Below are 57671 nucleotides of genomic sequence, written 5' to 3' on the forward strand. Positions count from 1 at the left end.
TCTTAAAAACTTCGATATTTAACCAAATTACATTATTACAGGAATGCTCCTCGTCGCAAGCTCCTGCGGGGTCTCACTTGACTTGCACAGGAAGTGCTGACGTCTACGTTCGCCACAGGACGTGGCGGCTTTTAGTAGACGTTCCTATGTCTTTCCCGCAGGAGTCTCGTGCCATGCGCTCCAATCACCACTGTGATACATATTTAACTAGCTTGATAAGCCTTCTGAAATTCATAAGAAGTACAAAGCTGTAAAAACAACTTATGCAAAGCTACTATTTACAGAGTCTCTCTATTACCGAACCGCACAACGGTTTGGTCCAATTTCCATTTCGCGTTGTTTTTCTTCGTCTGGTGAGATTTTCCCCATATTTGTTTCACGAATTTCTTGGTACGCATTTGGTTGTGGTGGTAGATTTTCAGTTACAATTTTTCTGAATTCCGCTTCGTCAGCAATATTTAAACCATGGTTCTTAGCGAAAAGTGTTCCTAATCTTTCAGATACACTTCCATCTTCATTTAATTCGTCAATAATCATGAAGTGAGCCGGTAACACAACTAGATCATCAGATAATTCTCTGTAACGGTTGTATAATGTTTCTCTTAAATCTCCTACCCAGTCCTGTGCTAAACCAGCAAGGTCAGGTCTTCCGATAGAATCGATGAACAAAATATCACCTGATAGTAAGAACTTCTCATCTACTACAAATGATGTAGAACCAATTGTGTGACCTGGTGAATATAAAGCGTGAATATTGATTGTTGTACTACCAATTGTCACATCTTGACCGCCCTCTAAAGCTGCATATTCAAATGTGACTTCTGTTGCATCTTTAGGTGGTAACCAGTATGTTGCGCTCGTGCTTTGAGCAATTTTTCTTCCACCGGAGATGTGGTCTGCATGTAAGTGAGTGTCAAAAACATGTGTAACTTTAGCGTCGATACTTGAAGCAAAATCAAGGTAGATATCAGTCATACGAGTTGCATCAATAATTGCTGCTTCGCCGTTAGAAACAACCATGTATGATAGACAGCCTTTTCCGATACGAACAAATTGATAGACTTCTCCACCATCTTTTAAATCGCCTACTTTAACAGGCTCTAAATGCTCACTCCACGCCTTCATCCCACCTTTTAGGTAAGAAACAGTAAGGCCAGCTTCAGAAAGCATATCAGCAACCATAATGGAAGATCCTTCTTTTGCACAAACAACCAGGATATCTTTGTCTTTTGGTAGTTTTTCAAGAATTTCTTCTACTCCATCAAGTAATTCAAAATATGGAATATTAAAGTAATCAAAATTTGCACCTTCAATTTTCCAATCGATAAAGTCACTCTCATTACGAACGTCTAAGATGAATAATGGCTCTTTATCAAAGATTTTTTTTGTAACGTCTTTTGCTGCCATAACATTAACTGTCATATCTAAATTACCCCCTAAGGTATATTTTTAATTAAAAAAATTTACATTCTAGTTTCTAAGCGCAGTCATAATGCCATTTGGATCATAACCTAAAACCCATTTCCCATTTACATCTGTTTGAGGCACACCTAGCTGACCAGTTTTTTCAACTACATATTGCATCAATTCAGGCTTAGCTTCAACATTTATCTCTTTAAAAGTGATGTTTTGGTCTGTTAGGAAATTTTTAAGCATTACACAATAAGGACAACGAGTTGTAGTGTATACTGTAACAGTATTCATAGTTTCATTACTCCTTTAATTAATTTGTTAGGCTTGTTGAGTTTCCATTCCAATTGCTCATTCCTGGCACGACATTTATTACGTTTTTGAAACCTTTTTCAGTAAGTTTTTGTGAAGCTAAATCACTACGACTACCCGTACGGCAAACTACATAAATTTCTTTTTCTTCATTTAGTTCTTTCATTCTTTCCTCTAAATCTCCTAGCGGAATAGAAATAGCTCCTGGAATATGGTTAAATGCATATTCTGCAGCTTCACGTACATCAAGAACAAGAATATCTTTTCCAGAAGAAATTGCAGCTTCTAATTCATCATTTGAAACAATAGTAGCATGTTTTTTTTCTGTTGCTTCTTCTCCGCTTGCTTTACGAAGATAGTGTCTTAACACTTCTCCTTCTTCAATTGTCCCCAAATATTGATGACCTGTGCTCTCAGCCCATGCTTTAATATCGGCTTTTGAACCCTTATCAGTTGCTTGAACCTCCAGCACTTGACCAGCTTCCATATTATTCATTGCTTTCTTTGTTTTTACAATTGGCATTGGGCAAGCTAACCCTTTCGCATCCAATATGAGATTTGTTTTAATTGATTCCATTAAGGTACCCCCTAAATAACATTTAATAGTATGGTCAGACATTGATGCAGTCTACATAAATACACTCAAATACCTGTATAGGTATGATCGCAGGTAAAAAAATTACTCTACTTCGCCTTCCCATGTTAACATTCCGCCAACCATGTTAATTACTTTGAATCCTTGGCCTTCTAAGAATTGTGAAGCGCTTCCGCTTCTACCACCTGAACGGCAAACCATTACATATTCCTTAGATTTGGCCAGCTCGTGCATACGAAATTCAATTAGACCTAGAGGAATATTCACAGCTCCAGGGATTTTTCCTGCTGCAACTTCATCTACTTCACGAACATCAATAATATTTAATGATTCACCATTAGTTAGCATTGTTTCAACTTCTTTAGCTGTTAGTTGTTTCATCTTAAATTCCTCCCTATTTTCTTAGTAGATTATTTATCTCCAGGCGCTTACTCCGCCTTTTACATTCGTAATGTTTTTAAATCCTAATTTTTTCAGTTGTTTACTTGCTTTTTGACTTCTCATGCCACTCTGACAAATGACAACGACTTCTTTATCTTTAGAGAGTTCATTAGCTTTTTGCGCGAGTTGATGAAGTGGCATGTTTTTAAAACCTTTAATGTGATAACCCTTAAACTCACCAGGAGTACGAACATCTATAAATTGCTTGTTTTTGTCTTTTAGTTCATCTTTTAATTCGATAGTTGTTATATTTCGAATACCTTTTGTTGGTATAAGACGTTGTACAATAAAAATGGCGATTAATGCAAAGACGATATAGTTTAGATATTCCATGTTTATTGCCTCCTATTTTGTAAGGGCGTAATGCCCAATTTCATTAGATAAAGAGGTTCACATTGCCATCTTCAGCATCTGCTAAATAAGCCGCAACGCCTGCTAATTCTACATTATCCAAAAGCTCTTCTTGTTTTAGGCCAAGTAAATCCATAGTCATCGTACAAGCAACTAGCTTAATGTCTTGCTCTTGGGCCATTTCAATAAGTTGTGGTAACGTCATTGCATTGTGCTTTTTCATTACATCTTTAATCATTTTTGGACCCATACCTGCCATATGCATTTTAGAAAGTCCAAGCTTATCTGCGCCTTTTGGCATCATTTTTGCAAACACCTTTTCAATGAAGGTCTTATCCGCCTTGATCTCTTCATCCTTACGTAAAGCATTTAAGCCCCAGAAGGTATGGAAGATTGTTACTTCATGATCATATGCTGCAGCACCGTTCGCAATAATATAGGCAGCCATAGCCTTATCATAGTCACCGCTAAATAATACAATTGTTGTTTTTTTTGTTTCAGTCATTCTTTTACCCCCGATTTTTTTAAAAAGTATTAACCTTTTTTAATATAGAAATATAAGACATCATTTTCTTCTTTAGTTTCAACTAATTCATGACCCGTTGAAGCAGCCCATGCATTTAAATCATTTTTAGCACCCTTATCAGTTGCAAGCACCTCAAGGATTTGACCTGCTTCTAGGCCATCAATTGCTTTCTTAGTTTTTACAATGGGCATTGGGCAAGCTAAGCCCTTTGCATCTAATACTTTATCAACTTTCATATTTTTTCCTCCGATCTTCGCTTACGTGTACCCCTATGGGTATGATAATAACTAAAATAAAAGTGGGTGTCAACCCATTCGATTTTTGCTTAATTAACAAAGTGTGATTTACCTCACACGATTCATAATATACCGTACAGGGTATTATGTCAACATCTAAAAATAAAAAAGTGGATGCATTAATAAATACATCCAACTATAGATTTTACACACTTTTATCGATGCATGTAATCAAGCGTTCTTCAATGTCTTTAGCAAGACTTTGGATCTTTTCATTATTCATCATAGTAATTAACGACGTTGGCCTTGGCATTCCGATTTTTGTTTCTCCATGGTCATTATATACAACAATCTTACAAGGCAAAAAATATCCAGCCATTAAATTCTCACTAATTACCCGATGTGCCTCATATGGATTACATACTTCAAGGACTTTAAATTCACTTTGAAAATCCAACCCTTTTGATTGAAGCTTTTCCTTTAAATCAAAGTTCCATAAAACCCCAAACTTTTCGTCCTTTAAATTTTCTTCTATGCTCTGTATCGCTTCATCGATAGTTTTATTAGTACTAACAGTGTGATCAAATTGCAAGTAGTTCCACTCCTTTCCTTTTTATTATTCGATTACTTTTATGAAGCATTCTCACACTTTACCTTCCATATATTTACTTCTGATAATCGTGACAATTATCACATTGATTCTATCTTATTTGAGGTTAATATAGGTATAGGGGTATTAGTATACTAAAAAGGAGCTAGTTAATATGAATAAAAAAATTGTTATTGTTGGTGGAGTAGCAGGAGGAGCAACTGCAGCAGCAAGATTAAGAAGACTAGATGAAACTTCTCATATTGTGTTATTTGAAAGAGGCGAACATATTTCATTCGCAAACTGTGGCTTACCATACTACATCGGTGAGACGATCCAAAAACGTGAAAAACTACTTGTTCAAACCGTAGAGGGAATGAGTAAGAAATTCAATTTAGATATTCGTAACTTAAGTGAAGTAACAAAGATCAATCGTGATAATAAAACGATTTATGTTAAGAACCTACAATCAGGTGAGGTATATGAAGAAAGCTATGATGTACTAGTGCTTTCTCCTGGAGCAAAACCACTTGTTCCACCGATTCCAGGATTAAACGAAGCTGAGAACGTATTTACACTTCGTAATATTCCAGATACAGATAAAATAAAAGGCTTTGTTGACAATGAACAACCAAAAGAAGCAGTAGTTGTTGGTGGTGGCTTCATCGGATTAGAAATGGCAGAAAATCTGGTTGACCGTGGTGTAAAAGTTACACTGATTGAAATGGCAAACCAAGTAATGGCACCACTAGATTATGAAATGGCAGCAATCGTCCACAAACATCTAAATGAAAAAGGCGTAAACCTTCTCTTAGAGGATGGTGTAAAAGCGTTTGAAGATCAAGGTAAGATAGTTGTTTTATCAAGTGGAAACACAGTAAGCACAGATATGATTATTCTATCTATCGGGGTTCGTCCAGAGAATACGTTAGCTGCAGATGCTGGTCTTGATGTAGGTGAGCGTGGCGGCATAAGAGTCAATGAATACCTACAAACAAGTGATGAATCTATTTTTGCACTAGGTGATGCTATTGAAGTCATTGACTTTATGAGCAGAACTGCGGCTATGGTACCTCTTGCAGGTCCAGCTAACCGACAAGGTCGAATTGTTGCAAACAATATCTACGGTAAAAGTGAAAAATACCACGGAACATTAGGTACAGCAATTGCGAAGGTATTTGATTTAGCCGTGGCAACAACAGGTAATAACGAAAAAGTGTTACAAAGACTCGGAGTTGAATATAACGTTATTCATATTCATCCTACTTCACATGCGGGCTATTATCCTGGTGCACATCCTATAGCTTTAAAATTAATATTCGAGGAAGCTACAGGAAAGATTTTTGGAGCACAGGCTGTTGGGGCTCACGGAGCTGACAAACGCATTGATGTTATTGCGACAGCAATTAAGGGTGGATTAACGGTGTTTGATTTAACTGAACTTGAGCTAGCATATGCTCCTCCTTTCTCATCTGCAAAAGATCCAGTAAATATGGCAGGTTATGTTGCAACAAACATCATTGATGAGGGTGTTGAGACTGTACAGTGGCATGAAATTGATGAAATTGTTGAAGATGGAGGATTGCTTATAGACGTTCGTGAGCCTAATGAAAGAAAAGCTGGATTTATCAAAGGTTCAGTAAATATCCCACTTGGGGATATCCGTGAGCGTCTAGTTGATCTTCCTAAGGGTCAAGCAATCTATGTATCATGTCAAGTTGGCCTAAGAGGTTACTTAGCAACGCGTATTCTGATGGCAAATGGTTTTAAGGTAAAAAATCTAGATGGCGGTTGGAAAACGTATTCTGCTGTTTATCATAATTAATCTTAAAAGAGTATGCTTGCACTTTTTTGTAAGCATACTCTTTTTAATTACTCACGATTTGGATATCTACTATACAAAATTAGAATACTAAACATAAGTCACAAACGAATAGTGGTGGAAATATTGAAAAATAGGAACTTTATTAACAAAAACTCTATTCCTTTTATTATTTTAGGAATCATTCATCTTTTCTTATTGTACCGTTTAATAAAAGCAAAAAAAGATAAATACAAATGGATGTTACTGTTAACAAACATTGGTTTAGCATACTTATTTGAATACTTTGTCCTTAATTTATGGAAAGCCTACAGGTATATACCTAAAGTTATGAATCATCGTTATCTTGATAATATTTTGGGTGCGATTATGTCTCAGGCTCTTTTTGTTCCAATTTCTGCTACATTTCTTGCTGTATTTAAAAAGGGGTGGAAATGGAAATTTGGATTTACCTTAGGTTATTTTTGTATTGAGAACTTATTTTTACGATTAAAAGTTTATAAAGTAAACTGGTGGAGACCAACTTATTCCTTTATATTTTTAAATATTTATTTTGTACTAAGTGATGTTATTTATAAATTGCTAACAGAGAATAAAGAATGGGTTTTAAAAACAGCACATTACTTTATTGTTGTAGTAACTGATGTAAACCGAATGTATGTTAATGCTGTTCGAGATAAATTTTGGTTTGGAAGAGGTCTTTTTCGCTCTTGGAACGAGCATTTTATTATTGCTCCCTTGTATAGTTTAGTAATTTCTTTAGTAAATATATTGTTCTCAAGCCAAACAGGGATGATCTATCTGCCGCTGAATTTTTTATGTAATATCGTTATTGATGCCGCACTAGTAAATAGTGGGTTGTTAAAAGTAAAAGATAACTATCTATTGAAACGAATCCTTTCTCATTTGTTTATGATTGGACTATCACGAACCTTGTATCAACATGTCGATAAAAACAGTTTAAAGGGTGAAATTAATCTTGAGAGAATTTCAAACATTAACATCGATTGAAGAAGTCCAGTCTTTCAAGGAAATTCAGGGACTCTCTTTTCTATATATATCAAGAACAAATTGCAGTGTTTGCCACGCTCTTTTACCACAAATAAAAGAGGTAATGAGCGATTTTCCAGAGATTAAGAAAGGCTATGTAAATGCAGATGATGTAGAAGAGATAGCAGGCTTCTTATCTATATTTACAGTACCTGTATTAATTTTGTTTATAGATGGGAAAGAATACTTACGTGAAGCAAGATTTGTTCCAATTGAGCAATTCACAGAAAAACTAAGTAAGATATATCGTAGCTATTTAGAATAATATGCATATATAATAACAAGCACGTTCCCTCGCCTAGAGCATAGGATATCTCATTAAAGTCTTAGGAGGGAATAAGTAGAATGTATTATGCCCCTTATAGGTGTACATGTCCCTATTCATATTATGTAAATGCTCCTTTAACTACTTATGGAACACAGCCTGGGTATTTTCATACACCATATGCTAGCCAGTATGGATATGGATTACGATCTGAATCCTACCCCATTGTTTTGAAGGATTATGGTAAGCAGCCTTTTGTTGTAAATATCGAAGAGGCAACAAAGCAAAATAACACTTTTCGGACTGCCATATGGACTGGAGATAATCTACAAGTAACAGTCATGAGTATTGGTGTGGGAGAGGATATTGGTTTGGAAATTCATCCAACAGTTGACCAATTCCTCCGTATTGAAGAGGGCCAAGGTCTGGTTCAGATGGGAGATTCCAGGGATAATTTAAACTTCCAAACAAGAGTGTATGATGACTTTGCAATTATGGTTCCTGCCGGAAAATGGCACAATCTTACAAATATAGGCGATTCACCGCTTAAGCTCTATACTATTTATGCTCCACCAGAGCATCCATTTGGAACTGTACATCAAACCAAAGCAGACGCAATGGCTGCTGAGGACTAAAATGGTTTATTGAAAAATGAGGTACCCATTAGGGCACCTCACTTTTTTAGTTACTTGGGCGTTTAAACGGCCACCAGTTTGCAATACCAAAGTTTTTCACCATTACTGGAATAAATAATGGAAGAATAATAAAGGCATATAACATGAGACCGATTAAGGTTATTGAAGCAATTTGCAGTAGCGATAACATTCCTGACGGCATCATTGCTGCAAACGTACCGCCTAATATAATCGCTGCTGAAATAATAACTGTACCCATCTTCTTCATTGCTTGAAGCATTGCATGTGCTACAGGTAAATCTCTGTACTCGTTAAAGCGGTCCATTAAGAAAATACTGTAGTCAACACCTAATGCAACAAGAATAACAAACCCGAAGAAAGGAACTGCCCAGCTAATTCCTGTGTAACCTAAGATATTTACAAAGATTACCTCGTTAATAGCCATTGATGTGTAATACGTTAGAATCAATGAACCAATGATATATGCTGGCATGATCAATGAACGGAACAAGAATACTAAAATTAACGAAATACCGATAAACATAAGTACGATTGTACGAGAGTAGTCTTGCTCTGACATTGTACTTAGATCTGTATTGGTACTTGTAATACCACCTAATGCAACATCTGCATTTTCTAATTTCGTTCCTTTCGTAGCTCGCTCAATTGCATCTGTAATTTCAGGAATTTGAGCCATTGCCTCATTTGAATAAGGGCTTGCTTCAAAGATAATATCAAGTGTCATTACTTTACGATCCTTAGACATATACGTGTCTAGAACTTGTGCAAAGTCTTCACTTTCTAGTACCTCTTCAGGCATATAAAATGCATTTAAATCTTCTGAGTTTGATAGATTAGTCAAATATTCTTGGGCAGAACCTAGTCCATCCGATACTTGTTCTAAGCCTTCCGCACTTTGTGTTAACCCATCTGTTAATTGAGTTAATTGACCACCTAAACTTCCGAAACCATCTAATAGCTGTTGCTGTCCATCACCAATATCAGCTAAACCGTTTGAAAGCTTTGGGATATTGCTGATAATTAGACCTTGGCCATTTGCTGCTTCCGCAAGTCCTGCCTTTAATTCCCCAAGACCGTCAATTAGTTGTTTTAGTCCTGATGGAAGGGCTGCTTGTTCTTTTAGGAGAGCTTCAAAACCAGTGTTTGCTTCAACCATACCTTTATTTACTTCTGAAAGTTGTGCGTTCAACTCTTTAATACCCGCTGATAGCTCTGGAATTCCTTTTAAGGATTTCTTCATCCCCTTATAGATTTCATCGGAAGCAAGGCTCTCTCCACTAACAGCATGGATGTAATATCCTTCTAGATAAGTAAATCCGCCTTCATTTAGCTTATTTACGCCTTCTGACATTTGTGATAATAAAGTAGATATGCCTTCATAGTGACCATGAAGAGTTGCTATACCACCCTGGGCTTTTTTATAACCTGGTAGTATATCATTATTGTAATAAGCCTGAAGTTCTTCTGCTCCCGCTCTAGCCTTATCCACTTCAGAAATCATCGTATCAATTCCACCTGTACCTTGGCGGATACCAGATTCTATTATAGATAGGTTTGTTTGAATTTCTGTGATACTTGACTTCATTTTGTTCGTACCAGTAATTAATTCTCCAATTCCATCGGTTGCAGTTTTTAACTCTGGTTCAGATTTTGCTAATTCTCCACTTGCTTCCTTAAGCCCGTCACTGATTTGAGTTAAACCATCTTTTCCTTCTCCTAAACCTTCTTCAAGTGTTTTTGCTTGATTTGAGACAAATAAGTCTTCTATTGGCTCACCAGTTGGTCTTGTAACAGAACGAACATTATCAACCAAATCTACTTTCTCAACTTCACGGCTAATTTTTTCCGCTAATTCGATGTATTCAACTGAATCCATTTCTTCATCATTTTTTAGTACAATTTGCGTAGGCATTGATTCACCAGGACCAAAGCTACCCGCAATTGCATTAAATGCCTTAATTGAGTTTACATCCCCGCTTAATTCTTCAAGTGAGTCATAAGACAATTCACCATCATACGTTAGTAAGAATGGAACAGTTATTAACGCTACAACCGCTAATGATAGAAGTGGACGGCCTAAAGAAAAACGACCAGCCAATGCCCATATTTTACTGTCTCCATGTTCAGCACTCTTTTTAGATGGCCAGAAAATTTTCTTTCCTAAGACAGCCATGAAAAATGGAACGATTGTAAACAGAGCTCCTAAAAGAAGCGCAACTCCTATAGCAACCGCAACTGCTGATTGGTATAAAATAAACTGTGAAAAACCGATTGCTGCGAAACCAACCATTACCGCAAGACCACTGAAGAATACTGTACGTCCTGCATTACGATATGTTTCAACAATCGCTTCAGAGACTGTTTCTCTAAGCGATAATTCTTCCTTAAAACGACTTAATAATAGAATACAGTAATCTGTTCCGATACCAAATAAGACCGCTACTAAGAAAATTTGCGTATAGTTTGAAATCGGGAAATCAAACTTATCAACGAGCATCGCTACAATTGACTGAGATGCAAGATAAGAGAAACCTACTGTTAAAAGTGGAATAATTGGTGCAACTAATGATCTAAACACCAATAATAATACAACAAGGATAAAGACAACTGTAATGCCCTCTGTTTTTTTCAATCCCTCTTGAGAGCTATTAATTAAGTCTTCACTAATTAGCCATTCACTTGTGTAATAGTGATCTACATTTACATCTTCGATTGTTTCATAAAGAACCTTACTTACCTCTTTTGGTTCGCGGTCATTCCAGCTTACGCTAACTGAAGCTAGGATTGACTTTCCATCTTCTGACACAAGCTGTTCTTCTAAGCTTTCTTCATTAAAATGAGTTAGGATGTCTGTAATACCTATTTCATCTTTATTTTCTTCTAAAATTCGAATAGCTCTTTCCGCTTCTTGTATTTCATCTGCTGTTAGCTTATCTTCATCATGGAATACAAGTGCGACCTGTGTAACATCACCTGTACCATCCTGTCCCTCTGCATCCTTTAGAATCTTACCAGCTATTGAAGACGAATATTCATCAGGTACTGTTATCTGACCTTTTTCACGTACGAGGTCAGCCATATTAGGTGCAAGCATAAATAATCCAGCAACAACCGCAATCCACGCAATGATTACAAACCATTTCCGTTTAATAATAAAGTTCACGCTTATTCCTCCACCTTACAATCTTTAATCTGTATTAATACCTCATTCAGCTTTTCATAGGTTTCTAGGAATTGAATGATTTCCTTTTCATCAAAACCACCGATAATTGATTCAACTAACTTATGGACACGTTCTTCCGTTTTTGAAAAAAGTTCATTTCCTTTTTCTGAAAGTGTTAAGTATACAAGTCTGCGATCATTCTCATCGCGTGTTCTTTGAATTAACCCTTTTTCCCAAAGGCGATTGATGATAGCGGTAATTGCACTCTTTTTCACATCAAACACTTCTGCTAACTCAGTTGATGTACATGAGCCAACCTTGTTAATATATCGAAGCGTATAATGCTGATCATTTGTTAAATCACTACCAATCTGCTCCTTAACGAGTGACTCCGCTTTTGTCTGAACTGAGAATGAAACCGCTAAATACCTATCAACTAATTCCTTAATATTTGTGTTTGACACTTTTATATATTCACCTCCACAATCAAATACGCCTTGGCGGATTTGCGTCCAGATTTCGGACTCGTGTTTACACGAGTCAACTCCTTTCGAAATCTGTGACATCCGCCGAAGGCTCTAACTTTATTCAGTCGGAAATTGAATTCCTAATGAATTTTATGGTCTAGTTACCTTCTTTTTACTTAAACGCATAATACTTTGAATAAAGTTAAACTATTCTACAATTGAACTGTTAAACTGTTTAACTATTAACATAGTTAACTATATTCCTGAGTGAAAAAGTTGTCAATTATAATGTTTTAAAGGTGGAAAACTTTTTTGTGATGTGGGATGTGAGGTTTCAGAGGCTGTTGGAATTTTATATATTGTGGTTTAACCTTTGTTTGTTTGAGCCGGACTGTGCTCCAATTTAGTAACTAGTTATTATAGCATATCAAACTTGAGTGGGTTCGTTTACCCTGTTTCTTACCCACTCAGTCCCTCAACCTCATCCTGATTTGAGTGGGTACGAAAAGCCATTAGTTTGGAATTCAGACTAAAAAGAGCTCCAAAGAAAAACCCCAAGTGCCCAAAACACTTAGGGAAAGCCAATCAATTAAACTCCTCAATGTCCTTCTTTTTAATCTCTGTATCTGTCCCAAACGAAAGAGCAAATTTTACATAACCCAGTTCATCTTTCGAAATGTCTCCACCTTTAACCTCGATTACATTCGCATTAATGTTTACAGAACCATAGTTGTAGCCATTTTCATTAAGGATCTTCTGAATCTGTTTTGATTCCTTGAACACATCGTCTTTCGAGGATGTTGTTGCATCTAATACGATATGCATATCGATTGGTTTTTCAAGCTTTAACTCTTTATTCCATTCAGTAGTTTCAGGATAAGTCCCCTTTTGAACCTCAATCATAACACCGACACCTGCTACTGAAGGTACCTCTTTAGCCAACAATGTTTGGATTTCATTCTGAGCCTCTTCACTTAACTTTGTGATTAGAGGTTGATCTAGGTTCTCTGTATAGATACTATCGATATTAACAAATGGTTTAATAAATCCTCTTACAGTAAACTCATATTCCCTAGGACCGTATTCCTTACTTTCTTGCTCACCTACACTGCCAATTTCTATCACGTTGAAACTATACTCTGAAAATTTGAAGTTATAAAACCCTTCATCAACCCGAAATTCCCGTTCTGGATAGGTCTCGGACAAATAGTTCTCTACCACCTTTGTCGCGTAAAATTTACTTATTGGATTACCATTAAAGGCGTTATAAACATACAAAACAAAAAGTACTAAGAGCGCAAGTATTACGCTGGATATAATCTTTTTCTTTTTCATATTTCGTTACCCTCTCTCTTTTATCTTTAAAATCAGCAGACCCATTACACTCCCAATGAGCGCAAATAAATAGTGAATCATTGCTAGAAAGAAAGAACCAGCAGTTGTTTGCAGTAAAAATTTGATGAATGATTGAGTGTGATCAATTTGACCGTTGACGTAATCTGAGATACTTCCTCCTATCGACCAGATAAAAATAGGTAGTACAGAGATATAAAATACAATTTTCATATCTTTATAAAAGAGAAATGTTACAACGCCTAATACCGCGTACCATAAAATAAATCCAAAGCTCTCATTTAAAATCGACGTATTGATCGCTAAGTAAAATGAGAGTCCCACAAAAATCAGTTGATAAATGGAGAGCTTACGTTTAATCGCTTTTATCATTTTATCGTGTTCCACAGGTGACTCAATTTCTTCTTTTACTAAAGGAGTAGACGATTGCTTCACTATCTTCTCAAGTTCTTCATTACCTTTTATTTGTTTTTCCAGCCATTCTGTCGTTGTTTCACTTAAAAGACCTTCATTATATAGCGGAAGTAAATCTTCTACGATTGATTGTACGTGCTTATCCATGGTATCCCTCCATTTCCTTATGCAGCTTAAGCTTTGCTCGATGGAATGTTATCCTTGCGTAGTTTTCACTTTTCCCAAGTAAACTGCCAATCTCTTTAAACGATAATTCTCCGTAGACCCGTAATGTCACAACTTCTTTTGATACTTCATCCAGTTCATTAATTTGATTAATAAGGCCCTGTTTTTCCTCATTTTTTAAAAGCTCTTGCTCAGGAGTAACTGTATTTCTTTCATCGTTAAGTATCATTTCATTAAGCTGACCCTGATACTTTTTAGAACGGTAATGTTTTTTCAACCGGTTGTTTGCTATTGAAAATAACCAAGTTTGGATACTTGATTTGTGTGAAAAAGAGGGCAAACTTTTTATTGCCTCATAAAAAACTTCTTGTGTTAAGTCCTCTGCAATCTCTTTGCTAGAGGTCTTCACATAGAAAAAAGCATATATTCTAGGTTGGATTTCTTTATATAGTTCCTCTAGCTCCATTTTGCATCTCCCTTATTTCAGAAGCATTTGTCATTTCATAGTATTAGTTCCATGAGTTTCAATTTCGTTACAGAATTTCTAATTTTTTTATAAAAATTCTAAGCTTGTCATAATTCGAAACGAAAAACCTTTGGCAAGTTTGTCCGAAATGGTGCATATGAATATAGTACTCCACTCACGTCTGGGAGTAACGAAAAAAATACAAAGTTGGGGTAATGTTTATGATTATTGGTTTAGTAGTAATACTTGTCCTCGTTTTATTTTTACCGTTCACAGTGCGTATGGTAGAAAACAATTTGGAGATCTTTTTGTTTATCATGGGGTTGGCAGCCGCTATAGTTGGTGGAGTTCTTAACGAAGATCTATTCGTTAAAGCAGCAAGCGATCCTATTAAAATTACAATTGCAGTACTCTTAGCAGGTTTATTATTCAAGTGGTTTCAGTCACCATTACAAAGATCCATCATTGGGTTAAGTCGTAGAATACCATTCCGCCTTTTTATCGGACTAGTTGTGATTTTTCTAGGAGTGGTTTCTAGCGTCATTACTGCGATTATTGCTGCACTAGTGCTTGTACTCATTGTGAGTTCGCTGCATCTTCAACGTACACACGCGATTCGTTTTGTCGTGCTAGCTTGCTTTTCAATCGGCTTGGGAGCTGCATTAACTCCCATTGGAGAGCCATTATCTACAATTGCAATCAGTAAATTAAATGAGGATTTCTTCTTTTTAATGGGGTTAATTGGTCCGCAGATTATTGCATCCTTTCTAATTTTTGGATTACTGGCTGCACTATTGGTAGAGCCGCCTAAATTAAAAAAGGAAATCATAAAAGGAAAGTCTAATAAAGAAGCCTATGAAGAAATTTTTGTTCGAGCATTAAAGGTTTACTTTTTTGTAATGGGACTTACCCTTTTGGGTACAGGGTTTGAGCCAATGATTAATAAGTACTTCATCGGACTTGATCCTTTGCTCTTATATTGGATTAATATGATTTCAGCAGTACTTGATAATGCAACTCTCGCAGCAGCAGAAATTAGTCCTGCCATGGACCACTTTACAATACAATCGATTTTATTAGGCTTGTTAATTAGTGGTGGCATGCTGATACCAGGGAATATTCCTAATATTATTGCCGCAGGTAAATTGCAAATTACAAGCAAAGAATGGGCTAAAGTAGGACTACCATTAGGACTCAGTATCATGGCCATATATTTCTTATTCATTATCTTTTTTGGACAATAATAAAAGGACCGAGTTTGGTCCTTTTTTTACCCTCTTAGAATAATGAAAACCATGTATACAATGTATGCTGCGGCAAGAATGATTCCTTCTGATTTCGCGATTCTGTATTCTGATTTTGTAAAGAAAAACAAAACGATTGTAAAAAGTATCATTAGAAAGACATCTATAAAAATTTTAGGATCAACTGGTAATGGTGAGATTATGGAGGATGCCCCAAGCACAAACAAGATATTAAAGATATTGCTACCAACTATGTTCCCTAATGCAATTTCACTTTGCTTTTTGATTGCGGCTGTTATTGATGTAACAAGCTCAGGCAAGGATGTACCTATTGCAACAATGGTTAGACCTACCAGTGTTTCACTCATTCCAAATGAATAAGCGATTTTAATACTATTGTTTACCACTAAATCTCCACCAAAAATTATAGCTGCAAGTCCTCCCAGTGTTAAAAGGATATACTTACCCCACTTTTTATCTTTTGGTGCCTCTTCGGTTATTGCCGTTCTATTATTCCTTGCTGCTTCTAATATGTAATACATAAATACCGCAAAAAACAGTAATAAAATGAGTCCTTCACTTCGGTTAATGATATTAGTTTCAGATGTTTTTAATGCAATATCACTTATTAGGACTAATAGCGTAATACTACCCAAAAATGTAAAAGGAATTTCTTTTCGTATTGTTGCGTTTTCTACCTTTAGTGGATTTAGAAACGCAGTTAGTCCAACTACGAAGGTAATATTAAAAATGTTACTTCCCACAACATTACCGACTGCTACATCAGCATTACCCTCGAGTGCCGCAATAATACTGACCGTTGCTTCAGGGGAACTAGTTCCAAATGCAACAATGGTTAGACCTACTAATATAGGCGGAACTTTAAGTAACGATGCGATGCTTGAGGATCCCTCTACAAAATAATCAGCACCTTTTATTAGTAAAGCAAAACCTAGTAACAATAATACATATGTCATCTACATCAACCTCATTCTTCTGTGTCATTGTTAGCTTTACACAAAATCCGTAACGATAACCGGATATTACATATTATCCAATTTTCCATTAGGATAGAAGGTAGTTGTGATTAAGTTTATATATGTAGATATTTTTAGCCTTCATATAATCAAAAAAGGACCCCAATATTCTGGAGTCCTTAAAATATTAGGTTATTTATTATCATTGTCATCGTTGTCTACTTCTTTTTTCAAGATCGAACCATCTTTGGCAGAGATTTTAAATTCAATCTCGTTTCCTTCATGCTTCATTTCAATTTCATAATATCCGTCGTCATCGTACTCTGCTTCAACAATCTTACCTTGAGTATCTTTTGTCGCAATTTCTACTGCTTCTTCTATAGTGATTTGCTTAGTTGTTGGTGTATCGCTTACTGACTTTGGTGCATTGTTTGTGGAAGTGTTATTTGAAACATCACCTTTAGTATCGTCTCTGTCATCGTCAACCTTTACCACTTCACCAGTAACAGCACTTACATCAACCTCAATATCGTCATCACTACCTGGGAAGTCAAGGTCAACATCGTAAACCCATTGACCATGTTCACGCTCAAGTTCAATGCTTTCAACTTTTGCACCCTCTGCTTCCTTACTAGCAATATCCTTTGCTTTCTCAATTGATATAATGGACTCTTTGCTTGCTAAAGCTTTGCTGTCATTTGCGATTGCTCCCACTCCAACAGCTCCACCTAGAAGTACTACAGTTGTAACTCCGATTAATAAAATATTTTTTTTCATTTGTTTTTCCTCCTTTATTTGGTCTACTTACATCATAGACAACTAAAATGAGGAATCTCAGATAATAAAATGAGAAATTGATGAGAAATAAGATATATTCTTCTCAGAGACTTAATCATCCCACACGATTGTAATTACTTCACCTGAAATAGCATGTATTTGTACTGTGCCTTCTTCTTCTTTTTCTTCATTTTCTATATCAACAAAATAATAAGGCTGGCCGTTCTTTTCTTCAAGTTCAACTTCATCCACTTTTCCTCTAATTTGCTGTAGAGCAATTTGGATTGCTTCCTGCTCAGTTATTCTTCGGACTGTTTCATTTGGAGGATTAGTGGGATCATTTACAGGTGTATTTGGTTGATCAATATTTTCTTGTTGAATAACTTCTACAATGTCACCTGTTATTGCATCAAGCTTATAGTTAACATTGCCCTCATTTCCTTGAACCTGCACATAAAAATAAGCTTGTTTTTCTTCTTCTTTTCGTTCAATTTTCTCTATATCACCCGCTTGTTGTGACCTTATAATTTCTCGAATATTCTCCTCCGATAATTCTTTTAAAAGCTCCTCTTGTGGTATTTTGGTTAGATTGGTAACTTCCCCTGTTTCACGATGTACATTTATTTCATAAACTCCTGTCTCTAGTTCAAAGGTGACTTTGTAGACTTCTCCTTCAATCGTAATATCTCCGATAATTTTCCCATTGTACATACCTTCTACCAGTTTACTTGCATCACTTTCTGATAGTGGTTCTGCAGATGGATACGTTTTTGTGAGTTGCCATACTCCAAATGTTGCCACAAAGACTATCAATACAGCTATTATTGTTGTACGAAGATTTATTTTTCTCACTTTACTCACTCCTAATGTTTCTTTGCTTTAAACTATACAAAATCATTCTGAGAAATTAATGAGATTTATCCTCCAGTAGAAAAATAGTAGCAGTAGTCCCCTTACCTTCTTCACTTTCAAGCTTTATCTCAGCACCAATAGCATCTGCTATCTCTTTTGCAAGAGAAAGTCCCAGACCATATCCACCTGTCTTTCTGCCTCTTCCTTTATCCACTCGATAAAAACGTTCAAACACTTTATCCACGTCATTAGCAGGTATACCAATACCCTGATCAATTATTTTTATAACTGATTTGTTATTCTCGGTACCCACTATTGTAGTTATTTGTTTTTCGCTGTATTTAAGTGCATTTTCCATTAAAATGTATAATATTTGTTTTAGCTTTTGGCGATCAGTTTTTATCATTTTTCGGTCCTCGACAATTAGTTCTATCTCGCGGTGATACCCCTCACGGAATGAACGAATCGACTCTTCAACAAGCTGGTCCAACATAATAAATTCTAGACTTAGCTTCCACTGCTCTTCATGTTTTGCAAGTAGTAAAAGCTGCTGTGTTAACTCCCTCATCCGGACCGCTTCTGAAAGAATCGCATCTACAGCTTCAGCAAATAGATTTTGATCAGATTGTCCTCTTCGTTTTAACAGACTGGCATATGATTCTATCACAGTTAATGGTGTTTTCAACTCATGTGAAGCGTTTGAAACAAAGTTTTCTTGTTTTTCAAAGTTCACCTCTAATAAATCCATCATTTCATTAAAGGTTTGTCCCATCTCAGAAAGCTCGTCTCTTGATTGCTTTTTACTATCAAGTCGCTTATATTGTCCACTTTTTCGAATCTCACGCATAGTTGCAATCATAGTTGTAATTGGCTGTGTAATAAAATTACTTAACAGTCTTGTAGAAACTAATACCGGAATGGTTGCAATTAGTGTCACGACAAGCAGGACGATTTGAAGTGTTTTTAAGTTAGCATCTGTTGGTGAAAGGTTTTCAATAACTTGTAGCTCCGCAACCTCTCCGTCAATCCATATAACAGGTAATGACACAAACGCATGGGAAACCCCATTATATTCAGTGATTTTACTTTGTTGGGTTTGATGAAAAGTTGTTGGGAAATCTCGAAGTCCCTGTTGCTCTGGTACAAGAACTTGTCCCGTAACACTTCCATCTGGTCGAACAACTTGCAGCATTCCATTAAAAGGTACATAAGTCCGAAGTAAATCTTGTGCCGGGATTTCATTTCCAGCTTGTGAAATGCCGTTCAAGGCACGTTCTGCTTCTGCTTGTGTACGATCTAATTCACTTCGTAGCATCATTTGGCTAAATGTATAATACGAGGCAATATTTAATAGAATTAATAATCCGACAAACATTACGGCTGTATATAGGTTTATCTTACTTCGTAGCTTCATTTTGTATCCTTTATCACATAACCAACTCCACGTACCGTATGAAGAAGTGGTTGGTCATATGGCTTATCAACTTTATTTCGTAAATATCTTATATATACATCAACTATGTTTGTATCACCGTAATAGTCGTAACCCCAAACCGCATTTAATAACTGGTCCCTTGTTAACACCTGACGTTGATTTTTCATTAAATAAGCAAGTAAATCGAACTCTCTAGGAGTTAGTTCAATGCTATCTTCTTTTCGCATAACATCATGTGTTCCTTCATTTAATCGTAATTCACCAACATTTATCCAATTTGTATCAACTATATGTTGGTGGGGTGCTTGTTGGGGGCGATTGCGTAAGGCAACCCGAATCCTTGCTAATAATTCTTCAATTTGAAAGGGTTTTGTCATATAATCATTTGCTCCTAAATCCAATCCAGAAACCTTGTCTTCAACAGAATCCTTCGCAGTTAAGAGTATTACGGGTGTTTGAGAATGTGATGCACGAATTCTACGTAACACCTCAATACCACTAATCCCAGGTAGCATTACATCAAGAATAACTAGGTCCCAATCTTGCTCATGAAATAATTGCAACCCTTCTAAACCGTCAAAAGCCTTTCCTGTTTCATAACCCTCATAGGTCAATTCTAATTCCAGTACTCTAGCAATCTTTTCTTCATCTTCTACCAGTAAAATACGATGCTTACCGTTCTCCATTCCCAACCCTCATTTCTATTTAGCTATCATTTTTTTACAAGTCTACCCAAAATCGTGATTAAACCTACAATTGATACAACAGTCAGAATGATTTTTCCTTGCGTTGTACCTGTAGATACCTGATAAACTGAATAAGCCTCAATAACTAATGCAGGAATTTTACCCAGCGAACTAGCAAGCACAAATAGAAGTACACCAACCTCTCCAATCGCCGCGGTAAAAGTAACCAGTCCCGATGGAATAAAAGGAAATAATCGTAATGTGAAAATAAATAAAAAGGCATCCCTTCCTTTTGCAGAGAGTAATTTATGTATAAAGGAATTAGCTTTCGGCTTCCGATCCGTATATTTCTTAAAGCCTTTTCTATATAACCAAAAGGCAACAACAGCACCCAAAGCCTCACCAACAAACGAAATCATCGTGCCTTTCCAGACACCAAATACCAATAAATTTGCTGCAGTAAGAAAAACACTTGGTAAAAATCCAAGAATACTAATTGCGATGTTAAGTAACAGACTAATGGCAATTGCCCATTCCTCGTAATTAATTAATAGTTCAATCAGTCTCTCCTGCATATCAATCCTCCAGGTTGCCTTTATCTCGGTACTACCGACTCTAAGACTTTTTACAACAAAAAGATGAAAAAGCCTAGGTTGGAGGTCCTCGTTGCTACTCACAGCAGAGGAGTAAGAACCAAAATTCCACTTCCTAGGCAACGGCTATGTGACTAACTTCGTGTAAACAGCATTTACAAAGCCGATTAGAAGTTTCACTTTATCATATTATGACATATCCAGTAGGAAAGCAGGAAGATATAAAAATCTTGTCTCGCAACAGAAAAAGCCCGTTATTTTCGGGCTCAAGCGAAGTAAATTTCATTCACACTACTCTTCTTCAATCTCCTCATCCAGTGACGCGGGCATTCTTCCCCAGAAAAATTCCCATGAATCCATTCTTTTTTCTTCTTCATGATCATGAGTTTCTTCGAGTTTTTTTCCTTTTTCTTTCTTGTCTGCCATCTCATGCACCTCCCTAAGTAGGTTAATCGTTTATATGTTATTCAACTGGTTCATTTATGTATAGGGGTTAGCCTATACAAACAAATAAAACAAACATATTTTATTGATGTAGTGCCTTATACAGGAGGAGTATAATTATGTTTTTAACCAAGCTTGGTACTCTTTTATTAATACTTAATATGATTGCTGAAGATAAACAGCCCATAGTCTCCTCTCATGTATACACAATTGGACATAGAGGAGCTGCAGGTTATGCTCCTGAAAACACCTTTGCAGCTTTTGACAAAGCTATTGAACTAAAGGCTGATTTCATTGAATTAGATATTCAGATGTCTAAAGACGGTGAACTGGTTGTAATCCATGATTCGACCATTGATCGAACAACAAATGGTTCAGGTGAAGTTCGTAATTTATTTCTTCACGAACTTCAAAAATACGATGCAGGGAACTGGTTTCATCCTACATTCCGCTATCAAAGAATACCAACTCTTGGCCAGGTGCTTGACCGTTATTCAAAGGAAGTTCGTCTATTACTTGAGTTAAAGGACCCTGAGTTATACCCGGGTATTGAAAGGAGGTTAGCAAAAGAAATAAAAAAGAGACATCTAGATCAACTTACGGATGATTCGATTATTGTTCAGTCCTTTAATCGTACTTCTATACAGAAGTTTCATAGACTGTTACCCAACATTCCTAAAGGAGTTCTTACTATTACACCTTTTACTTCTGAACAACTTTCACAGATTTCAAAATATTGTCTGTATGTAAACCCCTACTATCCGATTGCAGACCAGGAGTTTATAAGGCTTTTACAAAACCATCAATTAAAATCATTTGTTTGGGGTGTGGATAGTTTGGATACGTTCCATGAAGTTCGTAATTTAGAAATTCACGGAGTTATTACAGACTATCCTGATTTAGTACGGAAGGCACATATTTACGATAAGTTCATTTGAGATAACTAGATTAGTACTGTATACTATCTATAAATACTATACTATGAGGTGAAAAACATGGCGAAATCACAGGCTAGAAAATTGCGAGATAAGCTTGTTCGAGAAGGAAAACGAAATCCTGAAAAAGGGAGAAGCCCTTACGCATTAACTGATCTACAAACAAGAATAACAAAGACAAAAAAAGATCATTTATATCGAACTAAACACAAGAACCAATCATCCTATAACGGAAACGATGGTTCTTTTTATTTTGCCTTTCGCCCCTCAGAGTATAAAATTCTCTTACCTGGTCAAAATGGTATAATGTTCTGAATTTTTATTATAAAGGGAGTTTTTGTATGAGTAATAAAACCAAACAAGACTTAATTACCGTTGGGAGTTTCATTTTTGGCTTTGGCTTCTTAGGTGCACTAGATGGAATTATCTTTCATCAGTTGTTACAGTGGCATAGTGTATACATGGCAACAGATAGACCTGGTCAAATCATAAGTGATGGCCTATTTCACCTTGCTGTTACAATCACGCTTGTCCTTGGGGGACTCTTATTATGGTTTGCAGGAAACCCAAGTAATCTATCAAAAGGAATTCGGCTATTGGTAGGTTGGTTTTTAATTGGTGGTGGAGCCTTTAATCTTATTGAAGGGATAATTAATCATCACTTATTACAAATACACCGGGTAAAACCAGGGGATCCAAATGCCCTTGCCTATGATCTTGCTTTTCTAGCATCAGGGGTGATTTTACTCTTAATTGGATATTTGCTTAGACGAAATAAAAATGAGCATAATGCAGTACTTAGCTCATAAGATGGAGGGAGTTATGTATAGATTTGTTAGCTTTATTATCATTTTTTCAATCGTTTCAGTGATGCTGTACTTTCATAATGAAAGTAGTCATTTTACAGCAGTGAACCATGCTTATGCCCATCATGAAAACCACATTGTTATCCCTGCCTCCGAGCGTACCCCGAGTATTACTGGTTCAGTTGTTCAAGACCCTTCTGGCACCTGGCTTTTACAAATTAACACTGAAAATTTTCAGTTTGCACCTGAAAAAGTAGGAACAGAAAATGTTACTTATAATGAGGGACATGCTCACATCTACATAAATGGAAAGAAAATTAATCGACTATATGGTAATTACTACAACTTAGATAAGCTGAAATCCGGTACATACGATATAAAAGTAACGTTAAATGGGAATAATCATGGAGTTTTTATCGTTGATGGCAAGGAAGTAGTCTACAAGGAAACAATAGTTGTCACATAGATAGATAGTAAAAATGCTGACATATCAAAATGTCAGCATTTTCTCTCTATGCACCTACAGTTACATTTATTTCATCAATCCCAACTCGATTGATAAATTTCCATAATGCTTCACGTTTCTTTCCATTTTCTTTATAGAAATCTAGTAGTTTTTCTACTGTTTCAAAAAGTTCATCTGGAGTAAGTCCCTCTCTGAACTTGATAGCTGTCCTAGCATTCTCTCCGGTGGCTTTTCCGCCAATGTATAAATCGAAGTGATCTCTTTTCTTAATAACACCGATATCATTAATTAATGGTTCCCCGCAAGCGTTTGGACAACCTGTATAAGCTGGGCGTAAAGGCCATGGAACCTCTCTGCCTGCAATTCTATTATTCAGTTCAATTGCTACTGGCATCCCTTCTTCCTCAGCACCCTTGCAAAAACCACATGTTCGTAAACTTTTAACATAGAGCCCAACTGGATAGATGGCCAGTCCTACCTTTTCAAACTCGGCTTTTACATCATCAACTTTGTCCTCAAGTACATCTATATAAAGCTGTTGGAAAGTTGTTAATTCAATTTCACTATCTTCTTTTATATATTTTGCTAGAGCAAGTAGCTGCTTCGCATTTAGTTTAGCACCAAATCCTATGCCGCCGTTAACCGCGAGTCTTACGGTTTTTACTTGTTGTTCCAACGTATTCACCCCAAGCTTAAAAGTATGTCGAAATATTTCAATCTGTACTACTATTTAAACAAAGAAATGTTCTGTAAGCAATTTATTTTACAAAACGCTTATTTCATTATTTGTTCATAACTACTTCATCTTTTCTTACCCATTTTACATTATTCTATATGTGAGAAGTAATGAGGAGGGAATTATATTATGAAAAAGCTTGCATTCGGATTGATTACTACATTATTATTGGTTGGAATTGGAACCGCAGCATTTGCTCAAGATGATAATGGAGGTATTATTAATTTCGAATCAATGAAGCCTTACATGGAAAAAATGCATCCTAATTTCTCTGAGAAACAATTAGAAGACATGTATAACAATTGTCATGGAGAAAATGGGATGATGAGAAACGTAGATGTTGAAGATATGCAAAAAAGAATGAATGATCGTTTTTAACATAAAAGGTGAATAGAGAAGACCCCTCCATGATGAGGGGTCTATTTATTTACGATAATATTCTTTTCTCGCCTTCTAATTCTTTGATTGGTTTAATATTTTGAGTAAACTCTAGTGTGCCTATATATTCTCCTGCTTCATTGCGTACTGCAAAATAGCGAATATACACAAACATACCTTTAGCATTAATCCAGAAATCTTCGGAATCTTTTCTCCCAGCTTTAAAGTCTTCTAATAACTCTTCTACGACATGAACACTTTTAGGTGGATGACAATTTTGCACAGTTCGGCCAATTACTGCTTTCGTTCTTGCAAAAATTCGTTCTTTTCCATGGGAGAAATATCGGACCACATCGTCTTGATCAATAAACGTGATATCGACTGGCAAATGATTTAAAACTAATTCAAGTTGCTCTATAGATAAAATACCTGTTTCAAACTTCACATAGCCTTTTAATGCGGCTTGCTCATCATCAATTATCTTTCGATTTAGTTTCCAATCTTCAGGTGATATCAAACAAAAACCAATTTCATCACTTTCTTTCGCAATCTTTATCCATTCATCCTCAGTAAGATTATTTAATGACATGGGGAAAAGGATATTTTCTTCACGATAAATCATTTCGTCAATCTGCTCAATAATAAATTCCACAACATCAACTACTGGCTGCTTAATCCCTTTATATGCAAGAAGCATTCGTTTAGCATCCTTAATGGCATCCCTTATAAAGTCATTGATTTTCCACATCATATTTGTCGGACCATAAATACCGTACTTTTCAAGATATGGGAAAAGTAGTTGTTCTTTTCGGGTATAGTGCTTATCAACATCAAGTAACATATTACAATCTTCTAGTAATTTATATACATGCTCGTGACTATCCTCTGTTTTAAACATGTCTAGATGAGGCTTCAGCTTATCATTTATTACTTTCTCAAGTTCTCTATTTTCTAGTTTGAATGTATGGATTGGATGACCTGGTTGTTCCTCAGGACGTGTTACTGAATTTGTATCCTCAAGTAAGTCTTTGAATAGCTCCATATGCTTATTACATGTATCTTGGACTTCACTCACAGGAATTCCTTCCTCCTCCATAAAGGTGTGCTGGAGTTTTGATACCTCTTCAATTGTTATTTGCCCAACTTTATTAGCTAAACGAGATTTAATTTCATCTATACTTTTTCCGATATGCAAATCTAAAAAGCTTTCTTTGATGATAGCTTGTCTTTCTGTTTCATTCAGTGCACTGTGTTCTCTATTATTAATGATTTCGCTCATAACCGTATCTCCTTTCACTGATTGCACATTAAATACAACTGTATATTACGAAAATAGCATAAAAGGAGATAATAAATTGTGATTCTCATCACATATATCAGGTATGAGTGTTTAATAATTTGGAATCTATTTGACAGTTAATCACTTGACCTGCACTTTTAATTATTTTCTCTTTTTAACTAATAATGTTAAAACAAAGGTAAACAATGAAATAAGAGTAATAATTATTTTGAGATCAATAACTGGTTTGAATCTGGTTTTTCCTTTTGAAATTTCATAGACTCCTACTGGAGTAACAGAAAAATGTCCTCCCCCACCTTCTCCTTGTGCAGTAGGTATTTTTTCTGATTCAGCAGAATATCCGCCTCCACCACCTACAAGGTACTTTACCTTTGCAACTGGGACAACCTTCTTATCTGCATGTTCGATTGGTTCACCAAACACAATTTCAACGTCTTTTTGATTAGAAAATTTTTCAAATATTGACCTAATTGGCGAGCGAAAGAAAACTGTCTTTCCGCTTTTCATAGGTACTGCAGATGGTTTCTCTGTTTCCATCATCACATTCCCCCTTTTGTTTTGTTACTTACAGTTTTCTACTAATCTTAAAATTTCCCTTTATAAATTTATGTGAAACATTTTGTTATAAAAATGAAAAAGTGCACGCATTCAATTTGCGTACACTTTTTATCATTTTATAAGGAAAAAGGTAACAATTGCACCTACAGTAGTGATTACTGCAATGAGCTTCACAATTAGGGATACAGTATCCCTTTTATTCTGATTTACCCTTTTTTCCTGTGCTTCGACTACCTTACGATATTCAGGACTACAGACGCCCATTAGGCAACTCTATTATAGTTCGAAATATCTTCTTCAAGAGGTATATTATTCGCACGTTGCTTTTTAGCAGCTCTGAAGAATAATACTAAAATAAGCGCTGTACCAATATATCCACCATACCATGCAATATTCATTGGTAGACGGAAACCAATTTGAGCATTTAAGATGTACGTAATAACCATAAGAAGGATGAATGCCCCTGGAATAAGTGCAATCCAGTAATTCTTTTTAGCGATATAAAGATACATTGCACCTACAAACAATGCAATCATTGCTGTTGCTTGGTTAGCCCAGCTGAAATATCTTCAAAGGATGTTAAAATCTATTTGAGTAAGAACAACAGAAATTGCAAACAATGGAATCGCGATCCAAAGACGACTTGACATTTTCTTTTGTGCAATGTTTAAGTACTCTGCAATAATCATACGTGCACTACGGAAAGCTGTGTCCCCTGAAGTAATTGGTAGTACAATTACACCAAGTACTGCTAGTGTTCCACCGATAGCACCAAGCATTAACGTAGAAACTTCACTTACAATTGCACCAGGTCCACCAGCTGCTAGTAAGTCACTTAGACCATTATAGCCATCAAATAAGCTCATTGCTGCAGCAGCCCAGATCATTGCAATAATTCCTTCTGCAATCATCATACCGTAGAAAATTTTTCTACCTTGGCTCTCTTTTTGAGTCGTACGAGAAATAATTGGCGTTTGTGTAGCATGGAATCCTGAAAGAGCACCACAAGTAATTGTGAAAAAGATTAATGGAAAGATAGGTGCGTTAGCAGGATGGAAATTTTGGAATGAAAGTTCAGGAATAGGTGCACCCTTCACGATTAATCCAATACCTACCCCTAAGGCACTGATTAAAAGGATTGCTCCAAAGTATGGATATAAGCGACCAATAATTTTATCCACTGGTAAAAGTGTTGCTAAAATATAATAAACGAAAATTGCTGCTATAAGAATACCAATTGCAACTTTACCGTCCAATAATAAGTTAAGAAGACTAGCAGGAGTTGAAACGAAAACTGTACCAACTAATAAAAGTAGTAAAACTGCAAAAGCGTTTACAACATGCTTCATGCCTTTACCTAGAAACTTTGTAGCTAACTCTGGTAAATGAGCACCCTTGTTACGAATGGAAATCATACCTGTGAGATAATCATGAACAGCCCCGGCAAATATACAGCCAACAACAATCCAAATAAATGCTACAGGTCCATAAAGCGCTCCCATAATTGGCCCGAATACCGGACCTGTTCCAGCTATGTTTAATAGCTGAATTAAAGAGTTTTTTGGAGTACTCATTGGGATATAGTCAACACCATCACTATTCACATAAGCAGGAGTAGCTCTCTCTTCCTTTACCCCAAACACTTTTTCTACAAACTTACCATACGTAAAATAACCTACGATTAATAGTGCAATAGAAACTAAGAATGTAATCATTTTTCTCCCCCTCTAAAATGTATACGTTTACATTTAGTATAGATAAACAATTGAACATTTTGTGAATATTAAACTAACATGTAGAAAAGGGAGGTTAACATGCTAAAAAACTAGATTAAGATGCAAAACTTGAATCAAATTTCTAATTTACTTCGAAGTGCTTTTACATAATTTCTACTAACAGATAATTGCTCATCTCTTCCTTCTATCTCTAACTGATATGCTCCATTAAACCAAGGAGTTAGACGTGTTACATATTTTAAATTTACTAGGAAACTCTTATGAATTCGAAAAAAACCAAACGACTCAAGTCTACTTTCCAGTTCTTTAAGTTGTGTCTTTGTGTTATACTCTCCCATTTTAGTTACGAGTTTTGTCGCTTTATCATCACGAGAAATATACAAAAGGTCCATTGGATCTAAGTAAATAATCTCACCTTCTAAGTCGATTGCCAGCTTCCCTGTTGCTTTTATTGAAACTGCCTCATGATAAACACCACCTAGATGCACCTCTACACGTTTAATCGTTTCTTTCAGTTGATTCTCATCATATGGTTTCAGTAAATAATCAATTGCATTATAACGAAAAGCTTCAACAGCAAATTCTGGATAAGCTGTTGCAAATACGATTGATGGAACTTTTTTTAACTCCATCAATGATTTTGCAACAATCATCCCATTCATTTTAGGCATTTCGACATCTAAAAAGACAAGATCCGGGCTAAGCTGAATTGCTTTCATAATGGCTGATTCCCCTGAATCTGCTTCTCCAACAACCTGGATGGAAGGATAGAAACTTAATAAATGTTTGAGTTCATCTCTACTATATGGTTCATCATCTACAAGTAATGTTCTAATAGCTTCTACCAATTTAAACAACCTCCGCATAAGGGATCATAAATGCAATTTCGGTACCCTTGTTAACTTCACTCTTAATTCTCAACGCAGATTCCTCACCATATAAAATGGTTAATCTTCGGTTCACATTATATAAAGCTACACCACTACCAAGTTCCGACTCAATTGGAGCAACGCAAATTTGTTGGATACGTTGAGTAGTCATCCCATTCCCATTATCTTTTACCTTTACAAAGATGTTGTTTTCCTGTCTGCTTATTGAAATAGTTACCCAAAAATCTCCAACTCTATCCTTCATTCCATGCTTAATGGCATTTTCAACAATCGGTTGTAAAGTAAGAGGTGGAATTTGCTGTTTTAATACATCATTTTCAATCTCGTACGTTATTTTAAGCTTATCTTCAAATCTTGTTTCTTCGATTTCTAGATATGCTTTTACATGCTGTAATTCTTGCTCAAGTGATGCTACATTTTTAGTAGTTCCAGAAAGATTTTGACGTAAAAAATGGGATAACGATACAAGTAGTTTTCGTGCTTTATCTGGATTAACACGCACTAAAGAAAGAATTGTATTGAGAGAGTTAAAGAGAAAATGCGGGCTTATTTGTGCCTGTAACGCTTTTATTTCTGCATCTTTTGCCAGTTGATATGCTTTGTCTGTCTCGGCAATCTCTAGTTGGTTACTTAAAAGTGAACTTAGTCCCGTTATCAATTCCATCACAACAGGGGTAATCTCTTTTTCATGTTTAAAATAAAACTTTAAGGTACCAATTGTTTCTCCACGTTGTTTTAAAGGAGCAATAACAGCAACACTTAGAGGACAATCTTTAACCCTACAATGGATTAAGTCTTTAGAAGCAACTATGATTTCTCCCCTCTTAATCGCATCTAAAGTGATTTGCGTTTGTATTGGAATATTTGCTCGGTGATGGTCATGTCCTACTCCTACATGTGCTAATATATGAGTTGCATTTGTTATCGTAACTGCTTTTGCATCAATTTCATCATAGATGATTTGACACACTGCATTTGCTGTTTCTGAATTTAACCCATTTCTTAAATAGGCAAGCGTCTTATCTGCAATACGAAGAGTTTTCTGTGCTTGCACTGCTCCTACTTTCTCCTCTTCGTTTATCACACTCTTAATGATCAGGAAGAAGAGTGCACATCCAAGACCATTCGCAACAATCATCGGTATACCAATTATATTAACCAAAGCCCACGCCTGGTCGAATGGGCGAGAAAAAATTAAAATAATCAGCATCTGAATTGCTTCAGCTAATGCAGCAATTAAAAAGGTGGAGTTTAGATTCAGGTTTCCCCTTTTATGAAAATATCCTGAAAGGATTCCTGCAATAATAGAGGCAAAGCCACACGAAAAAGCCGTAAAGCCTCCTAACGTATAACGGTGAATTCCTGCTATTAGACCTGCACCAATCCCCACTTTGTAACCGCCCAGCAATCCCGCTAACACAACACCAATCACTCTGGAGTTAGCAATTGCCTCATCCGCTGCAAGGTCATGAGCCCAACGACTAAATTGAAAGCTTTCTGTACTTAGGCTGAGTCCAGTATATGTGCCGATAATACCGAAGAACCCAAAGAAAATGATCGCAATGACTTTCTGATAGCTTTTGAGCTCTTTTTGATAGACCATAACTCTGAAAAATTTAAATCTAGTTAGTATAAAAGCTATTGTTACTAGTATTCCTAACCGCTCTACCATTGTAATTAATAGTTCAAACATATAGATCCCCTTTTAAATAAATCTACTAGCTGAATTTGATTGATTGAATAAAAACTATCTCTATTTCTATTTTAAGGTAAAATCTACGAATTTAGTGTATTTTTTTTAGGTTGTATGTTTACTGCTTGGGTAAATCCTTTTGGTAAAATGAATTCTGCATTTTTGCAAACTAAATAGAACCAACACAATGTTGGTTCTCGGAATTAAAACGTATGTGCCATGTCTTTTGCACGTGCAATCGCATCTTCTTTTATTTGCTCAGCTTTATCCGGCAATGCGTTGTGACCTTCCACGAAGAGCCCTTCGAATGAAGGAACTCCAAAGAATTGCATGATAATATCTAAATATCTATGTCCCATTTCCATTGCTGCAGCAGGACCTTCTGAATAAATCCCACCCCGTGCTTGTATATGTAATGCTTTCTTATCAGTCAATAAACCAACTGGTCCTTGTTCTGTATACTTAAAGGTTTTGCCAGCAACAGCAATGGAATCGATATATGCTTTCATTACCGGAGGAAACGAGAAATTCCAAAGTGGCGTAACAAATACGTATTTATCTGCAGCAATAAACTGCTCGGATAATTCTGAAAGACGACTTACTTTTTCTTTTTCCTCACCTGATAGTTGATCAAATGATTGCCCTGAGCGAAGCTTTCCCCACCCATTAAAAACATCTACATCAATTTGTGGAATGTTCTCCCTATATAAATCGATTGTTACAATTTCATGGTCAGGATGTACTTCTTTATAGGTATCAATAAATGCTTTTCCCACTGCCATACTATAAGACATTGTGTCATCGTGCGGGTGAGCAGTAATATATAATACTTGGGTCATTATGCTCTTCCTCTCTATTCTAATTTTTCTGTATAGGTTTTGAAGAAAAGTTCTAGATTATACTTTAAGGGAAATTATTTTACCAAAATAAAAAAGGCATCTCACAATTGAGACACCCATCCCCATACTATTATTCCTCTTCAGTAATGAAATAAGGATTTCCACTAATGTTAGCTCTCATCTCATCCGTGATTTTGAATTGTTCACTTTGAGACGCAACGCTTGAACCATCAATACTTTGACTTCCATCATAATGTAACGGTTTGTTTTCCATACAATCACCCCTGATTGATAGTTTACACTACTATTGTACTAGTTATTTATCCCTAATGAAAGCGTTTTTAATGATTTTGTGAAATAATTTTTACAAGTGCTTATTTACTATTGACAACTGGAAGTAAGAGTAGAATAGCAAGAGCCATTTCCTGTATTTTTATGGTGAATTAGAAAACTCGGCGATTGCCGAGCCTTTAGACGACAGCAGAGCCGTAGTTGCACTTATGCAGCTAGGAAAGAATTTTATACTTTCCTAGCTGCAAAAAAAGTCGGATACATTTTTTGTATGTATCCAACCCTTGAATTTATGATAAAATAATTACTTTTTTTAGAAGTGGCTCCGCAGGCAGGACTCGAACCTGCGACCGATCGGTTAACAGCCGATAGCTCTACCACTGAGCTACTGCGGAATAACATAAATATAGTGTAACAACATATAAAAGGTTTTATTCATTCTTAGAGACATTTTTTGATTTAGAAAATGAAGAGGCTAACATATTTTATGTCAGCCTCTTCTCTCATAACAAAATTATGATTTTGCTAATCTCTTTCTGGTAAATAGGATGAATCCTATACCAACTAACAGCATAAGTGCACCTATACCGAACAAATTAAATGTATTTGTTGCAGTCTTTGGTAAGACCTTACCATTGTCAGTTTTTGGATTTTCTTTCTCAGGTTTTTCTGGTTTTTCTGTATCTGGTTTTTCAGGCTTTTCTGTTCCTGGTTTTTCAGGGTCATCTTTACCTGGATTTTCAGGGTCTTCTGTACCTGGTTTTTCTGGGTCTGGATTTTGAGTATCTGCTTTTACAAGTGTTAACTCACCAAACACAGATGTATCTTGGTAACCTGTTCCAGTTAGATCGTTCCATGTTGCAGCACTTTGGCGAATACCGTCTTGGCCATCATTAATCTGTACATCAAAGCCAATTTTTGCTTCCATTTCTGGAGTAACGGTTTTAAACGGAATCTTTAATTCCACTGCGTATCCATTGCCCGAAACATGTGTTGCGGATTCAAAGCCTTCTGAAATACTTCCAGGGTTAAATGAAGATTCGTTGTCAAAGTTTACTCGGTACTGTCCATCGTCTTCTTGGTAGAATGACGATTTCGCATTGTTTTCGTCAACAAATACTTCGACTGAATCTTGTTCCCATGGATTTTGGCTTGACTTATCAAGTTGAGAATCACTAACTTGGATTAACACATACAAGTTTTCATCATCCCAAAGAGTCTTAGCTACACCATTTGCCCCTTGCCATGCCGCTTGATAGCGATTAACTTCGAGTTCAGATGCATTAGTCCAAACATCATCTATACTTCCATCAATTACTGGTGTACCAAATGATGCAGTTCCTTGGTTAACTTCTTTTTCTTCAGGATCGTATTCTGCTATGAATTTTTCTGGGTCAATTACAGCATAATATGCTGGTTTTGCTTGTAAGTCCTTATCGAAAAGCAATGGACTTTGTGCAGCTCTCCAGCTGGTTGCATCATCTAGTCCCCAGATAGTAACACGTGCAATATCATCTGCGTGCTCTTTGTAAATTTGGAACAACTGAGCGTATAGATATGCTTGCTCATTAGCTTGTTTTTCAGTAAGCTCATTGTTTGTTCCAGCTGTTACATCAAGTTCAGTAATACTCACTTCATCAACTACAGAGCTAAACTTTTCTAAAGAAAGTCTTACATTTGCTGGGTTTGTGCTTAGATTATAGTGAGATTGCATACCCATTCCGTCAATTAGAAGGTCTCCATTATGGGCTGCTGCATAACGATCATTAATTTCTTTAATCATCTGGTAGATTGCTTCAGCCTTATTTTGATTATCATCATTGTAATCATTGTAATAAAGCTTAACATCTTTACCTTTTAGTGCCTCTTTTGCTGCTAAGAAAGCCTGCTCGATGTAGTCCGTTCCTATTGCCTTTAACCAACCTGATTGGCGTAAAGATGCTTTCCAGTCGGTAGGGTTAGATGGATTATCGTTCATTGCTTCATTTACAACATCCCAAGAGATCACATCGTCACCAAAATGTGTGACTACTGTATTTACATGCTCTTTAAGATTTTTAAGTGCTTCCTCTCGACTTAGAGGATTACCATTCTCATCAGTATGAAGTGATTCATTTGATTGTTGGTGCCAAACAAGTACGTGTCCAACCATCTTTAGGTTTTGCGCTTTTGCTTGTGCAACTAATTCATCTTCAGCAGTAAAATCAAATTCTCCAGCCTCATTATATGCATAGCTTGGTTTCATTGCATTTTCAGCAGTTACCACATTGTGATGCATGTTAAGAAGCTTAAGTCTATTACCATCGAATTCTTTAGCAGAAACTGCGCTACCAATTAAGAAGTCATCTTTATAGACATCTTTTATTGGTGTTAAATCTTGAACTTCAATTGGTCCTGAGCCAGTTTTTTCGAATGTAATATCATCAATATAGAATGAAGCTGTGCTGTTGTTTGTGCTCTCTACGTAAATAGTTAAAAACTCATTACCTACACTGCTATAACGGTACATTCCTTCTAATTTAACCCAACCGTCAGCTGTGCTAATTGTTTTCCCTTGAAGATTATTGTAACTTGCTCCATCACCATCTCCAACCTGTGTTGATAGCTGAAGTTGTGAACTATCTGGAGAAATCAATTTAACCCAAGCCGAAATTTTGTATTCAGCACCTTTGTCAACAAATTGCTCTACACGTAGTGCTGGTCCATGCCATGTATTTGTTCTGTTTTCAACTTTTAGAGCTTTTGTTCCTTCAACTGTATGATTCTCAACTTCAACCACTGTCAAAGTTTCTGTACCCGCTCTACCTTCAAAACCACCTAATTCTCCGTCTTCAAATGTGATTGGTGTGAATTCTTGAGCAGGCGCTCTTGGATCCTCTGGTTCTTCTACATCGCCAGTTACTTTTTCAGTGATAAGGATATCGCCAATATAGAAAGGCACCGTTTTTCCTTCAGGATTAGATTGAACACGTAGTTTTTCATCCTTACTAGTATCAACAGTAAACTCCTTTGTTAATGTGAATGCTTCTCCAGCTACAAAGTTTACATTTGTCAACCAAGTGTAGCTAGATACAGTTGATAAAACAACCTGCCCACCTGAAGGAATTGTAGCATCACCATCAACATAACCTTTCACGGTCACTTTGTAAGTCTTACCATTTTCTAAACCAATGTTAGTGAAATTGAAATCAGCTGCATCGTAGTCATTCGCTCTGTTACTTACATAAATAGCCGCTCCATCATCATTACCAGCGAATACCTTCTCAGTGACAGGAGCTACACTTGCACCACCTGATGGTATTGCTACTCCTACACCACCAGCAAAAGTTTCGTGATAGATCTCTTTATCTACTTCTGGTGCTGTTGTTTTTTCCGTTGTAATAAGGATATCACCTATGTAAAACGGAACTGTTGCCCCTACATCATTAGACTGAATGCGGAGTCCTCTGTCTTTACTAGTATCAACTGTATATTTGCCAGTTAAAGTAAAGGTTTGATTTGCAGCAAAGTCACCTTGTACATATAAGCCATTGTAACTGTCAACATTCTGCAGTAAAACTTGTGCACCTGTAGGTACAGTCACAGAATCAGCAACATAACCTTTGACTGTAATTGTATAAGTTTTGCCGTTTTCCATACCTACATTGTCAAAATTTATATCTACGCCATCCCAGTTGTTTGCTCTGTTACTTACATGAATAGCCTTTCCGTCATCATTACCTTCAAACGGTACTTCAGAAACTGCTTCTATCTTTGCATTCCCTGCTTGTGTCACATTTCCCACACCATCAGCAAACGTTTCGTGATAAACAGTTTCTATTTCTGGCTGCTCTTCAGGTTCAGGTGCTGGTGCTGGTCCACCAATCAATGCTGCAAACTGAGCTACAGTCTGATTTGTAATATAATGACGTCCCATTGCGAAGTTATCACCATTAGGATATCCAACTTTAAATGCGTATTTTATACCATTGTCCTGGTTTACTTGTTTTGAAATTTCATTAAAGCTTCCATATGGATACGCCATTAAAATTGGGTCTTTACCTGAAATACTCTTAATATATTTATTTGCTTCTATAATCTGATCTTCAGCTTGTTCTTGAGTTATGATACTGCTTTTACTGCCATCAGTCCCCCAAATAACTCCGTCGTGTGTTCTTGTGTGATTCTGAATACTCACGGAAGGCTCAGTTGTCAGGCTTTGTAACTGTTCTGTTGACATGCTAAAACCTGCTCCAATCCAGTCACTCACGACAAATAGTACTGAATTCATATTGTATTTCTTTAATATTGGAAGTGCGTTTGTAACAAAATCTGGTGTAGCATCATCAAAAGTTAATAGAATCGGTTTTTCTGGTTTCGCTACCTTTCCTTCCATGACACTTACATATTGTTCTGCCGACAATGTAGTATAGCCATTCTCATCCAAATACTTCATCATCTTCTCAAACTCTTTAATACTTGTATCCGTCCATTCATTTGTAGGTGTTTCAACTATTCGGTGAAAAAGAATTACAGGAATAACATCAGTTGTTGCCGCTTTTGCAACCGGTGTAACCCAACTCGTCGGGATCACTAAAATGGTTACAAGAAGTAATGAAACAAATCTTTTGAACTTCCTACTCATTCGGTACATTCCCCCAAAAATGATATTGGTATAACAAGTAAAGCGCTTACATTTCTATTACAAACAAACCTCCTCTCAATCTATTATTATAGATTGTCAGAAAAGAGCTTTAACTAGATAAACTATAGATTGTACTTTAGAAATTAAATATGCTGTATTTTTAAGGATGAATTGGAATATTTTTTAACTTTTGGAAGGTAATTATGGTTGTAAGATAGGAAGCATAAAAAGTGCCTCCTCCCTTCATATACTAGGAGCAGGCATACAACAATGTTTTAATTTTAGTTTAATTCCTTTTTCACAACAGCTAGGGCTGCAGCAATTACTTGATGCATATCGTAATATTGATACATTCCTAATCGCCCACCAAAAATAACATTTGGCTGTTCCTCGGCTAGTTTTCGATACTGTCTAAATTTCTCACTATTTTTATCGTCATTTACTGGATAGTAAGGTTCGTCACCTTTTTCCCACGTTTTTGGAAACTCCTTTGTTATCATCGTTTTGGGCTGGTTTCCAAACTCAAAATGTTTGTGTTCGATTATGCGTGTATATGGTGTTTCTGAATCTGTATAATTCACAACAGCATTCCCTTGATAGTTTTCTTGATCCAATATTGATGATTCAAATTGTAAACTACGGTATTCCAATTCACCATATCTATAGCCAAAAAATTGATCAATCATTCCAGTGTATACAATTCTTGGGTATGTTTTAATGTATTCTTCCTTATTTAAGAAAAAGTCTTTATTTAACTCAACATCAATCAGTTCACTAGAAAGCATTTTCTCTATGATCTGAGTATAGCCACCAATTGGTATTCCCTGGTAGCGGTCGTTAAAATAATTGTTATCGTATGTAAACCGAACAGGAAGACGTTTAATAATAAACGAAGGCAATTCTGTAGCTTTTCGTCCCCACTGCTTTTCAGTATAGCCTTTGATTAGTTTCTCATATATATCAGTACCGACTAACGATATCGCTTGCTCTTCTAGATTCCTTGGTTGTTCAATATTTGCCGCTATTCTTTGTTCTTCGATTTTGTTTTTCGCCTCTTCTGGTGTGATGACGCCCCATAGCTTATTAAATGTATTCATGTTAAAGGGGAGATTATAAATTTCACCTTTATAATTAGCGACCGGGCTATTCGTATACCGGTTGAATTCAGCAAATTGATTGACGTAATCCCAAATTTCCTTGTTATTTGTATGAAAAATATGTGCTCCATATGTATGAACATTTATGCCTTCAATGTTTTCAGTATAAATATTGCCGCCAATATGATCCCGCTTATCAATGACCTTTACTTTTTTTCCCCGTTTGGCTGCTTCGTAAGCAAAAGTACTACCAAACAATCCTGAACCTACTACTAAATAATCGTACTTCAAACCATTTACCTCCTTTAAAGTACCAACTCTAATGAACTTATCTATTCTCGTCATGAGTAATGTTTTATTTTATCCAATTACCTATAAATTTACTAGAAACTTTCCCACTAAAAAAATAGCTTTCTATGATTTGTTTTTCATAGAAAGCTACATATTTAGATTAATTAAAGCCAACTAACCGCTGTGATATTTTGTATGCACCAACTGAAATACTTCGGCCTGGTCGACCAGGTAAATTCATTAATTGACCCATAATACCATAACGTATTTCATGGTATAAATCTTCATCTTTGTTCTTAATATACTTCCATAGTTCCTTCTTCTTTCGAAGGTTTTCTTGAGTTCCTGAACGTATTAGTAGAATAGCAGATACCACTGTTACAATTTCAAGATGATGAAGCAAATACTGGCGTAGCTTTGGATTGGGTATTTGATCTAGTTTAACAGTATCTACCATCAGCTTATTTACCTTTATTTGTTGGTCAATCCTCTTAATCATGACACTCTCATGAACAGATTGATCTTCCCGGCCAATGTAGTATCTATAAAACTCTACATTGATATAATACATTGTCTTCACATGCTCAAGTGGAACATAAACGAATAGATTATCTACATAAAAGGTATGCTTTGGAAGCTCTAGTTCTGAGTCTTTCAGCAATTGTGTTCTATATATAAGTGAATGCATTAAAAGGTATTGACCCTTACGAAACTGTTTGATGTCGTCCCAAGTAAAGATTTCTCCGATTGGAAGTACATTTTCATACTTCATCACTTTCTTATACTTAGCGCCCTCTTTTTCATATACAAAATTGCTGATAACCATATCAACTACATTCTTTTCTAAAACAAAATCATTTAACTGTTTTAAAATTTTGAGATATGCCCTTGTATCTACCCAGTCATCACTATCTACTACCTTGAGATACAAGCCGGCTGCATGACGGATACCTGCATTTACAGCTTCACCGTGGCCACCATTTTCCTGATGGATTGCTTTGACAATCGTAGGATATCTTTTTGCATATTCATCTGCTATTTCAGCTGTTTTATCAACGGAGCCATCATTTACTATCAGCAGCTCGACACTTTCCCCACCTGGCAAAAGGGATTCTATGCAATATCTCATATAGTCTTCTGAATTATAGCAAGGAATTACTACTGATAATAATTTCATACTCACTCTACCTTTTCTAAGCCTGTTTTTCTGGCTCTTGTTTAAAAATAATTTTAAAGATTGGGAAGAATACCCAGAACGAAATTGCGCTGTTAATAATCATTGTAATAACGTCTGCTGTTGTTTCACCAACAGAACCCATTCCCCATGTATTCATTAATAAATTATAAATAGGAGCTTTATAAAATCCTTGAGCTGCTGCAGCGCCGATTGTAATCACGATATACGCAATTACATACCAAAATGCAGCATTCCATACATTACTGTTCGATTTGAAAGTAATGCTTCTCTGTGCAAAGAAGTTAATAATCTGTGCAATCCCAATTGTAATTTGCACTGCAAGGAAATAGGCAAGCCCGCCTCCACCACCAGATGCAAGTGATCCAGCTGCATAATCAAATACAAAGTAAGGACTACCGTCAAAATTATGGCCAAACTGAAATACTTGGAAACTAGTAGTGACTAATGCTGTCTTCGCAAATATACTTTTAAAGACTGGCATTAAAACTAGTTGCAGCACAGTTATACCGTTACTTAGCATAAAGAATACTAGAAATTGCGCAATATTAGGGTGTTTTTCTTTGTAATTATTCCAGAAACTAGCTGTTCCTGCAACAATTTTATTATTTTTGATATTCAAGTTGCTCATCCTATTTTACATCTCCTTCGTCGCACCTGCTATGGTTTTTTCTACCTTTGCGACTTTTACCAACTTGCTTCTTTCTTTTAACACATGTTTTAAGCCTTTAAAGAATTGGCCATTTACAATCATTAAGACCCCATCTAGCATTGGCATATTAATGATTCCGCCAGTCATTCTGGCAACTCCTCTAAATGGCATATGATAAACGGACATCATGATTAGGTTTGCAGTGCTTCTCTTTCCGATCTTACGTAAAAACCAATGTGCAAAAGTGATGGCATGGAATGCAAAGCGAGCAAATCCTCCCTTAGCGTATTGACATTGTGCAATTGTATCGTTGTATCCAAGTGGTTTTGTTTTATCCCATTTTGCAACAGGCACCTTATGTCCGAGTAGTTTTTCGAATTCCTCTACACTGACATTGTTCGCCTTTCCTGAATAATAGCTTGGTAGAGCCGCCTTTTCATATGGAAGTGGAGCTCCTGTACCTTCAACATAAAGAGGCTCTACTAGACGAATATCGGCACTTGATGAACCAATCATAATCTCATAATTCGCTGATTCGATTTCCCATTTATTTGTTTTCACATTAAAATAACGGAACGTTTTATCATCGAAATGAATTGTAACTGTTTTTGACTCACCTGCAGGAATAAACACTTTAGTAAATCCTTTTAGCTCCTTCTTTGGTCTAAAGATTTCCTTTGATTTACTTCCAACATATAGCTGCGCTACTTCCATACCATCAATATTTCCGGTATTTGTAATAGTGAATGTTACTCCATCCTTTGCAACCTGAATATCCGAATACTCGAAGGTGGTATAACTTAAACCATATCCAAATGGGAACAGTACATTTACATTTGCTGTATCATAGTAACGGTAACCAATATAAATTCCCTCTCTGTATTCCACACTAACTTCTTTACCAGGGAAGTTATGAGAGGAAGGTGTATCCTCATAACGAAGTGGATATGTTTCTGCAAGCTTACCTGACGGATTCACATCACCTGACAAAACGCTAAGAATTGCGCGTGCTCCAGCCTGTCCAGCTAGATATCCATGTACTAAACCTTTCACCTTGTTAATCCAAGGCATTTCTACTGCTGCCCCGCATGAAAGAACCGCAACAATATTTGAGTTTACGTTATACAAAGCATGTAATAACTCAATTTGGTTTTCCGGTATCTTCATATTGTCTCGATCTAATCCCTCAGCTTCAGTCGCTTCATCCAAACCAATATATAAAAGAACAACATCTGCATCTTTTGCAAGAGCACATGCACGATCTATTTTTTTCTGACTTCTTTTCCCATATCGTTCAAAACCAGGTTCAAATCCAATGCTTGTAATCCCAGACTTTTCAAGAGATTCTAAGGTATGTTCAAGGATTGTTGGATTTACAATAGATGAACCTGCACCCTGATAACGTGCGCTTAGTGCAAAGTCTCCTATTATAGCAACCTTTTTTTCCTTTTTCAAAGGCAAGATATTACCTTCGTTTTTCAATAGTACAATGGATTCTTCCGCAGCATTTTGAGCAACTTCATGATGTTCTTCTCTATTAAAATCCTTTTGAGGACTTTCATAAACTTCCTCAGTTGTGAAAATTAAATCAAGTAAACGGTCAACACATTCATCTAGTACATCTTCTTTCAATCTTCCACTCTTTATTGCTTGGATAATTTCTTCGTTTGTTTCTCCTGCAGTTGTCGGCATCTCTAACTCATTGCCAGCGATTAATCCCGCAACACGATCATTGCTTCCGCCCCAATCCGTCACAACCACACCATTATACTTCCATTCATCGCGTAAAATGTCTCGCATTAAATGTGTATTTTCGTTCGTATAGGCGCCATTCAGCATATTATAAGCTGACATAACTGTCTTTGTTTTTCCTTCTTTAATGGCAATTTCAAAAGCAGTCAAATAAATTTCTCTTAGCGTTCGTTCATCAACAACAGTATCGATTGACATACGTCGCTCTTCTTGATTGTTTACCGCAAAATGCTTAACGCATGCAGATATACCATGAGATTGTATACCTCTAATCATACCGGCAGCCATTTTACCAGCAAGAAATGGATCTTCACTGAAATATTCAAAGTTTCTTCCAGCCAAGGGGTTTCTTTTCATATTGATCCCAGGTCCAAGTAGGACGTTAACTTTTTGAGCAACAGCTTCTACTCCTAGATAATCACCAATTTTTTCTCCGAGTTCTTCATTCCAGCTATTTGCTACTGTTGCAGCAGTTGGAAAACAGGTTGCAGGGATACTTGCATTTAGGCCAAGGTGGTCCGCAGCTTCTGCTTGTTTTCTTATTCCATGAGGTCCATCGGCAAGAAACATACTATTGATTCCAAGGCGTTCAATGTCCATGGTCTGCCAGAAATCTTTTCCTGACATTAAGGATGCTTTTTCTTCCAATGTCATCTTTTTAATCAAGTCTTTGTACTTCATGTTCGATTCCTCTTTTTTTGTAGCATTAGGCGGTACTAATTTGAAGTACCGCCTAACACTTATTTTTAGTAATGTGCACTCATGATGTTGTATGAAATTTAGTGTTATGCAGATTGCAAGTTTTCTACTTCTTCATCTCTTTTCTTGCTATTACGGAAGACAAAGTAGAATCCAGTAGCAATACCTAGTATTAGAAGAACATCGATAACAATTGTAATAACTATCCATTGAGGCGTATCAGTAGATAATCCACCTTCAATTGCATCACTGTTTGCAACAGTGTATAAAATATTTTGAGCAGAATCTCTTAATGCCCACAATGTATCGTTGCTGCTAGTATTTACTTCTGGTACACCCATTGGTGCAGCACCAGTAAGCATTAAGTCATTTCCGTTACGAACAGCAAGTTCAACATTCATGTAAGGATATGCATTTATACCCCCACCATTCATATAGAAGTCTGTAATAACATGACCAGCAAAGCCCCATTCATTACGTAGAACTTCTTTAAGAAGACCGTCGTCTGCACCCGCCCATTTGTTACCGATACTGTTGAATGAAGACATGACAGCCTTTGCTCCGCCTTCTTTAACAGCAATTTCAAATGGCTTTAAGTAAACTTCACGGATTGCTTGTTCATTACTCCAAGTTAACACACCAAGAGTACGGTTTTGTTCCTGATCATTCAATGCAAAGTGTTTGATATATACATAGCCACCATGGCTTTGGAATCCTTTTGTTACTGCTGCTGCCATCTTACCTGAAAGAACTGCGTCTTCTGAATAATACTCAAAGTTTCTTCCAGCGAATGCTGTACGATGTACGTTCATCGCGGGAGCATACCATCCAACAACTCCATATGCCGTAGCTTCAGCTCCAATATGATCTCCCATCGCTTCTGCAAGTTCTAGGTTCCATGTTGATGCAATCATTATTTCTGAAGGGAATGCAGTACCAGATTGTCCGTTCGCAGCCATATTCATATTATTAATTGCGGCAGGTCCATCATAATCTAATGTCGCAGGCTTTCCTACAGACTTTATTTCTACTGTTCTATATCCACCTAAAGTTGATAAACTTACTAAATCATCAACTGATAGCTGGTCAAGTAATTCGTTCCAAGACTCATCATTGATGTCAACACCAACGTAATCTTCAAGCTTTTTGCCATTATCAGCTCCTGTTGTAGGTGCTGCATCGTTTGTATCAGCAGGTACATCGTAGCGAATTCCATTAATTAAGTTAACAAAGTCAGAGTCTACTACTTTACCTTTTACTTCTTTAGTAGCACCATCGGCAGTAGTTACTGTAAATGTCTCAGTTTTATTAATATCTGCAAGACCAGCAAATTCGTCAGATCTTGTAAGGTATGTTGATATACTTCCTTCACCAGTTACCTCATCATCAAACTGATTCACAGCTACTTGCTTATCCGTTGAACGTCCTGAATCATAGACAACTTCAGAAAGATCTTTAGATCCAACGTCTGCGATTTTATCATGAGAGTTATTCATAAGCATTACCTTGTATTCGCCTGCTTCAAGTACGTATGCACCAGTGTCACTGTACTCTTTATTAGCATCGTAAGAAGCCATGTCTTCAACTTTAAAAGTAAGCGTTACTGTTTCTGTTTCTCCCGGCTTAATTACATCTGTTTTTTCAAACCCAACTAAATCAACTGAAGATTTTTCAATTTTTCCAGTATAAGGTGCTGAGAAGTATAATTGAACAACTTCTTTTCCTTCTACTGAACCAGTGTTTGTTACCTCAACATCAACAGTTACTTCTGTGTCAGTCCAATTTAAGCTTCCTTCTACAACTTCTTGTTCAAAGCTTGTATAGCTTAAGCCATAACCAAATGGGAATTGGACTTTTTCTTCATAATTTATTGCACCTACTGCAGCTGCAGTTTCATAGAAACGGTATCCAACATAAATACCTTCTGTATAATCAACATATTTTAATAGAACATTACTTGAGTCTACTGCTTGTGAATATGTTCCATCTTCGTTTTCAATTACGTAATCAAAGTCACCAAAGTTAGCCATTGCAGGAGAATCTAGAAGATCTTTTGTATATAGGTCAACTGTTCTACCAGATGGACTAACTTCACCAGAAAGGACTCTTCCTAATGCATTAAATCCATTTTGTCCTGGTCCTGCAACATTCATGATACTTTTAATTTGGTCGTACTCTTCAACCCAACCAAGTTCAAATGTGTTGGCACTGTTAACAATCAGGATAACGTTATCAAATTTTTCTGTTACCGCATCAATCATGCCTTGTTCTCTATTGGTAAGTTCTAGATAATGTTTGCTTGCATCTAAATCATCTTCATTACCAAATTTTTGACCTGTTGCACCAAATGGACCACCCTCAGGGTCAAATGTGTCTGGGCCATCCATACTGCGTGGAAGATCTGCACCCTCTCCACCTGAACGTGCAAGGAAAATAACTGCTACATCTGAATACTCTTTTGCTTGTTGCATTAACTCATCTGTGTAAAATTCTGATGGTTTTGGTTCTGGAATCGACCAGTCTTGCCCATCCATTCCTACAAGTGGTCTTTCAAGACCTGTTTCAACATAAGCATTGTATAATTCCTCATTAATTTCCAAACCAGCTGCTTCAAGACCAGCTTTTGGTGTAACTGCTTTCGATGCATCAGATGCACCTGAACCAGTACCACCGTAAATTGGATTCGTAAAGCTCCATCCAAATACGTTTACTTTTGTATTTTCAGTTAAAGGCAAAGCGTTTTCATTGTTTTGTAAAAGGACAATACCTTCATCTGCAATCTGTTCAACAACTAGCTCTGAAGCTTCACGTGCTTTTACAGCTTCTGCACTTTCTAGATCGATTGTTGAAAAATATGATGAAATAACGTCAGAGAAATAATAAAGTGCGACGTTAGCACCTAACACTATAACAAGTAGTAACGATAATACGGAATTCCATACAATACGAAACTTCTTCTTGCTCATTTTCTTCTTTGCCATATGGTTAACCCCCATAAAATGTTTAAAATAATTGCTTACGTTTTTCGTAAATGCAGTTCTGAGACTTACCCTCCTTTTCGCCATGTGTAAAGCGCTCTCATATTTTTCACAAATAAACTTCTTTCCTGACTGTGAATAATATGTTTAGGGGATAAAGCGTTTTCTTTTGATCTATCATAGTTTCAACTTCCCCTACTGCTTTTACAACGAAATCGTAACATATAAATTTCTTCATGGAGAAAAGCCCGCATAAACTGTTGGTATTTTTGCATGAACTGTAAGTTAAAAAATAGAAGAGGCTTGGATATGCACTTTACTCACATAATCCAAGCCCCACATGGTTTTACTTTCACTTTTATAAACCTTAACACTAGGTTAATAGTGGCATTAATATCTTCAGTTCAAACCAATTGTCTTTTTTAACCACACTAACCACACCATCGTACTTTTGAACAGTGTACCGAATACTTTTTAGTCCATAGCCACGATTAAACGAATCCTTCTTAGTAGTCACTGGTAAGCCTGCTTCTAGTTTAAGCTCTCCTTCAAAATAATTTTCAAATCGAATCATAAGGAATTTTTTTTGAGTAAAAACCGAAACATGTATTAATCTTTTTTCAATCTCATTGATTTGTTGAACATACTCGATCGCATTATCCAGCGCATTTCCGAAGATGGTGCAGATGTCAACTACATCCATACCGTTAAGCAATTTACCGTCAGCTACACAGGTCAAAGTAATATCATTCTTAATACAGTGGAGGTTCTTACTTGTAAGGACCGTATCCAAAACATGATTTCCTGTCTTGTTTTGTGCTTCATAAAACTTAATTTCATTTTCCATCTTCTCTAAAAATTCATTTCTCTTATCAGTATTTTCTTCTGCTCTAAGCGCGATAATTTGATTTTTTAAGTCGTGGTATTTATAGTTAATAATTTCTATGCTTTCTTTTGATAGTTGATATTGGGCATATTGATTCTGCAGTATATCTTGTACAGCCTTAAGTTCGTGTCTAGTTCGCAGTTCATTTATTTGTAAATGGTACGCATATAGGATCGACAGTCCTCCCAGATCAACTAAGGTCCTAATATTAAGTATTTCTTGTGCGTACTGTCCGCTAAAAGGTGTCCTAGAAGTTACAAAGCTCAAATTACTAATTCCAAATACCGCAGCCCCGGTGATCACGGTTGACCAAAATTCCCGCACCCTGATATTTAGCTTTTTCTCTGTTGGGATATGTCTCCTTTCTAGCATCCATATTGATACAAAAAGAATGGCATACACAAAAAATAATAGTAACAGCTCTAGGAATATGTCATTTTTTTCACCTTTCCAAAAAAAGAAATGCACCTGCCATTCTAATGAAGCTACAAATTCTGCGGCAACAAACGCTCTAACGCTAAAATACCCTGCTTCAATCATACTTATATCGCAGCTCAAATATATGAGAAGAAACATCATCCCCATGGCTGTAACCATACTTGGAATCCAAAAAACGATTGATAAATCCTTTGTTAATACTAAAAAAACAGATTGAACTATGAGGGCTCCACTCGAAAAAACAACCAATCTCCAACCAGTTAATTTCTTTGCTAAGATTGATATATATACGATACAAGCTAGCCACTCAGCTAATGCCGTGTATAATCTAGGGATATCAGGAAGAACATCGTTCATTTAATCACCTCACCCCAATAATGAGTTAAGGCTTCCATAAACGCTTTCTTTTTATTCCGGCTAATAAGGAGTTCCTTTCCCCCTACTATCGCACAGCTATCGTTCATTCCTTCTACATGTTCTAGATTTATCAAGTAGCCTTTATTTCCACGAAAAAAACTAAAACTTGATAATTGGGTTTCTAATTCCTTCATGGTTCCTGACGTAACAAACTCTCCCGATTTCGAACTGAAAATAAGGTTGTGTCCTTGACTCTCAACATAATAAATTTCAGAAACCCTAAAGCGTTGTACTCCACCTTTTACTCGAATCGTTAAATAATGATCTTCCCGCTTTTTCATTCGATCAATTGCGCGATGCAAGCGTTGTGAAAACTGAAAATAAGAAATCGGTTTTAACACATAATCTAAGGCATTAACGGCATATCCTTTGATTGCATACTGAGCCATATTGGTAATAAAAATAATGACCACTTCTGAATCCACTTTTCTAATTTCTTCTGCAGCTGACATTCCATCCATAAAACGCATTTGAACATCCATCAATATAATGTCAAATTGCGCTTGATAGTTCTCAACAATTTCATCTCCATCGGAAAAAGTCTCTGTTTCTATCTTTTCACCTATTTCTTTTTCAAACCGATGAAGAAACTCTATCAACTGTTCCTTATAACTAATGTCGTCTTCGACTATTGCAATTCGTATCATAAAGTACCACCTTCCACTGGTGATTTGTTAAATGTAAGAATATAGTTTGCCAGTGTTTTTCCCCAATAAAATAAATATTTCATTATTACTTCATCCCGCCACTTAAAGAAGTGAGGCTTATTATGAATAAAGATAAAGTCATATTATACTAGATTTGTTACAGGAACAAGCCATTTCACTAATTTGTTAGTATCTAACAAAAGGCTATCGATTTAATTATGTCGCCGTTTATGAATAAAAATAGACGAGCAATACTTTAGCTCGCCAATTAACATACTATTTCAAAACAAAAGATAGAAAGTCCAACTTCCCGCTGCCTTTAAACGTAAAGTAAAGTGCCTGTTTACCATTTTCTATCGTTATCTTATCTGTGAAAAGAGTAAAATTCTTACTTGGTGAAACCGGTATACGTGCAATTGGTTCTGAGTGGAGAGCTAGTGATACAGTGATATACCCTCTAGCATTTCCACGGCATTGAATAGAGATTTCTTGTGTATCTTGCATCATAAAATATTTAAATCCGGCTACTGCTCCATCTCTCATATTTGCAATATATTGATCTGGATTGTTATTTCTGTCTTTACCACTTTGAGTAAAATATGGATGATCTCTAAAAGTTATATTTCCAAAATAGACACCATATCTACCTGCACCATTACCTGACATTAGGTGGCATGCAATTCTTGCTTCGTACTCACCTCTCCCACGAAGGGGGGCGTTGTTTAGTCCACAACTGGTCATTTCTACTTGTGGAATAGAACCATCATCTTTGATCTCAATTGGCTCAGCAAGGGCTTGTCTAGAGTAGTGGTGTCTGTTGGTTTGTCGATGATGAAAGACATACCACTGGTTTTTTATTTTTACAATACTACCATGATTGTTACCAATATAATTATAAGCGTCTTTATCATCGCTACCGCCATTTATGTAAAGATCACCATTACTAACAATCGTCCCTCCATATACAAATCCACCAGTTGGATTCTTGCTTGTTGCATAACAAAGTTCATGTCCGTTTATCGAAGAGTAGATAAAGTAATAGGTATCTCCTATTTTTCGAATCGAACTCGCTTCAAAAAACTCATGGCCTTCAAATCCAGTTCCTTCTGCTTCGCCCACTTTATTAAAAAGGAGCTTCGGCTCTCTAATTACTGTCTTCATATCTGGATCGAGCTCAATGACATATCCACCATAAAATGAACGCTTTCTGCCTCCTGTGATAATTGCAGGTACATCCTTTTTAGGAGCAAAACCTGAATATAGATAAACTTTCCCATTATCATCAACAAGGACGCCCGGATCAAACTGAAACGGATCTCCCTTTTTTGAGGAAAGGACTGTACCATCTGGGTAACTCACATATCCGTAGAACTCATATGCACCTGCAGGTGTATCACATACAGCAATAGCAATTTTACTAAAGAAATTAAGAGCATAGTAAAGATAATACCTTCCATCCGGCCCTTTGGCTACATCGGGTGCATACAATTGAAAGATCCCCAACTTGTTCATAGGATCCTGGTTTTTCCGATAAATTACTCCTTCGTATCTCCAGTCACTTAAATCATCGACGGGCGCAGACCAGCACACATAATCATTCATACAAAATAGTTTTCCATTAAATCGGTCATGAGAACCATATACATACACTCTGTTTCCAAAGACATAAGGCTCCCCATCAGGAATATATTCATAGCTTGGTAGGTATGGATTAAACACTTGTTTTTTCATTTTTTTAGACTTCCTTGTTTAATAGGTTGATTTACATTATCTAACTTCAGCTTTGCATTTAAGGTCAAACTGCTCGCTTTATTTTAGTTATTTATAAAAGTAACATTAAATTAACTATTTATATATATAAAATAAAGGAGTTATTATGAACAACCGAAGTGTAGTACCGTAATAACCCAAATAAAAAACTGGCCTATAACGGATTATAAGCCAGTTTTTTTATTATTTAACTCTACTTTTAATCATTCACCAGTTTCAGCAAAGTGTTTAATTCTATCACCGACTTGGTCACGAACTCTTTGAAACACTGCCCATTTTTCATCTTCAGTCCCTTGAGCTTTTGCAGGGTCATCGAATCCCCAGTGATCACGTTTTACATGCGGTGGTGTCATTGGACACTTATCTGCAGCGTCTCCGCATAATGTCACTACAAAATCAGCATTGTTTAGGATTTCAGGATCAATAATATCTGAAGTTTGGTTGGAAATGTCTATCCCCACTTCATTCATTGCCTTAACAGCATTTGGATTCAAACCATGTGCCTCAATACCAGCACTTAATACGTTCCACTCAGCTCCTAGATATTTTTTTCCCCATCCTTCTGCCATTTGGCTTCTGCATGAGTTACCTGTACATAAAAAGTAAATCGTTTTTTTCGACATATTGGATATCTCCTTTATCGTTTAATCAAATTGGGGTGAGGCTTGCCTAGTTTTAATCTGGAAAGCTAGGCATTATAATCATTAAATAATCAGCAACCAAATATATAACCCCACTAATGTGATAAATAATGTTGGAATAGTTAAGATAATACCTGTTTTAAAGTAGGTTCCCCAGGAGATTTTAACTCCCTTTTGTGAAAGTACATGTAACCATAAAAGAGTTGCAAGAGAACCAATCGGCGTGATTTTCGGACCTAAATCTGAACCAATTACATTTGCATAAATTAGCGCTTCTCTTACTACACCAGTTGTATTCGTATCTGCTATTGCAAGAGCGTCTATCATTACAGTCGGCAAGTTATTCATAACAGATGAAAGAATTGCTGCAATGAATCCCATTCCAATCGTTGCAGCGAATAATCCCTGGTCTGCTGTTACCTGAATAAGATTCGCTAGTAAATCTGTAAGTCCAACATTTCTTAATCCGTAAACGACTACATACATACCTATTGAGAAAAACACGATAGCCCACGGGGCACCTTTTATTACGGTACGTGTGTTTACGGCAGTACTTTTTCTAGCCATAAGTAAGAAGAAGAATGCTACAATACTTGCGATAATTGAAACTGGAATACCCGTAAATTCACTTCCAAAGTATCCGATAAGTAGTATTCCTAATACAATCCAAGATAGTTTGAACATTTTTAAGTCTCGAATTGCTTCAACCGGCTTTTTCAATTGAGTCATATCGTAATTCTTCGGAATAGACTTACGGAAAAATAGATACAAAACGAAAATACTCGCCGCTAATGAAAAGAAGTTTGGAATGATCATTCTTGAAGCAAACTCTGCAAAACTAATTCCAAAAAAGTCTGCTGATACGATGTTTACCAGGTTACTAACGACAAGTGGCAGAGAAGTTGTATCTGCAATAAATCCGCTAGCAATGATAAATGGAAAGACCATTTTTTCATTAAAATTAAGGTTTCTAACCATCGCCAAAACGATTGGAGTTAGTATTAGTGCTGCTCCGTCGTTTGCAAAGAATGCCGCAACCAATGCTCCTAATATAGATACATATACAAACATTCGCACTCCATTTCCTTTTGCAGCTCTGGCCATGTGAAGAGCTGACCACTCGAAAAATCCAATCTCATCTAGAATTAATGAAATAATAATAATGGCAATGAATGTTAATGTTGCATTCCAAACGATTGATGTAACGTCTATTACATCTTTAAAATCAACCACACCTGCAAGTAAAGCTAAAATCGCTCCACCACATGCTGACCAACCTATCGATAACCCTTTAGGTTGCCAAATAACAAATATTAGAGTTAGTAAAAAAATCACTGATGCTACGACTACTGAAGTCAATTTGTTTCCCCCTATTACTCACACGAGATGCGCAATCCCTGTTCTTCTAGTTCTTGTAATTTATAACCTTGATTAGGTAGATGTTCTAAAAGGTTTTGTACCAACGGATAATATTCACTACCTTTATTAAGCGAGTAAATAATCCATTGTCCTCTCCTTTTTTCATGGACAATTCGAGCATCCTTCAATTTGCGTACATGTTGGCTAATTGCAGGTTGACTAGTTTTGAATATCTCCACAAATTCACATACACAACAATCATGATTGTCTAGAATACTTACCATCGCAAGCCGTGTTTTATCTCCTAATAATTTAAGTATTGATGCTGCTTTATCTATTTCAATTGTTGATACGTTCATATGTACACCTCCTACACTTAAACAAGTCCTAACGTATAATAATTTACTTATATAACCGATGATGTTTTATATATAGTTTCTATATTCGTTGCTCTATTTAAACAAAATAACTACATAAGCAATTACTTATATAATACTTTGCTTATATATTGAATTCAATAGTTTTTTACTTAGACAATGCTATTTAATGTCTTGGAGCAAATAGCATCACAGACACACCAATTAAACAGATGCCAGCACCCACCCAATCATACAAATCAGGTGTTTTCTTATCAATTCCCCAGCCCCATAAAACGGAAAGGAAAATAAATACCCCACCGTATGCTGCATATACTCTACCGAACGAAGGAAAACTTTGAAACGTAGCGATCACACCATATAGAGCCAATGCAACTCCACCACCTATTCCCCAATAGAATGGTTTACCTTCTCTTAACCATAACCAAATAAGATAGCCCCCACCTATCTCGGCTAGTCCAGCTAAAAAAAATAATATAATTGCAGAAATCATTAGTATACACCTCGGATTTTTACACTTAGTTACTTCATTAGATCATATAAAATTCCTAAAATAAAATAAGGCACAAACTTTCCAAACGGAAAATTTATGCCTTATATAATAAGTGTGTTAACCACCAATATATGTATTTGGTGGAGACGGTGGGACGTGCTTTTCCATGCTTTCGTCATGGCACTGACTATATCTTGAACCTGCAACTACAGGTCCTCCGGCGTATTATGCGAAATATAATTTTTACCCTGTCAGGTAGGATTTCGCATCCTAGTACTACCACATACTGTGGCAGCCTATAAGTCGATACACGGCTGTTAGATTACTCTACATACCGCTCGGCATTGCCTTATCGTATCAAGTACGACTTAGGTTTCACCGATAAAGCCGGATTATCACTTGTGTGTTACCACACAAGGCGACTAATTACTAATCGAACCCACGTCCAAAGATATCGTGACTTAAGCATCTACGAGTGTAGTCGATATATTAGCATTTCGCTAACTTATCAGCCTATCGACAGGCTTCCAAGCAGCTAGTCTGGTTTTGCTCTTCCTTTGTCCTCAGACGGCGAACTCCGGCGTAGCCCACTTAGAGTGAGTCCCTGATCCTACCACATGGGCGATGGAGGGAGGAACCGCTATAGACTGTTATTAAGCAGCTAAAGCGAAGTTGTTGTTTTCTTTGCCAGTTATAGGCGTTGACGTTTTAACGAGGCCGATCCCCTCGACTCGCAACCTAAGCTCGAACTACCCCTGTCGAATCCGTAGCGTCCCCATTATAAAATGACTCCTGGAGAACTTAATCACCAGTCATCTGGGTGTTCGGATGAAGTGTTCTTGCTTTTGTTGACTATTCAGTTGTCAACTACAAGACTTATTATAACATAAGCAATGCACTTTTCAATTGTAAGTTATTGTAAACTACATTTTCTGTCTTTCGCGGAATGCACGCTCTATGTCACGTTTTGCTTCTTTTTGCTTTAGGTCTTCACGTTTATCGTACTTCTTCTTTCCTTTACCAAGACCCAATAAAAGTTTGGCATATCCATTTTTTAGATAGATTTTGATTGGCACAAGTGCATATCCTTCTTCTTTTGTTAAACCAATTAGTTTGCTGATTTCCTTTTTATGAAGCAGCAGCTTTCTTGTACGTAGTGGATCATGATTATAGCGATTACCTTGTTCATAAGGGCTAATATGCAGGTTATAAAGAAACATCTCCCCATTATGAACGCGGGCATATGAATCCTTTAAGTTTGCACGGCCATTTCGGAGTGATTTGATTTCTGTTCCTTGAAGAACGATACCTGTTTCATATGTTTCTTCGATAAAATAATCATGATTTGCTTTTTTGTTTTGTGCGATTACTTTGCCTATACCTTTTGGCATATTAACTTCCCCCTTAAGACGGTACCTATTATTTTAGCAAAAATTGGACGAATTCACAAGAAGGAGGGAAGTGGAGTTCATGTTGGGATTGGCAAAATTACGTGATTTTTGCTAAAAACCGTAAATTTTAATTAAAAACCGTATCTCCTGATTAAAAATCGTAAATCGAAATTAAAAACCGTATTTGCTAATTAAAAATCATAAATCCCAATTAAAATTCATAATCCGCCAAACTTAACACTTTTTCGCCCAAATCAATAGCCAAGGTGCCCCAAATTGAGACACCCCGCCACATTTTATCGATTTCGCTTCTTCTTTTTCTTATTTTTCTGCTTTGGAACGTTTTCGTAGTGTTTCTTTTTCTTACGGGGCTTGCGTGTTGACCACTCACCATCTTTTTCACTACGGTTGTTCGTATCTTTTTTATCATCTTCACCAGATTTACGGCGGCTTCTTCCTTTTTGGGCCTTGATAATCTTTGGTTGTTCCTTAGAAAGTGGTCGACGGCTTCCCTTCATTCCAACAACCTCAAAATCAACCGACCGCTCTTCTTTATTTACATTGATGACTCGAACTGTAATCTCATCCCCGATACGGAATACATTCCCGGTGCGTTCTCCAATCATTGCATAGTGACGCTCATCATAACGATAATAGTCATCCGTTAGGTAGCTTACATGAACTAGGCCTTCAATTGTATTAGGCAGCTCTACAAACATTCCGAAGTTTGTCACGGAGCTAATAATACCATCATATTCTTCGCCGATTTTGTCCATCATGTACTCGGCTTTCTTCATGCTATCAACTTCACGTTCAGCCTCAACCGCACGGCGCTCCATATTGGAGGAGTGATCTGCAATTTCAGGAAGCTTTTCCTTCCATTTGCTTTGTGTCTCATTGTCGACTTTACCATTTATTAAATACGTACGAATTAAGCGGTGTACAATTAAATCAGGGTAACGACGGATTGGTGACGTAAAGTGTGTATAGAAGTCTGTTGATAGACCAAAGTGACCCACACTTTCTGGGTCATATTTCGCTTGCTTCATGGAACGAAGCATAACGGTTGATACAACCATTTCCTCCGGCTTACCTTGCACTGCTTCGATTACTTCCTGCAATGCACGTGGATGAATCGAATTTCCAGAACCTCTGACGATATAGCCGAAGTTTGTAATGAACTCTAAGAAGCGTCTTAGCTTTTCTTCATTTGGATCCTCATGGATACGGTAGATGAACGGCACATTCATCCAATGGAAGTGTTCAGCTACTGTTTCATTTGCTAATAACATGAATTCTTCGATGAGTCGTTCTGCAACTGAACGTTCTCGTAATACAACATCAGTTGGAGTACCATCTTCTGTTACAAGTACCTTTGCTTCTTTAAAATCAAAGTCGATTGCACCACGATTCATACGCTTTTGGCGAAGAATTTCAGCAAGTCTTTCCATGTCTTCAAACATTGGCACAAGTGGCTCATAGCGTGAACGCAGTTCCTCATCCTTATCTACGAGAATGCTATTTACATCGGCATACGTCATTCGTTCTGTTGTTTTGATTACACTCTGGAATATGTCATGTTTTACAACCTGACCGGCAGAATCGACTTCCATTTCACATGATAGTGTTAATCGGTCCACCTTCGGATTTAATGAACAAATTCCATTAGATAGACGATGTGGAATCATCGGAATTACTCGGTCTACTAAATAAATACTTGTTGCACGGTCACTTGCTTCCTTATCAATTGGAGATCCTTCTGTTACATAATGAGTTACATCGGCAATATGAACTCCTAATTTGTAATGTCCGTTATCTAGTTTAGTAACAGTTACTGCATCATCCAGGTCCTTTGCGTCTGCACCATCGATTGTAACAATGACTTGATCACGTAAGTCGCGTCGATTATCAACTTCTCTTGGATCTATCTCATCTGGCGTGTTATTCGCCTGGTCAAGCGCTTCTCTTGGGAACTCTTGTGGAAGACCGTGCTTATGAATAACTGATAAGATATCAATACCAGGGTCGTTTTTATGACCAAGGATTTCTACTACTTCTCCTTCTGCACTCATTCGTCCTTCTGGATAGGTAACAAGCTTTACAACAACTTTATGACCCTCTACAGCACCACGAGATGCCTGTTTTGGGATAAAAATGTCGTTTACAATTTTTTTGTCGTCAGGTATTACAAACCCAAAGTTTTTGCTTTCTGTATATGTACCAACAACGTTTTTCACACCGCGTTCAATAATCCTAACAATAGTTCCTTCTTTTCGCTGTCCGGACGATTCTGTACTGATTCGTACAAGTACAATGTCCCCATGCATTGCATTTTTCAGCTCATTTGGTGGAATAAATACATCTTCCTGACCTTTGTCTTCAGGAACAACAAATGCAAAACCTTTTGCGTGTCCCGTAAGCTTACCACGTACAAGATTCATCTTTTCAGGTAAACCATAACGGTTACTTCTTGTTCTAACTACTAATCCTTGTTCTTCCATAACAACTAAAGCTTTTACAAAGTCTTTAAACTCAGATGAATCCGCGATTCCAAACGCTTCTTCAAGCTCTTGTACGGTTAAAGGTTTGTAGGCTTCTTCCTTCATAAACGCAAGTAACTTTTCAATATGGATTTGTATGTCTTGATCCATTTTCTGCCCTCCTCTTTCTTTTTACCAATCTAGTTGCTCTAAAAATTCATAGACGTCTTCATGTAATTGTTCTTTTTCTTTATCTAGGGTAATCACATGCCCTGATTCTTCATACCATTTAATTCTTTTTAGGTCTGATTCAACAGCTTCATAAATAATATTTGCGCTTTCGGTATTAATCATATGATCATGGCGTGCCTGTACAACGAAAGTTGGGGAGTAAATCATATCAACATTATCCCGGACTTCCCCAATTAAATTTTGAAGTGCTTTTAGTGTCTGCATTGGTGTTTTTTGGAACTCTTCCATTTCCAGATCAATTTGCTCAGCACTTTTACCTTCAAAACGCTTATACTCTTTAGCATAATCAAGAATACCTTGATACATAACCTCTTCACTTTTTATATGCATAGGTGCACACATCGGTACGATACCTTTTATAGGTACAGTGTAACCTAATTTAAGGGAAAATACCCCGCCTAGTGACAATCCGGCAACCGCAATACTTTTATGGCCTCTATCTTTTAAAAATTGATAGCCATTCATTACGTCCTGCCACCAATCTTCAGGTCCAGTGTGAACGAGTTCTTCAGGTGGTACACCATGACCCTTGTATTGTGGGGCATGACAAGTGTAGCCTTTCTTCTCTAAGAATCTTCCCAGCATTCGAACATCTGCTGAATTACCTGTAAAACCATGTAATAATAAAACGGCCCTTTCTCCACCTTCAAAGGTAAAGGGCTTTGGTGCAACAATCTTCATTATGTAAAACTCCTTTAGTATAGGTACTATTATCCGATACTTATTTTACGTGTATGTAATGTATGATTCAAAGATCTAGCTTGCAGGATCAATCTATTTCACTTAGTTTGCTCATTTACGCATTATTGATGAGTATAACTACACTTAAAAAATAAAGGGTTAGACAGATACTTGTCTAACCCTTTTGTGTGTAATTTTATAATTCGAAATAAGATACAGCGATTGTAAGAACAAAGAATAATACCGCAAGAACAACTGTAACGCGATGTAAAACTGCATCTAGGCCACGAGCCTTTTGTTTTCCGAATAACTGCTCAGCACCACCAGAGATTGCTCCTGATAGTCCAGCGCTTTTACCAGATTGTAAAAGTACGACAACAATTAACCCAATACAAACAATTACTAGTAATGCAACAAGGATTGCATGCAACATATAAAACTACACCTCCTGAAAGAACGCAAATGACGTTACAATAAATGTACCACAAAATGCTACTGTGGACAATACTGCATTTTCTGACTTTTATACGCCGGAATTTTCCATGTGATCCTATCAATAAATACATGGTAAAGGAACATATTAAGGATGATAACCTTGAAAGGAATGAGCATAATGATTAATCAAGATTATGAT

The 57671-nt window shown here is 36.6% G+C and carries 56 protein-coding genes, 1 tRNA gene, 1 other RNA gene and 1 pseudogene (1 of these 59 running past the window's edge); 11 read left to right on the forward strand and 48 right to left on the reverse strand.

The annotated features are described in order from the left end of the window. Positions 1 to 294: 294 nt before the first annotated feature. The 8 genes from AB3M96_RS14485 to AB3M96_RS14520 all read right to left on the reverse strand — a co-directional run bounded on the left by AB3M96_RS14485 (position 295) and on the right by AB3M96_RS14520 (position 4463). A complete protein-coding gene (locus AB3M96_RS14485) occupies positions 295 to 1422 on the reverse strand; it encodes an MBL fold metallo-hydrolase (protein ID WP_412968342.1) in 1128 nt (375 codons plus the stop codon). Between the two features lie 48 nt (positions 1423 to 1470). Beyond that, the gene (locus tag AB3M96_RS14490) at positions 1471 to 1704 is read right to left on the reverse strand and encodes a glutaredoxin family protein (RefSeq protein ID WP_412968343.1); all 234 of its coding nucleotides are present in this window, start codon (positions 1702 to 1704) and stop codon (positions 1471 to 1473) included. A 19-nt stretch (positions 1705 to 1723) separates the two neighbouring features. Beyond that, positions 1724 to 2299, reverse strand: a complete 576-nt coding sequence (locus tag AB3M96_RS14495; RefSeq protein ID WP_412968344.1) for a sulfurtransferase TusA family protein — start codon at positions 2297 to 2299, stop codon at positions 1724 to 1726. A 102-nt stretch (positions 2300 to 2401) separates the two neighbouring features. After that, positions 2402 to 2698: a rhodanese-like domain-containing protein gene (locus AB3M96_RS14500; protein WP_412968345.1), complete on the reverse strand. Its 297-nt coding sequence runs from the start codon at positions 2696 to 2698 to the stop codon at positions 2402 to 2404. Between the two features lie 33 nt (positions 2699 to 2731). Then, positions 2732 to 3091, reverse strand: a complete 360-nt coding sequence (locus AB3M96_RS14505; protein ID WP_412968346.1) for a rhodanese-like domain-containing protein — start codon at positions 3089 to 3091, stop codon at positions 2732 to 2734. A gap of 43 nt (positions 3092 to 3134) precedes the next feature. Further along, on the reverse strand, positions 3135 to 3614 hold the full coding sequence (locus tag AB3M96_RS14510; protein WP_412968347.1) for a DsrE/DsrF/DrsH-like family protein: 480 nt from the start codon (positions 3612 to 3614) through the stop codon (positions 3135 to 3137). A 29-nt stretch (positions 3615 to 3643) separates the two neighbouring features. Then, positions 3644 to 3871, reverse strand: coding sequence for a sulfurtransferase TusA family protein (locus tag AB3M96_RS14515; RefSeq protein ID WP_412968348.1), 228 nt, complete (start codon positions 3869 to 3871; stop codon positions 3644 to 3646). 205 nt (positions 3872 to 4076) lie between these two features. Then, on the reverse strand, positions 4077 to 4463 hold the full coding sequence (locus tag AB3M96_RS14520; protein WP_412968349.1) for a DUF302 domain-containing protein: 387 nt from the start codon (positions 4461 to 4463) through the stop codon (positions 4077 to 4079). Positions 4464 to 4635: 172 nt separating this feature from the next. On the opposite strand from AB3M96_RS14520, the gene AB3M96_RS14525 reads away from it, so the two are divergent. From AB3M96_RS14525 to AB3M96_RS14540, 4 genes are all read left to right on the forward strand, one after another. Further along, entirely contained in the window at positions 4636 to 6285 is a 1650-nt protein-coding gene (locus AB3M96_RS14525; protein WP_412968350.1) for a CoA-disulfide reductase, read from the forward strand. Positions 6286 to 6408: 123 nt separating this feature from the next. After that, a complete protein-coding gene (locus tag AB3M96_RS14530) occupies positions 6409 to 7293 on the forward strand; it encodes a hypothetical protein (protein WP_412968351.1) in 885 nt (294 codons plus the stop codon). Further along, positions 7262 to 7597: a thioredoxin family protein gene (locus AB3M96_RS14535; RefSeq protein ID WP_412968352.1), complete on the forward strand. Its 336-nt coding sequence runs from the start codon at positions 7262 to 7264 to the stop codon at positions 7595 to 7597. Before AB3M96_RS14530 ends, AB3M96_RS14535 begins: the two co-directional genes overlap by 32 nt. Before the next feature lie 80 nt (positions 7598 to 7677). Next, positions 7678 to 8232: a cupin domain-containing protein gene (locus AB3M96_RS14540; protein WP_412968353.1), complete on the forward strand. Its 555-nt coding sequence runs from the start codon at positions 7678 to 7680 to the stop codon at positions 8230 to 8232. Positions 8233 to 8278: 46 nt separating this feature from the next. On the opposite strand, the gene AB3M96_RS14545 is transcribed toward AB3M96_RS14540, so the two are convergent. From AB3M96_RS14545 to AB3M96_RS14565, 5 genes are all read right to left on the reverse strand, one after another. Further along, complete coding sequence (locus AB3M96_RS14545; RefSeq protein WP_412968354.1) at positions 8279 to 11416, reverse strand: MMPL family transporter; 3138 nt, start codon at positions 11414 to 11416, stop codon at positions 8279 to 8281. Between the two features lie 2 nt (positions 11417 to 11418). Beyond that, on the reverse strand, positions 11419 to 11880 hold the full coding sequence (locus tag AB3M96_RS14550; RefSeq protein ID WP_412968355.1) for a MarR family winged helix-turn-helix transcriptional regulator: 462 nt from the start codon (positions 11878 to 11880) through the stop codon (positions 11419 to 11421). Positions 11881 to 12468: 588 nt separating this feature from the next. Further along, on the reverse strand, positions 12469 to 13218 hold the full coding sequence (locus tag AB3M96_RS14555) for a YfjL-like protein (RefSeq protein WP_412968356.1): 750 nt from the start codon (positions 13216 to 13218) through the stop codon (positions 12469 to 12471). A 6-nt stretch (positions 13219 to 13224) separates the two neighbouring features. Beyond that, entirely contained in the window at positions 13225 to 13797 is a 573-nt protein-coding gene (locus tag AB3M96_RS14560) for a hypothetical protein (protein WP_412968357.1), read from the reverse strand. Continuing rightward, the gene (locus AB3M96_RS14565; protein ID WP_412968358.1) at positions 13790 to 14281 is read right to left on the reverse strand and encodes an RNA polymerase sigma factor; all 492 of its coding nucleotides are present in this window, start codon (positions 14279 to 14281) and stop codon (positions 13790 to 13792) included. Before AB3M96_RS14565 ends, AB3M96_RS14560 begins: the two co-directional genes overlap by 8 nt. 221 nt (positions 14282 to 14502) lie before the next feature. Here AB3M96_RS14565 and AB3M96_RS14570 point away from each other — a divergent pair, with 221 nt between their 5' ends. Next, a complete protein-coding gene (locus tag AB3M96_RS14570) occupies positions 14503 to 15525 on the forward strand; it encodes a DUF1646 family protein (protein ID WP_412968359.1) in 1023 nt (340 codons plus the stop codon). A 26-nt stretch (positions 15526 to 15551) separates the two neighbouring features. On the opposite strand, the gene AB3M96_RS14575 is transcribed toward AB3M96_RS14570, so the two are convergent. The 7 genes from AB3M96_RS14575 to AB3M96_RS14605 form a co-directional block, all read right to left on the reverse strand. Continuing rightward, on the reverse strand, positions 15552 to 16502 hold the full coding sequence (locus AB3M96_RS14575; RefSeq protein ID WP_412968360.1) for a calcium/sodium antiporter: 951 nt from the start codon (positions 16500 to 16502) through the stop codon (positions 15552 to 15554). A 192-nt stretch (positions 16503 to 16694) separates the two neighbouring features. Next, entirely contained in the window at positions 16695 to 17279 is a 585-nt protein-coding gene (locus AB3M96_RS14580; protein ID WP_412968361.1) for a PepSY domain-containing protein, read from the reverse strand. Positions 17280 to 17390: 111 nt separating this feature from the next. Beyond that, positions 17391 to 18131 carry a PepSY domain-containing protein gene (locus tag AB3M96_RS14585; RefSeq protein WP_412968362.1) on the reverse strand — a complete coding sequence of 247 codons (741 nt, stop codon included), beginning with the start codon at positions 18129 to 18131 and terminating at the stop codon, positions 17391 to 17393. 55 nt (positions 18132 to 18186) lie between these two features. Further along, positions 18187 to 19545: a sensor histidine kinase gene (locus tag AB3M96_RS14590; protein WP_412968363.1), complete on the reverse strand. Its 1359-nt coding sequence runs from the start codon at positions 19543 to 19545 to the stop codon at positions 18187 to 18189. Next, positions 19542 to 20252 carry a response regulator transcription factor gene (locus tag AB3M96_RS14595; RefSeq protein ID WP_412968364.1) on the reverse strand — a complete coding sequence of 237 codons (711 nt, stop codon included), beginning with the start codon at positions 20250 to 20252 and terminating at the stop codon, positions 19542 to 19544. Before AB3M96_RS14595 ends, AB3M96_RS14590 begins: the two co-directional genes overlap by 4 nt. Before the next feature lie 26 nt (positions 20253 to 20278). Next, a complete protein-coding gene (locus AB3M96_RS14600) occupies positions 20279 to 20827 on the reverse strand; it encodes a TVP38/TMEM64 family protein (RefSeq protein ID WP_412968365.1) in 549 nt (182 codons plus the stop codon). Positions 20828 to 21136: 309 nt separating this feature from the next. After that, the gene (locus AB3M96_RS14605) at positions 21137 to 21271 is read right to left on the reverse strand and encodes a hypothetical protein (RefSeq protein WP_412968366.1); all 135 of its coding nucleotides are present in this window, start codon (positions 21269 to 21271) and stop codon (positions 21137 to 21139) included. 137 nt (positions 21272 to 21408) lie between these two features. On the opposite strand from AB3M96_RS14605, the gene AB3M96_RS14610 reads away from it, so the two are divergent. Genes AB3M96_RS14610 through AB3M96_RS14625 form a run of 4 tightly spaced genes read left to right on the forward strand, consistent with a single transcriptional unit; the run spans position 21409 to position 23496 of the window. After that, the gene (locus AB3M96_RS14610; protein WP_412968367.1) at positions 21409 to 22227 is read left to right on the forward strand and encodes a glycerophosphodiester phosphodiesterase; all 819 of its coding nucleotides are present in this window, start codon (positions 21409 to 21411) and stop codon (positions 22225 to 22227) included. 57 nt (positions 22228 to 22284) lie between these two features. Then, positions 22285 to 22539 (forward strand): hypothetical protein, encoded by a 255-nt coding sequence (locus AB3M96_RS14615; protein ID WP_412968368.1) that lies wholly within the window; start codon positions 22285 to 22287, stop codon positions 22537 to 22539. Positions 22540 to 22565: 26 nt separating this feature from the next. After that, positions 22566 to 23033, forward strand: coding sequence for a DUF2243 domain-containing protein (locus AB3M96_RS14620; protein ID WP_412968369.1), 468 nt, complete (start codon positions 22566 to 22568; stop codon positions 23031 to 23033). A gap of 13 nt (positions 23034 to 23046) precedes the next feature. After that, positions 23047 to 23496 carry a hypothetical protein gene (locus tag AB3M96_RS14625; RefSeq protein WP_412968370.1) on the forward strand — a complete coding sequence of 150 codons (450 nt, stop codon included), beginning with the start codon at positions 23047 to 23049 and terminating at the stop codon, positions 23494 to 23496. 46 nt (positions 23497 to 23542) lie between these two features. On the opposite strand, the gene AB3M96_RS14630 is transcribed toward AB3M96_RS14625, so the two are convergent. After that, a complete protein-coding gene (locus tag AB3M96_RS14630) occupies positions 23543 to 24172 on the reverse strand; it encodes a nitrite reductase (protein WP_412968371.1) in 630 nt (209 codons plus the stop codon). Positions 24173 to 24361: 189 nt separating this feature from the next. Between AB3M96_RS14630 and AB3M96_RS14635 the strand changes: the two genes are divergently transcribed. Further along, the gene (locus AB3M96_RS14635; protein ID WP_412968372.1) at positions 24362 to 24610 is read left to right on the forward strand and encodes a hypothetical protein; all 249 of its coding nucleotides are present in this window, start codon (positions 24362 to 24364) and stop codon (positions 24608 to 24610) included. 49 nt (positions 24611 to 24659) lie between these two features. On the opposite strand, the gene AB3M96_RS14640 is transcribed toward AB3M96_RS14635, so the two are convergent. The 27 genes and pseudogenes from AB3M96_RS14640 to secG form a co-directional block, all read right to left on the reverse strand. Continuing rightward, entirely contained in the window at positions 24660 to 25889 is a 1230-nt protein-coding gene (locus AB3M96_RS14640; RefSeq protein WP_412968373.1) for a DUF438 domain-containing protein, read from the reverse strand. 162 nt (positions 25890 to 26051) lie between these two features. After that, positions 26052 to 26447 (reverse strand): GerW family sporulation protein, encoded by a 396-nt coding sequence (locus AB3M96_RS14645; protein ID WP_412968374.1) that lies wholly within the window; start codon positions 26445 to 26447, stop codon positions 26052 to 26054. A 132-nt stretch (positions 26448 to 26579) separates the two neighbouring features. After that, the gene (locus AB3M96_RS14650; RefSeq protein ID WP_412968375.1) at positions 26580 to 26732 is read right to left on the reverse strand and encodes a hypothetical protein; all 153 of its coding nucleotides are present in this window, start codon (positions 26730 to 26732) and stop codon (positions 26580 to 26582) included. Further along, positions 26732 to 28183, reverse strand: a pseudogene (locus AB3M96_RS14655) (carbon starvation CstA family protein). Before AB3M96_RS14655 ends, AB3M96_RS14650 begins: the two are co-directional and overlap by 1 nt. Positions 28184 to 28317: 134 nt before the next feature. Next, on the reverse strand, positions 28318 to 29052 hold the full coding sequence (locus tag AB3M96_RS14660; protein ID WP_412968376.1) for a LytR/AlgR family response regulator transcription factor: 735 nt from the start codon (positions 29050 to 29052) through the stop codon (positions 28318 to 28320). A gap of 1 nt (position 29053) precedes the next feature. Beyond that, entirely contained in the window at positions 29054 to 30787 is a 1734-nt protein-coding gene (locus tag AB3M96_RS14665) for a LytS/YhcK type 5TM receptor domain-containing protein (protein WP_412968377.1), read from the reverse strand. 203 nt (positions 30788 to 30990) lie between these two features. Continuing rightward, entirely contained in the window at positions 30991 to 31626 is a 636-nt protein-coding gene (locus AB3M96_RS14670) for an FMN-dependent NADH-azoreductase (RefSeq protein WP_412968378.1), read from the reverse strand. Positions 31627 to 31756: 130 nt separating this feature from the next. Next, positions 31757 to 31900 (reverse strand): hypothetical protein, encoded by a 144-nt coding sequence (locus tag AB3M96_RS14675; protein WP_412968379.1) that lies wholly within the window; start codon positions 31898 to 31900, stop codon positions 31757 to 31759. 337 nt (positions 31901 to 32237) lie between these two features. After that, positions 32238 to 32312, reverse strand: a tRNA-Asn gene (locus tag AB3M96_RS14680). A gap of 119 nt (positions 32313 to 32431) precedes the next feature. Continuing rightward, positions 32432 to 36541, reverse strand: coding sequence for an endo-1,4-beta-xylanase (locus tag AB3M96_RS14685; protein WP_412968380.1), 4110 nt, complete (start codon positions 36539 to 36541; stop codon positions 32432 to 32434). Between the two features lie 281 nt (positions 36542 to 36822). Continuing rightward, positions 36823 to 37983, reverse strand: a complete 1161-nt coding sequence (gene glf, locus AB3M96_RS14690; protein ID WP_412968381.1) for a UDP-galactopyranose mutase — start codon at positions 37981 to 37983, stop codon at positions 36823 to 36825. A gap of 106 nt (positions 37984 to 38089) precedes the next feature. Next, positions 38090 to 39106, reverse strand: coding sequence for a glycosyltransferase family 2 protein (locus tag AB3M96_RS14695; protein WP_412968382.1), 1017 nt, complete (start codon positions 39104 to 39106; stop codon positions 38090 to 38092). A 16-nt stretch (positions 39107 to 39122) separates the two neighbouring features. Next, positions 39123 to 39755: a hypothetical protein gene (locus tag AB3M96_RS14700; protein WP_412968383.1), complete on the reverse strand. Its 633-nt coding sequence runs from the start codon at positions 39753 to 39755 to the stop codon at positions 39123 to 39125. Between the two features lie 6 nt (positions 39756 to 39761). Beyond that, positions 39762 to 42209 (reverse strand): beta-glucosidase, encoded by a 2448-nt coding sequence (locus AB3M96_RS14705; protein WP_412968384.1) that lies wholly within the window; start codon positions 42207 to 42209, stop codon positions 39762 to 39764. Positions 42210 to 42313: 104 nt separating this feature from the next. Beyond that, positions 42314 to 45208, reverse strand: a complete 2895-nt coding sequence (locus AB3M96_RS14710; protein WP_412968385.1) for a glycoside hydrolase family 3 protein — start codon at positions 45206 to 45208, stop codon at positions 42314 to 42316. A gap of 370 nt (positions 45209 to 45578) precedes the next feature. Continuing rightward, positions 45579 to 46886, reverse strand: coding sequence for an ATP-binding protein (locus AB3M96_RS14715; RefSeq protein WP_412968386.1), 1308 nt, complete (start codon positions 46884 to 46886; stop codon positions 45579 to 45581). Then, positions 46883 to 47593, reverse strand: a complete 711-nt coding sequence (locus AB3M96_RS14720; RefSeq protein WP_412968387.1) for a LytR/AlgR family response regulator transcription factor — start codon at positions 47591 to 47593, stop codon at positions 46883 to 46885. Before AB3M96_RS14720 ends, AB3M96_RS14715 begins: the two co-directional genes overlap by 4 nt. Positions 47594 to 47869: 276 nt before the next feature. Next, positions 47870 to 49324: a family 43 glycosylhydrolase gene (locus AB3M96_RS14725; protein WP_412968388.1), complete on the reverse strand. Its 1455-nt coding sequence runs from the start codon at positions 49322 to 49324 to the stop codon at positions 47870 to 47872. Between the two features lie 242 nt (positions 49325 to 49566). Next, positions 49567 to 49986, reverse strand: a complete 420-nt coding sequence (gene arsC, locus AB3M96_RS14730) for an arsenate reductase (thioredoxin) (protein ID WP_412968389.1) — start codon at positions 49984 to 49986, stop codon at positions 49567 to 49569. An 81-nt stretch (positions 49987 to 50067) separates the two neighbouring features. Beyond that, positions 50068 to 51363, reverse strand: coding sequence for an arsenic transporter (locus AB3M96_RS14735; protein ID WP_412968390.1), 1296 nt, complete (start codon positions 51361 to 51363; stop codon positions 50068 to 50070). Positions 51364 to 51377: 14 nt separating this feature from the next. Beyond that, positions 51378 to 51722, reverse strand: coding sequence for an ArsR/SmtB family transcription factor (locus AB3M96_RS14740; protein ID WP_412968391.1), 345 nt, complete (start codon positions 51720 to 51722; stop codon positions 51378 to 51380). Positions 51723 to 51906: 184 nt separating this feature from the next. Next, the gene (locus tag AB3M96_RS14745) at positions 51907 to 52233 is read right to left on the reverse strand and encodes a YnfA family protein (RefSeq protein ID WP_412968392.1); all 327 of its coding nucleotides are present in this window, start codon (positions 52231 to 52233) and stop codon (positions 51907 to 51909) included. A 430-nt stretch (positions 52234 to 52663) separates the two neighbouring features. Then, positions 52664 to 53002: a transfer-messenger RNA gene (ssrA, locus tag AB3M96_RS14750) on the reverse strand. Positions 53003 to 53156: 154 nt separating this feature from the next. After that, entirely contained in the window at positions 53157 to 53624 is a 468-nt protein-coding gene (smpB, locus tag AB3M96_RS14755; protein WP_412968393.1) for an SsrA-binding protein SmpB, read from the reverse strand. A gap of 296 nt (positions 53625 to 53920) precedes the next feature. Then, a complete protein-coding gene (gene rnr, locus AB3M96_RS14760) occupies positions 53921 to 56275 on the reverse strand; it encodes a ribonuclease R (protein WP_412968394.1) in 2355 nt (784 codons plus the stop codon). 21 nt (positions 56276 to 56296) lie between these two features. Further along, on the reverse strand, positions 56297 to 57037 hold the full coding sequence (locus AB3M96_RS14765) for an alpha/beta hydrolase (RefSeq protein ID WP_412968395.1): 741 nt from the start codon (positions 57035 to 57037) through the stop codon (positions 56297 to 56299). Positions 57038 to 57233: 196 nt separating this feature from the next. Then, on the reverse strand, positions 57234 to 57467 hold the full coding sequence (gene secG, locus AB3M96_RS14770) for a preprotein translocase subunit SecG (RefSeq protein WP_412968497.1): 234 nt from the start codon (positions 57465 to 57467) through the stop codon (positions 57234 to 57236). A gap of 183 nt (positions 57468 to 57650) precedes the next feature. Between secG and AB3M96_RS14775 the strand changes: the two genes are divergently transcribed. Next, positions 57651 to 57671: the 5' end (the start) of a hypothetical protein gene (locus AB3M96_RS14775; protein WP_412968396.1), read on the forward strand. 105 nt of this gene lie beyond the right edge of the window; 21 of the gene's 126 nt are visible here — the first part of the coding sequence; its start codon is at positions 57651 to 57653; its stop codon lies off the right edge, out of view.

The organism is Ferdinandcohnia jepli, from assembly GCF_047246645.1.
GTDB lineage: Bacteria > Bacillota > Bacilli > Bacillales > Bacillaceae_L > Ferdinandcohnia.

Excerpts from the sequence above, each read along its gene's own strand:
- AB3M96_RS14485 (WP_412968342.1), bottom strand. The coding sequence starts at position 1,422 with ATGACAGTTAATGTTATGGCAGCAAAAGACGTTACAAAAAAAATCTTT.
- AB3M96_RS14490 (WP_412968343.1), bottom strand. The coding sequence starts at position 1,704 with ATGAATACTGTTACAGTATACACTACAACTCGTTGTCCTTATTGTGTA.
- AB3M96_RS14495 (WP_412968344.1), bottom strand. The coding sequence starts at position 2,299 with ATGGAATCAATTAAAACAAATCTCATATTGGATGCGAAAGGGTTAGCT.
- AB3M96_RS14500 (WP_412968345.1), bottom strand. The coding sequence starts at position 2,698 with ATGAAACAACTAACAGCTAAAGAAGTTGAAACAATGCTAACTAATGGT.
- AB3M96_RS14505 (WP_412968346.1), bottom strand. The coding sequence starts at position 3,091 with ATGGAATATCTAAACTATATCGTCTTTGCATTAATCGCCATTTTTATT.
- AB3M96_RS14510 (WP_412968347.1), bottom strand. The coding sequence starts at position 3,614 with ATGACTGAAACAAAAAAAACAACAATTGTATTATTTAGCGGTGACTAT.
- AB3M96_RS14515 (WP_412968348.1), bottom strand. The coding sequence starts at position 3,871 with ATGAAAGTTGATAAAGTATTAGATGCAAAGGGCTTAGCTTGCCCAATG.
- AB3M96_RS14525 (WP_412968350.1), top strand. The coding sequence starts at position 4,636 with ATGAATAAAAAAATTGTTATTGTTGGTGGAGTAGCAGGAGGAGCAACT.
- AB3M96_RS14540 (WP_412968353.1), top strand. The coding sequence starts at position 7,678 with ATGTATTATGCCCCTTATAGGTGTACATGTCCCTATTCATATTATGTA.
- AB3M96_RS14555 (WP_412968356.1), bottom strand. The coding sequence starts at position 13,218 with ATGAAAAAGAAAAAGATTATATCCAGCGTAATACTTGCGCTCTTAGTA.
- AB3M96_RS14560 (WP_412968357.1), bottom strand. The coding sequence starts at position 13,797 with ATGGATAAGCACGTACAATCAATCGTAGAAGATTTACTTCCGCTATAT.
- AB3M96_RS14565 (WP_412968358.1), bottom strand. The coding sequence starts at position 14,281 with ATGGAGCTAGAGGAACTATATAAAGAAATCCAACCTAGAATATATGCT.
- AB3M96_RS14570 (WP_412968359.1), top strand. The coding sequence starts at position 14,503 with ATGATTATTGGTTTAGTAGTAATACTTGTCCTCGTTTTATTTTTACCG.
- AB3M96_RS14575 (WP_412968360.1), bottom strand. The coding sequence starts at position 16,502 with ATGACATATGTATTATTGTTACTAGGTTTTGCTTTACTAATAAAAGGT.
- AB3M96_RS14580 (WP_412968361.1), bottom strand. The coding sequence starts at position 17,279 with ATGAAAAAAAATATTTTATTAATCGGAGTTACAACTGTAGTACTTCTA.
- AB3M96_RS14590 (WP_412968363.1), bottom strand. The coding sequence starts at position 19,545 with ATGAAGCTACGAAGTAAGATAAACCTATATACAGCCGTAATGTTTGTC.
- AB3M96_RS14595 (WP_412968364.1), bottom strand. The coding sequence starts at position 20,252 with ATGGAGAACGGTAAGCATCGTATTTTACTGGTAGAAGATGAAGAAAAG.
- AB3M96_RS14600 (WP_412968365.1), bottom strand. The coding sequence starts at position 20,827 with ATGCAGGAGAGACTGATTGAACTATTAATTAATTACGAGGAATGGGCA.
- AB3M96_RS14605 (WP_412968366.1), bottom strand. The coding sequence starts at position 21,271 with ATGGCAGACAAGAAAGAAAAAGGAAAAAAACTCGAAGAAACTCATGAT.
- AB3M96_RS14610 (WP_412968367.1), top strand. The coding sequence starts at position 21,409 with ATGTTTTTAACCAAGCTTGGTACTCTTTTATTAATACTTAATATGATT.
- AB3M96_RS14615 (WP_412968368.1), top strand. The coding sequence starts at position 22,285 with ATGGCGAAATCACAGGCTAGAAAATTGCGAGATAAGCTTGTTCGAGAA.
- AB3M96_RS14620 (WP_412968369.1), top strand. The coding sequence starts at position 22,566 with ATGAGTAATAAAACCAAACAAGACTTAATTACCGTTGGGAGTTTCATT.
- AB3M96_RS14625 (WP_412968370.1), top strand. The coding sequence starts at position 23,047 with ATGTATAGATTTGTTAGCTTTATTATCATTTTTTCAATCGTTTCAGTG.
- AB3M96_RS14635 (WP_412968372.1), top strand. The coding sequence starts at position 24,362 with ATGAAAAAGCTTGCATTCGGATTGATTACTACATTATTATTGGTTGGA.
- AB3M96_RS14640 (WP_412968373.1), bottom strand. The coding sequence starts at position 25,889 with ATGAGCGAAATCATTAATAATAGAGAACACAGTGCACTGAATGAAACA.
- AB3M96_RS14645 (WP_412968374.1), bottom strand. The coding sequence starts at position 26,447 with ATGGAAACAGAGAAACCATCTGCAGTACCTATGAAAAGCGGAAAGACA.
- AB3M96_RS14650 (WP_412968375.1), bottom strand. The coding sequence starts at position 26,732 with ATGGGCGTCTGTAGTCCTGAATATCGTAAGGTAGTCGAAGCACAGGAA.
- AB3M96_RS14665 (WP_412968377.1), bottom strand. The coding sequence starts at position 30,787 with ATGTTTGAACTATTAATTACAATGGTAGAGCGGTTAGGAATACTAGTA.
- AB3M96_RS14670 (WP_412968378.1), bottom strand. The coding sequence starts at position 31,626 with ATGACCCAAGTATTATATATTACTGCTCACCCGCACGATGACACAATG.
- AB3M96_RS14675 (WP_412968379.1), bottom strand. The coding sequence starts at position 31,900 with ATGGAAAACAAACCGTTACATTATGATGGAAGTCAAAGTATTGATGGT.
- AB3M96_RS14685 (WP_412968380.1), bottom strand. The coding sequence starts at position 36,541 with ATGAGTAGGAAGTTCAAAAGATTTGTTTCATTACTTCTTGTAACCATT.
- glf (WP_412968381.1), bottom strand. The coding sequence starts at position 37,983 with ATGACGAGAATAGATAAGTTCATTAGAGTTGGTACTTTAAAGGAGGTA.
- AB3M96_RS14695 (WP_412968382.1), bottom strand. The coding sequence starts at position 39,106 with ATGAAATTATTATCAGTAGTAATTCCTTGCTATAATTCAGAAGACTAT.
- AB3M96_RS14700 (WP_412968383.1), bottom strand. The coding sequence starts at position 39,755 with ATGAGCAACTTGAATATCAAAAATAATAAAATTGTTGCAGGAACAGCT.
- AB3M96_RS14705 (WP_412968384.1), bottom strand. The coding sequence starts at position 42,209 with ATGAAGTACAAAGACTTGATTAAAAAGATGACATTGGAAGAAAAAGCA.
- AB3M96_RS14710 (WP_412968385.1), bottom strand. The coding sequence starts at position 45,208 with ATGGCAAAGAAGAAAATGAGCAAGAAGAAGTTTCGTATTGTATGGAAT.
- AB3M96_RS14715 (WP_412968386.1), bottom strand. The coding sequence starts at position 46,886 with ATGAACGATGTTCTTCCTGATATCCCTAGATTATACACGGCATTAGCT.
- AB3M96_RS14720 (WP_412968387.1), bottom strand. The coding sequence starts at position 47,593 with ATGATACGAATTGCAATAGTCGAAGACGACATTAGTTATAAGGAACAG.
- AB3M96_RS14725 (WP_412968388.1), bottom strand. The coding sequence starts at position 49,324 with ATGAAAAAACAAGTGTTTAATCCATACCTACCAAGCTATGAATATATT.
- arsC (WP_412968389.1), bottom strand. The coding sequence starts at position 49,986 with ATGTCGAAAAAAACGATTTACTTTTTATGTACAGGTAACTCATGCAGA.
- AB3M96_RS14740 (WP_412968391.1), bottom strand. The coding sequence starts at position 51,722 with ATGAACGTATCAACAATTGAAATAGATAAAGCAGCATCAATACTTAAA.
- AB3M96_RS14745 (WP_412968392.1), bottom strand. The coding sequence starts at position 52,233 with ATGATTTCTGCAATTATATTATTTTTTTTAGCTGGACTAGCCGAGATA.
- smpB (WP_412968393.1), bottom strand. The coding sequence starts at position 53,624 with ATGCCAAAAGGTATAGGCAAAGTAATCGCACAAAACAAAAAAGCAAAT.
- rnr (WP_412968394.1), bottom strand. The coding sequence starts at position 56,275 with ATGGATCAAGACATACAAATCCATATTGAAAAGTTACTTGCGTTTATG.
- AB3M96_RS14765 (WP_412968395.1), bottom strand. The coding sequence starts at position 57,037 with ATGAAGATTGTTGCACCAAAGCCCTTTACCTTTGAAGGTGGAGAAAGG.